Here is a 57,671-nt window from a genome sequence, read left to right on the forward strand (position 1 = left end):
GGAAACGCCCGGTTACATTCCGAACCCGGAAGCTAAGCCTTACAGCGCCGATGGTACTGCAGGGGGGACCCTGTGGGAGAGTAGGACACCGCCGAACAATTATTCAAAGGGTTGGATCCTGAACTTCGGTTCGGGGTCCAACCCTTTTTTGTTCTGCGTCACTTGAAGTTCACGTTCCACAACCACCATCCCAAGCATGGGTACTGCTGCAATGCTCAGGGCCGCCGGCGTCGGAGTCGGTGACGAGGTCGTGGTGCCGGCCTTCGGAAACGTCGAGGTCGCCGAGGCCGTCGTCCTGGCCGGTGCGCTTCCGGTGTTCGCCGACATAGATCCGGTGAGCTACTGCCTCAATGCGTCCGCTGTCGAGGCGGCCGTGACCGCGCGGACCGCGGCCGTGGTCGTCGTACATCGATTTGGGCGGCGGGCCGGCATCGCGGCCCTGCACGCTCTGGGGCAGCGTCATGGGCTGCTCGTGCTGGAGCAGGGCGAGTCCGAGGCGCCGTACGACGAAGTCGCTCAGCGCAGGGAGCGGGCGGCTTACCTCGATGGGAAGTTGAAGGGTGTGGGTAAGCCCGACGGTGGTGATGGGCACACCTATCAGCAGTACGTCGTGCGGGTGCCCGGTAACGGGCGGCCCGATCGCGATGCCTTCGCTCGTGCCTTGCGGGGCAAGGGTGTTGAGTGCCGGGTGCCGGTGAAGACGCCTGTGCACCGGCTGCCCGAGTTCCGGCGTTGTGTGTCGCTGCGGGAGACGGAGTTGGCGGCGGACGAGACGTTGGCGCTGCCCGTGGACGCGTCCCTGACCAAGCGGGACATGCAGCGGGTCGTGGGCGCGTGCAACGCGCTCGGGGGGCTGCTTCAGGCAGCCTTCTGATCGGGCTTCGTGCCTCGTGGGCGTGGTTGGGAACACCAGTCTGTTCGGGGTATGATCTATCCCGTTGCCGCGAGGGAAACCTCGAAGCGACAGGCCCCCTTAGCTCAGTCGGCAGAGCGTCTCCATGGTAAGGAGAAGGTCAACGGTTCGATTCCGTTAGGGGGCTCAAACTGAAAGGCCCCGCCCAATTGGGCGGGGCCTTTTTCGTACGCTTCTCAGTCCTTGTGGAGGCCCGGGACCCGCATGGCCAGGATCGCCATGTCGTCGGACGGGGCGTCCGACGCGAAGCGTTCCACGGCGCGCATGATGCGGGCGGCGACCGCGCCGGCGGTCAGGCCCGTGCAGGTCGTGAGGACGTCGGTGAGGCCGTCGTCGCCCAGCATGCGGGCGCCCTCGCGGCGTTCGGTGACGCCGTCGGTGACGCACAGCAGGACGTCGCCCGGGTCCAGGGTGACCGTCTGCTCGTACAGTTCCAGATCCTCGATCACGCCCAGGAGCGGCTGCGGCTCGGCGGCCGGTTCGACGGTGCCGTCCTGGCGGAGGCGGAGCGGGAGGGGGTGGCCGGCGCAGACCACCTTCAGTTCGGCGCTGCCGTCCTCCTGGGGGCGCATCTCGCCGTAGAGGAGCGTCAGGAAGCGGCTGCGGGCTCCCTCGTCGAGGATGGCGGAATTGAGGCGCTCCAGGACGGCCGGGCCGCTCAGGCCCTCCCTGGCCAGCAGCCGCAGGGCGTGGCGGGCCAGGCCTGTCACCGCCGCCGCGTTCGGGCCCGTACCGCAGACATCGCCGATGGCGAAGCCGTAGGCGCCGTCGCTGATGGGGAAGACGTCGTAGAAGTCGCCGCCGACCTCGTTGCCCTCGCCGGCCGCGCGGTAGATGACCTCGACCTCGACGCCGTCGATCTCGGGGAGCTCGGGCGGCAGGAGGCTGCGCTGGAGGGACTGGCTGATGGCCGTGCGCTCGGAGTACAGGCGGGCGTTGTCCAACGCCAGCGCTGCCCTTCGGCTCAAGTCCTCGGCCAGTTCCAGGATTTCCTGGCGGAAGTGTTCGTCGGTCGGTTTGCCCAGAGTGAGCATGCCGATGACGCGGTTGCGGGCCACCAGGGGGAGGACGACCGTCTCGCCGCCCACGGCCGATGCGGTGGCGAGGGTCGGGCCGATGCCCGCGCTGAGGCGGCCGATGGGCTCGCCCAGGCCCAGGCTGCGCATGGAGGTACGCAGGGCCGCCTGGTGGGCGGCCTCGGCGGGGGCCGACCAGACGCGGGCGCCCGGGGCCGGTACTGGGTCGGGTGGGGAGATCTTCGAGAGCAACGACTTGATGCCGTCGATGAGTTCCTCGTCCTCGTGCAGCACGTACGACAGGTAGGGATCCGAGGCCTGGTCGGCGATCGTGTAGACCGCGCACCAGGTCGCCAGGGTCGGGACGGTCATCTGGGCCATCAGGGCCAGGGTCTGATCGCGGTCCAGGGTGCCGGCCAGGAGGTCGGAGGCCTCGACGAGGAAGCTGAGCGATCCTCGGCGCAGGCGTTCCAGTTCGCCGAGGCGGGCCGACTCGACGGCCAACGCGATGCGGTCCGCGGCGAATTGGAGGCGCAGGGCTTCTTCGTTCGAGTATCTGCCCGGGCCTTCGGCCGCGACGCCGAGGGAGCCCGTGAGGCGACCCTCGACCTTCAGGGGGACCGTGACGACCGAGCGCATGCCGGTGCCGCTCAGGAGCGGGACGGCGCCCGGGACCGCCGTGAGGTCCTCGTGGACGGCCGGCATACGGGCCGAGCCGTAGCGGCCGGGGCCCGCCTCGACGGGGACGCGGGCGAAGCGCTGGCGGGCGGAGGGCAGGCCGGTGGAGGCGCGGACCTCCAACTCCGTTTCGTCGTCGGTGGCCAGGAGCAGGAAGGCGGAGTCGGCGTCGAGCATGTCGCGGGCGCGTTCCACCGTGCGCTGGAGGAGGCCGTCGAGGTCGTCCGGGGCCGGGGAGCCGATGAACACCTCGAAGGGGTCGGTGCTCTGGCCGTCGGAGGAGGGCGAGGTGTCGGAGGCCGGGATGCGCAACGGGGTCTGGAGGACCGCGCGTTCGTGGTCGCGGACCAGGAGACAGACCGTGGAGGGCTCGCCGTCCGTGTCGCGGACGCGGAGGTGGGAGGCGTACACGGGGGTGACGCGGCCGTTAGCGCCCCTTATGCCGTAACTGCCTTCCCAGCGGGAGAGTTGGAGCGCCTCCGCGATGCCCGTACTGGTGCCCGGGGTGTGGGGCCAGGCCGCGAGGTCGGTCAGGGGTTTGCCGATCACCTGCTCGGCCGGGTAGCCGAAGAGTTCCTCGGCGTCCTCGTTCCAGGCCGAGATGGCCGCCGTACGGTCGATCTGTACGACGGCGACGCGGACGCGGCCGTCGGCGAGGGGGAGGAGGTCCGCGGGGAGCGAGGGGCCGGCGGCGCGGGTGCCCACCGGGCGTTCGGGGAGGGCGATCTGGAACCAGACCTGTTTATGTGTGGGCGTGTACTCGACGCCCCAGCGGTCGGCCAGGGCCGCGCACAGCTGGAGGCCGCGGCCGCCCTCGCGGTCGGGGCTGCCCATGGTGGCGAGGGAGCCCTGGAGGGGGACCTCGCGCTCGGGGTAGCGGTCGCCGACCTCGATGCGTACGCCGTCGTCGCTGCGCAGACACAGCACGTCCGCCGTGGTGCCCGCGTGCACCACGGCATTGGTCACCAGTTCGCTGGTGAGGACCACCGCGTCGTCGACGATGTCCGCGAAGCCCCACCCCTGGAGTGTGTCGCGGACGAAGGAGCGGGCGCTCGCGACCGAGCGCCCGACGGGCTCGAAGCTGGCGGCCGCGCGCGCGGTGATCACAGAACTCCTCGACCGGTTGTCGACGTGCAGGGCTGCGCTGACGACCGGCTCGTGCCGCTGATGCGGCAGGCCGTCCGTCGGCCGGCGGTCCGGGGGATGTCCCCCAGGGATCAGTCCGGTGGTCATGTTGTGCGGCCGCCCCTCCGATGCCCGCTCGTTCTCGTGCCACCGCCCAAGGCCGGACGGACCGGCGCGGCTGGACAGCCGCATGCAAGGTTACTTACCTTCCCCGTCCATGCGGATGCCGGTCACCAGTGTTTCCGTCCGGAGGGTGTGCGGACGATGTGCGAAGCTGCCGAACTGTTATGGCCTGGTTCAGCCAGGGTGAAACACTGGGCAAGCTTCTTGTGAAGGTCCGGGCAGGCTGAGTGTGGTCCGCGCAGTGTGGGCAGCAGCCCGGGGTGCGGCCTGGTCTATCCGACAGAAATGCACAGCATTAACTGGTACGTCGAACAGTAGTACCGGAGCACAGCAGTAACGGTCGACCCCTGCGGGAGGGACACAGTGGAGTCTGGCGCAGCGACGCGGGGCACTAAGACGCGCGCGAAAGGCGGACAGTCCCTGAATAACCAGCGCAAACCGCGCGGTGGGACCACCGCGGTGGACACGGCTGCCCTGAACCGACTGCTGGCGGCTCTCGTGTCGATGCGTGACGGGAACTTCCGGAAGCGGCTCACGGTGTCCGGCGACGGCGTGTTGTCCGAGATCGCCGCTGTTTACAACGAGGTGGCCGACCGGAATCTGCATCTGACGGGTGAGTTGTCGCGGGTGCGGCGGATGGTGGGCCGTGAGGGAAAGCTCACGGAACGGCTGGAAATCGGCGCCTGTGAGGGGTCGTGGCTGACTGCCATCGACGCTTCCAACGCCCTGGTCGACGATCTCGTACGACCTGTCTCGGAAGTCGGCCGGGTGCTTTCCGCGGTCGCGGAGGGCGATCTGTCGCCGCGTATGGAGCTGCGGACGCAGGCGGCGGACGGGTCCGGGCATCCGCTGCGGGGTGAGTTCCTGAAGGTCGGGCGGACCGTCAACAACCTGGTCGACCAGCTGTCGACGTTCACCGACGAGGTCACGCGTGTGGCCAGTGAGGTGGGCACCGAGGGCAAGCTGGGCGGGCAGGCCAAGGTGCGCGGTATGTCCGGTTCCTGGAAGGATCTGACGGATTCCGTCAACACGATGGCGTACCGGCTGACGGCGCAGGTGCGGGACATCGCGCTCGTCACGACGGCTGTTGCGAAGGGTGACTTGTCCCGCAAGGTCACGGTTCACGTGGCCGGCGAGATGCTCGAACTGAAGAACACCGTCAACACGATGGTGGACCAGCTGTCGTCCTTCTCCTCCGAGGTGACCCGCGTCGCGCGTGAGGTGGGCGTCGAGGGTGAGCTGGGCGGGCAGGCGCAGGTGCCCGGTGTGGCGGGTGTGTGGAAGGACCTCACCGATTCGGTGAACCTGATGGCCGGCAATCTGACGGCCCAGGTGCGCGGGATCGCGCAGGTGACGACCGCGGTCGCCAGCGGTGACCTGTCGCAGAAGGTCACCGTCTCGGCACGCGGTGAGGTCGCGCAGCTCGCCGACACGATCAACCAGATGACCGAGACGCTGCGGACCTTCGCGGACGAGGTCACGCGTGTGGCCAACGAGGTCGGTGCCGAGGGGCGGCTCGGCGGTCAGGCGAATGTGCCGGGTGCGGCGGGGACGTGGAAGGATCTCACCGATTCGGTGAACACGGTCTTCCGGAACCTGACCATCCAGGTGCGGGACATCGCCGCCGTGACGACGGCTGTGGCCAGTGGTGATCTGTCGCAGAAGGTCACCGTCGACGTGGCCGGCGAGATGCTGGAGCTGAAGAACACCGTCAACGGGATGGTGGACCAGCTGTCGGCGTTCGGTGCCGAGGTCACGCGCGTGGCGCGCGAGGTCGGTGTCGAGGGTGAGCTGGGCGGTCAGGCGCAGGTGTCGGGCGCGGCCGGTACGTGGAAGGACCTCACCGACTCCGTCAACACGGCGTTCCGGAATCTCACCGGACAGGTGAGGAACATCGCCCAGGTGACGACGGCCGTGGCCAACGGCGACCTGTCGCAGAAGGTCACCGTGGACGTCTCCGGCGAGATGCTCCAGCTGAAGAACACCGTGAACACGATGGTGGACCAGCTGTCCGCCTTCGCCGACCAGGTGACGCGGATGGCCCGGGACGTGGGCACCGAGGGCCGCCTGGGCGGTCAGGCCGTGGTCCCGGGAGTCTCGGGGACGTGGAAGGAGCTCACGGACTCCGTCAACTTCATGGGCGGCAACCTCACCTCGCAGGTGCGGCAGATCGCCCAGGTGACGACGGCGGTGGCTCGGGGCGACCTGTCCCAGAAGATCGACGTGGACGCGCGCGGCGAGATCCTGGAGCTGAAGAACACCATCAACACGATGGTCGACCAGCTCTCCGCCTTCGCCGACCAGGTGACCCGGGTCGCCCGTGAGGTGGGTACCGAGGGACGTCTGGGCGGGCAGGCGCAGGTGCCCGGCGTCGCCGGTGTGTGGCGGGACCTGACCGACTCCGTGAACGGCATGGCGTCCAACCTGACCGGCCAGATGCGCAACATCGCGCAGGTCGCCACCGCGGTGGCCCGGGGTGACCTGTCCCAGAAGATCACCGTGGACGCGCGCGGCGAGATCCTGGAGCTGAAGAACACCCTGAACACGATGGTCGACCAGTTGTCGTCCTTCGCCGAGGAGGTCACGCGTGTGGCCCGCGAGGTGGGCACCGAGGGCATCCTCGGTGGTCAGGCCGAGGTGCAGGGGGTCTCCGGCACCTGGAAGGACCTCACGCAGTCCGTGAACTTCATGGCGAACAACCTGACGATCCAGGTGCGCAACATCGCCGAGGTCACGACCGCGGTCGCCAAGGGCGATCTGTCGAAGAAGATCACCGTCGACGCGAAGGGCGAGATCCTCGAACTCGTCAGCACCGTCAACACGATGGTGGACCAGCTGTCGTCCTTCGCCGAGCAGGTGACCCGGGTGGCCCGCGAGGTGGGCACCGAGGGCATCCTGGGCGGCCAGGCGCACGCCTCGGGCGTCACGGGCATCTGGAAGGACCTCACCGACAACGTCAACCTGATGGCCAACAACCTGACCGTGCAGGTGCGGAACATCTCCCAGGTCGCGTCGGCCGTCGCCAACGGCGATCTGACCCGGACGGTGACGATCGAGGCGCGCGGCGAGGTCGCGCAGCTCGCCGACACCTTCAACACCATGGTGAAGACACTGAGTTCGTTCGCCGACCAGGTCACCAAGGTGGCCCGTGAGGTGGGTACGGACGGAATCCTCGGCGGTCAGGCGCGCGTGCCGGGTGTGGCCGGTACGTGGAAGGACCTCACCGAGTCGGTGAACCAGATGGCGTCCAACCTGACCGGTCAGGTGCGCAACATCGCCATGGTCACGACCGCCATCGCCAAGGGCGACCTGACGAAGAAGATCGACATCGACGCCCGGGGTGAGATCCTCGAGCTGAAGACCACCATCAACACGATGGTCGACCAGTTGTCGTCCTTCGCCGAGGAGGTCACCCGGGTCGCCCGCGAGGTGGGCACCGAAGGACAGCTCGGCGGCCAGGCACGCGTGCGTGACGTCGACGGCACCTGGCGCGACCTCACCGAGTCCGTGAACGAGATGGCCGGGAACCTGACCCGGCAGGTGCGTGCCATCGCGCGCGTGGCGACCGCGGTGACCCGCGGCGACCTGAACCTGAAGATCGACGTGGACGCGTCCGGGGAGATCCAGGAACTCCAGGACTACATCAACAAGATGATCGCCAACCTGCGCGACACCACGATCGCCAACAAGGAGCAGGACTGGCTCAAGGGCAACCTGGCCCGTATCTCCGCGCTGATGCAGGGCCGCCGCGACCTCGCGGACGTGGCCTCGCTGATCATGAGCGAGCTGACGCCGGTGGTGTCCGCGCAGCACGGCGCGTTCTTCCTGGCGATGCCGCTCGTCGACGGCAAGGACGCGAGCGCCGACCAGGAGGAGTCGTACGAACTGCGCATGCTCGGGTCGTACGGCTACTCCATGGGATCGATGCCGACGTCCTTCAGGCCGGGTGAGGCGCTCATCGGGACGGCCGCCCAGGAGCGGCGCACGATCCTCGTGGAGAACGCGCCGAGCGGCTATCTGAAGATCTCCTCGGGGCTCGGGGAGGCGCCGCCCGCGCAGGTGATCGTGTTGCCGGTGCTCTTCGAGAGCCAGGTGCTCGGCGTCATCGAGCTGGCGTCCTTCACGCCGTTCACGCAGATCCAGAAGGACTTCCTCAACCAGATCGCCGAGATGATCGCGACCAGCGTCAACACCATCTCCGTCAACACCAAGACCGAGGTGCTGCTGCGGCAGTCGCAGGAGCTGACCGAGCAACTCCGTGAGCGGTCGGAGGAGTTGGAGAACCGGCAGAAGGCCCTCCAGTCGTCCAACGCCGAACTGGAGGAGAAGGCCGAGCTGCTGGCCCAGCAGAACCGCGACATCGAGGTGAAGAACACCGAGATCGAGGAGGCGCGGCAGGTCCTGGAGGAGCGCGCCGAGCAACTCGCGGTGTCGATGCGCTACAAGAGCGAGTTCCTCGCCAACATGTCGCACGAGCTGCGCACGCCGCTCAACTCGTTGCTGATCCTGGCCAAGTTGCTCGCCGACAACGCGGACGCCAACCTCTCGCCGAAGCAGGTCGAGTTCGCCGAGACGATCCATGGCGCGGGCTCCGACCTGCTTCAGTTGATCAACGACATCCTGGACCTGTCGAAGGTCGAGGCGGGCAAGATGGACGTCTCGCCCACGCGCATCGCGCTCGTCCAGCTCGTGGACTACGTGGAGGCCACCTTCCGTCCGCTGACCGCGGAGAAGGGTCTCGACCTGTCCGTACGGGTCTCGCCGGAGCTGCCCGCCACGCTGCACACCGACGAACAGCGGCTGTTGCAGGTGCTGCGCAATCTGCTGTCCAACGCGGTGAAGTTCACCGACTCCGGGGCGGTGGAGCTGGTCATCCGGCCCGCCGGCGCGGATGTGCCGATGCAGATCCGTGAGCAGTTGCTGGAGACCGGTTCGCTGCGGGATCCGGACGCCGATCTGATCGCGTTCTCCGTGACGGACACCGGGATCGGGATCGCCGCGAGCAAGATGCGGGTGATCTTCGAGGCGTTCAAGCAGGCCGACGGCACGACGAGCCGGAAGTACGGCGGTACGGGTCTTGGGCTCTCCATCTCGCGGGAGATCGCCCAGCTGCTCGGTGGTGAGATCCACGCGCAGAGCGAGCCGGGACGCGGCTCGACGTTCACGCTGTATTTGCCGCTGCACCCGAGCGAACTGCCCCCGCAGGGCTACCAGCAGTCCGCGGCGGTCCTGGAGGTCGGTGACCTGAGCGTTTCCGGGAACGGCCGTGCCGAGGTCGAGATCGGGACGCCGGCCGAGGTGAAGTCGTACCAGGAGACCCAGAACGGCGCCGCGGCACTCTTCAGGCGCCGCCGCAGGACCCTGCCGGAGGTCGAACAGCGGCCCCAGCTGGACCAGTGGGCGGCGACGGCGCAGAGCCCGGCGCCGGAGGTGCGGCGCGGCATCCGGTTCGGCGGTGAGAAGGTGCTGATCGTTGACGACGACATCCGCAACGTCTTCGCGCTCACCAGCGTCCTGGAACAGCACGGACTGTCGGTGCTGTACGCCGAGAACGGCCGTGAGGGCATCGAGGTCCTGGAGCAGCACGACGACGTCACGGTCGTGCTGATGGACATCATGATGCCCGAGATGGACGGGTATGCGACGACGACGGCCATCCGCAGGATGCCGCAGTTCGCGGGCCTGCCGATCATCGCGCTGACCGCCAAGGCGATGAAGGGCGACCGGGAGAAGGCGATCGAGTCGGGCGCCTCCGACTACGTCACCAAGCCGGTCGATCCCGATCATCTGTTGTCGGTGATGGAGCAGTGGATGCGGGGCGCGTGACCGCAGTGGATGCAGGACGCGTGACGGGATCGGTCGGACTTCGCGTGGATGCTGCGAGAACCTTCTGTGTTCCCGCGGAGTTGCTGACTCAGTGTGCTCGAAGCCGTGTAGAAGTACGGGATTCGGGGAACCTTCTGGTCTCTCGCTGCGTTTCTGCTACGTGCACAGTGACATCGCGGTGACAGGGTGTGGCGACGGGCGGGGTGCGGCTACCATGACCGGCACAAGGACGGGCGGCGCAAGGGAGTCGTCCCCCGGGGCGGCACCTGCCGGTGTCACCACGAGTCCTGAGGACAGGGGAGGCCCCAAGCCGGGGCGAGGAGGGCGGGCCATGGTGCAGAAGGCCAAGATCCTCCTGGTCGATGACCGGCCGGAGAATCTGCTGGCGCTGGAGGCCATTCTCTCCGCGCTCGATCAGACGCTGGTGCGGGCATCGTCCGGGGAGGAAGCGCTCAAGGCACTGCTCACCGACGACTTCGCGGTGATCCTGCTGGACGTGCAGATGCCGGGCATGGACGGCTTCGAGACGGCGGCGCACATCAAGCGGCGCGAGCGCACCCGGGACATCCCGATCATCTTCCTCACCGCGATCAACCACGGTCCGCATCACACTTTCCGGGGGTATGCGGCGGGCGCGGTCGACTACATCTCCAAGCCCTTCGACCCGTGGGTGCTGCGCGCGAAGGTTTCCGTCTTCGTCGAGCTGTACATGAAGAACTGCCAGCTGAGGGAGCAGGCGGCGCTGCTGCGGCTCCAGTTGGAGGGCGGTGCCGCCGGCAAGGCTGCGGCCGGTGAGGCGAAGGAGCCGGCGGGACTGCTGGCCGAACTCTCGGCGCGGCTCGCCGCGGTCGAGGAGCAGGCCGAAGCCCTGTCCAAGCAGCTGGACGACGAGTCGGCGGACGCGGCGGCCGTGGCCACCGCGGCTCATCTCGAACGCAAACTCACCGGCCTGCGGCGGGCACTGGACGCCCTGGAGCCGGGAACGGGCAGCACGCAGTCGGTGCCCTCGCAGAACTGACCCCCGCGCGTGGCTCAGTTGCGGGTGAGTGCGTGTCAGTTCCGCGTCCCCGCAAGGGCGACACGAACGGGTGAAGCACCGGGCACACGTGTCCGTTGTCGTCTCCCCCGGTAACCTCACACCTATGGCCTCACGTCCCTCCGCTGCCAAGAAGCAGCCCGCGAAGAAGGCGGCGGCTCCGGCGAAGAAGGCCGCTGCGAAGAAGGCTCCGGCGAAGAAGGCGCCCGCCAAGAAGGCCGTCGCGAAGAAGACCGCGCCGGCCCCGAAGCCGGCGCCGAATCCGACCGGCGGCATCTACAAGCTCGTGCGCGCCGTCTGGCTGGGCCTCGCGCACGCCGTGGGCGCCGTGTTCCGCGGCATAGGGAATGGCGCGAAGAACCTCGACCCGGCGCACCGCAAGGACGGCGTCGCGCTGCTGCTGCTCGGCCTCGCGCTGATCGTCGCGGCCGGCACCTGGTCGAATCTGCGCGGTCCCGTCGGCGACCTGGTCGAGATCATCGTCACCGGCGCCTTCGGCCGCCTCGACCTGCTCGTGCCGATACTGCTCGCAGTCATCGCCGCGCGGTTCATCCGGCACCCCGAGCAGCCCGAGGCCAACGGCCGCATCGTGATCGGCCTGTCCGCGCTCGTCATCGGTGTGCTCGGCCAGGTCCACATCGCGTGCGGGACACCCGCCCGCAGCGACGGCATGCAGGCCATAAGGGACGCGGGCGGCCTGATCGGCTGGGGCGCGGCGACCCCGCTGACCTACACCATGGGCGAGGTCCTCGCCGTACCGCTGCTCGCGCTGCTCACGGTCTTCGGACTGCTGGTCGTCACGGCCACCCCGGTCAACGCCATCCCGCGGCGACTGCGGGAGCTCGGCGTGCGGCTCGGCGTCATGCACGATCCGGCCGAGGACGAGTTCGGCGAGGACGACGAGCGGTACGACGACCAGTGGCGCGAGGCGCTGCCCGCGCGCACCCGCAGGCGCGGGTCGGCCCCCGAGGCGTACGACCCCGACAGCGCCGAGCATGAGGCCCTCTCGCGGCGTCGCGGCCGCCCCCGGCGCTCGGCGGTGCCGCAGCCCGACATGGACCGCCCGATGGACGCCGTGGACGTCGCCGCGGCGGCCGCCGCCGCGCTCGACGGCGCCGTCCTGCACGGCATGCCGCCGTCGCCGATCGTCGCCGACCTCACCCAGGGTGTGAGCGTCGGGGACCGCGAGGACACGATGCCGACGCCGGTGCCGACCCCCGTGCCGGCCCCGGCCGCGCGCCCCCGGCAGGAGAAGCTGAAGGTCGAGGTCGCCGACCTCACCAAGCCCGCACCCCAGGCCCAGGGCGAACTGCCGCCGCGCGCCGAGCAGCTCCAGCTGTCCGGTGACATCACCTACTCCCTGCCTTCGCTCGACCTCTTGGAGCGAGGCGGCCCCGGCAAGGCGCGCAGCGCGGCCAACGACGCCGTTGTCGCCTCGCTGACGAACGTCTTCATGGAGTTCAAGGTCGACGCGGCCGTCACCGGCTTCACGCGCGGGCCGACGGTCACGCGGTACGAGGTCGAGCTCGGCCCCGCCGTGAAGGTCGAGCGGATCACCGCGCTGGCGAAGAACATCGCCTACGCCGTCGCCAGCCCGGACGTCCGGATCATCAGCCCGATCCCGGGCAAGTCCGCGGTCGGCATCGAGATCCCGAACACCGACCGCGAGATGGTCAACCTCGGCGACGTGCTGCGGCTGGCCGCGGCGGCCGAGGACGAGCATCCGATGCTGGTGGCGCTCGGCAAGGACGTCGAGGGCGGCTATGTGATGGCCAACCTCGCGAAGATGCCGCATGTGCTCGTTGCCGGAGCGACCGGTTCCGGTAAGTCGTCGTGCATTAACTGCTTGATCACTTCCATCATGGTCCGCGCGACCCCCGAGGACGTGCGGATGGTCCTCGTCGACCCCAAGCGCGTCGAGCTGACGGCGTACGAGGGCATTCCGCACCTGATCACGCCGATCATCACCAACCCCAAGCGGGCCGCCGAGGCGCTCCAGTGGGTCGTACGGGAAATGGATCTGCGCTACGACGACCTGGCGGCGTTCGGGTACCGGCACATCGACGACTTCAACGAGGCCATCCGCGAGGGCAAGCTCAAGACGCCGGAAGGCAGCGAGCGGGAGCTGAAGGCCTACCCGTATCTGCTGGTGATCGTCGATGAGCTCGCCGACCTGATGATGGTCGCGCCAAGGGACGTCGAGGACTCGATCGTGCGCATCACGCAGCTCGCGCGCGCGGCCGGTATCCACCTGGTGCTCGCCACGCAGCGGCCGTCGGTCGACGTAGTCACCGGTCTGATCAAGGCGAACGTCCCCTCCAGGCTCGCCTTCGCCACCTCCTCGCTCGCGGACTCGCGGGTCATCCTCGACCAGCCCGGCGCCGAGAAGCTGATCGGCAAGGGTGACGGGCTGTATCTGCCGATGGGCCAGAACAAGCCCACCCGTATGCAGGGCGCCTTCGTGACCGAGGACGAGGTCGCGGCGGTCGTCCAGCACTGCAAGGACCAGATGGCGCCCGTCTTCCGGGACGACGTCGTCGTGGGGACGAAGCAGAAGAAGGAGATCGACGAGGAGATCGGCGACGACCTGGACCTGCTGTGCCAGGCGGCCGAGCTGGTGGTCTCCACGCAGTTCGGGTCGACCTCCATGCTCCAGCGCAAGCTGCGGGTCGGGTTCGCCAAGGCGGGGCGCCTGATGGACCTGATGGAGTCCCGGGGGATCGTCGGACCGAGCGAGGGATCCAAGGCTCGTGACGTTCTTGTGAAGGCTGATGAGCTGGACGGAGTGCTCGCGGTGATCCGCGGGGAGGCTTAAAGGCAGGAAACGGGGCGCAGTGGTCGCCGGGCCCACGGATGAGCCGCCGATGGGTGTTCGATCGTGACTCACCCGTAAGGGATCATTGAGCAACCGTTTCCCTTCGGCGTACGTCAAGTTGAGGGAAGCGAAAAGCTGCTGCCCCACCATCGGTGTGTCCGGCCATTCCGATGGCGTACAAAGTCCCACCGCCCGGTTGCCCCACCCTTTCGCACCCCCCCTAGACTGAATCCTCAGCACAGGTGGCTTAAACGCTCGAAAGGCGCCCCCGTGTCCATCGGCAACTCCCCTGAAGACGAGCGTCCGTTCGAAGACGACCGCGAGGAAGCCCGTATCTCCATCGGCCGTGCCCTCCAGCAGGCACGTATCGCGGCCGGGCTGACCGTCGACGACGTCAGCAACGCCACCCGGGTCCGCATCGCCATCGTGCATGCCATCGAGGCGGACGATTTCACCCCCTGCGGCGGGGACGTCTACGCCCGTGGGCACATCCGGACCCTGGCCAAGGCCGTCCATCTCGATCCGGCCCCGTTGCTGGACCAGTACGCCGCCGATCATGGCGGCGGGCGTCCGGCGCCGACCCCGGCCGCCCCGCTGTTCGAGGCGGAACGCATCCGTCCCGAGCGGCGTGGACCCAACTGGACCGCGGCCATGGTCGCCGCGATCGTCGCCGTGGTCGGCTTCGTCGGGTTCACCGCGTTCAAGGGTGACGACGAGGGTGGGAAGGCGCAGGTCGCCGAGGGTGCCGCGCCCTCGGCCAGCAAGTCCTCCTCTCCCACGCCCAAGAGTGAGAAGCCCGAGTCGCCGAAGCCGGACCCGTCCGACAGCGCCATCGCGGCCGCGCCCCAGGACAAGGTGACCGTCCAGGTCGGCGCCCCCGACGGCAGGAGCTGGATCTCCGCCAAGGACCACAACGGCCGGCTGCTGTTCGACGGGGTGCTCGAGCAGGGCGAGAGCAAGACCTTCCAGGACAGCGAGAAGATCAACCTCGTCCTCGGCGACGCCGGGGCGATCCAGCTGTATGTGAACGGCAAGAAGATCGACGACGACTGGCAGCCGGGAGCCGTGGAGCGGCTCACGTACACGAAGGGCGACCCGACGGTCGGTTAGGGCCCGGGTGAGCGTTCCGGCAGGCATGGAAGGGGTTGGCGCCAAGATCGCCAACCCCTTCGACGTGGGCTGTCAGTGGAACGAAGTAGTCTTGAGCCCATGCCTGAACGCCGTACCGTCGCACTCGTCACTCTTGGCTGCGCCCGTAACGAGGTGGACTCGGAGGAGCTCGCAGGCCGCTTGGAGGCGGACGGCTGGGAACTCGTCGAGGACGCCGAGGACGCGGACGTCGCCGTCGTCAACACCTGTGGCTTCGTCGACGCCGCCAAGAAGGACTCCGTCGACGCCCTCCTGGAGGCCAACGATCTCAAGGGGCACGGCAGAACCCAGGCCGTCGTGGCGGTGGGCTGCATGGCCGAGCGGTACGGGAAGGACCTCGCCGAGGCCCTCCCTGAAGCGGACGGTGTGCTCGGCTTCGACGACTACGCCGATATCTCGGACCGCCTGCAGACCATCCTGAGCGGCGGCATCCACGCCGCCCACACCCCGCGCGACCGGCGCAAGCTGCTGCCGATCAGCCCTTCGGAGCGGCAGGAATCGGCGGCGGCGGTCGCGCTGCCGGGGCATGGGGCGACCGTCGAGGTCGCCGCGCCCGCGCCCGCGCCCGCGGACCTTCCGGAAGGGCTCGCTCCGGCCTCCGGCCCCCGGGCACCCATGCGCCGCCGACTGGACGGCGCCCCGGTGGCCTCGGTGAAGCTCGCCTCCGGCTGCGACCGGCGCTGCACCTTCTGCGCCATCCCGTCCTTCCGCGGCTCCTTCATCTCGCGCCGCCCCTCCGACGTGCTGAACGAGACACGGTGGCTGGCCGAGCAGGGCGTCAAGGAGATCATGCTGGTCTCCGAGAACAACACCTCGTACGGCAAGGACCTGGGCGACATCCGTCTGCTGGAGTCCCTGCTGCCCGAGCTCGCCGAGGTCGACGGCCTGGAGAGGGTGCGCGTCAGCTACCTCCAGCCGGCCGAGATGCGACCCGGGCTCATCGACGTGCTCACCTCCACGCCCAAGGTCATGCCCTACTTCGACCTCTCCTTCCAGCACTCCGCCCCCGGCGTGCTGCGCGCGATGCGCCGCTTCGGCGACACCGACCGCTTCCTGGAGCTGCTCGACACCATCCGCGGCAAGGCCCCGCAGGCAGGCGTGCGCTCCAACTTCATCGTGGGCTTCCCGGGCGAGACCGAGGACGACCTGGCGGAGCTGGAGCGGTTCCTGAACGGCGCTCGGCTGGACGCCATCGGCGTCTTCGGCTACTCCGACGAGGAGGGCACGGAAGCGGCGACGTACGACAACAAGCTCGACGAGGACGTCGTCGCCGAGCGCCTCGCGCGGGTTTCCCGGCTGGCCGAGGAACTCGTCTCGCAGCGGGCCGAGGAGCGCGTGGGCGAGACCGTGCACGTGCTGGTGGAGTCCGTGGACGACGAGGGTGTCCACGGACGCGGCGAGCACCAGGCCCCCGAGACGGACGGCCAGGTGCTGCTCACGAGCGGCGAAGGTCTGAGCGTCGGTCGTATGGTCGAGGCGAAGGTGATCGGTACCGAGGGTGTCGATCTGGTGGCCGAGCCGCTGGCCGGCTCGCTCGGGTGTAGTGAGGAGGCGGGCAGATGACCGGAGCACCGGCATCCGCTGCGGGTGGCCCCTCCCAGGCGGGTGCGTCCGGCACGGCGGGTGCGTCCGGCGCCGAATCCGGTGCCAAGTCCGCGCGCAGCGGCAAGATCGTGGCCGCGGCCGTCAACGAGGCCAGCCTCTGGAACATCGCCAACCTTCTGACCATGCTCCGGCTGCTCCTCGTGCCGGGCTTCGTCGCGCTGATGCTGGCCGACGGCGGGTACGACCCGGCCTGGCGGTCGTTCGCCTGGGCCGCCTTCGCCGTCGCGATGATCACCGACCTCTTCGACGGTCATCTGGCGCGCACCTACAACCTCGTCACCGACTTCGGGAAGATCGCCGACCCCATCGCCGACAAGGCGATCATGGGGGCGGCGCTCATCTGTCTGTCCTCCCTCGGCGATCTGCCGTGGTGGGTGACCGGCGTCATCCTCGGGCGGGAACTCGGGATCACGCTGCTGCGTTTTGTGGTCATCCGGTACGGCGTCATCCCGGCGAGCCGCGGCGGCAAGCTGAAGACACTCACACAGGGCATCGCGGTCGGCATGTACATCCTGGCGCTGACGGGGTGGCTGGCCACCGCGCGGTTCTGGGTGATGGCTGTGGCGGTCGCGCTGACCGTGGCGACCGGCCTCGACTATGTGAGACAGGCCATTGTGCTGCGCCGGCAGGGAATCGCCGAGCGCGAGGCGGCGTTGGAGGAGACGGAAGCGTGAATTCCCCGGCCACCGAAGTGGTGCGACTACTCGCGGTGAGGGCGGAGACGCTCGCGGTCGCCGAGTCGCTCACCGGTGGGTTGGTTGCGGCGGAAATCACAGCGGCCCCCGGGGCGTCCAAGGCGTTCAGGGGCTCGGTGACTGCCTACGCCACCGAGCTGAAGCATGAACTGCTCGGCGTCGACGCCACTCTGCTGGCTGAGCGTGGAGCGGTGGATCCGCAGGTCGCGGCCCAGATGGCGGCCGGAGTGCGCAAGGCGCTCGGTGCCGACTGGGGCATCGCGACCACGGGTGTCGCAGGCCCTGAGGAACAGGACGGAAAGCCCGTCGGGACGGTCTATGTGGCGATCGACGGACCCACCCCGGAACTCTCCGGTGGCGGGAAAGTGGCGTCACTGCGGTTGAACGGCGACCGGGCGGAAATTCGTATGGAGAGTGTACGGAGCGTACTCGCACTGCTCCTTCAGGAGCTTGCGGGCGAACAGACCGGGAATGAGCGGGCACAGGATACGGAACGGAACGGGGGGTTTTGATGTTTGCAGCCCTGAGTGAACACGACATCGCTCCCCGCACGGCCGCGGCGCAAGGCGGTACGGTGGGGCGTGAAGGATGCGGCTACGCGGTCCGAGGAGGGAGCCACCGATGATTCTGCTCCGTCGCCTGCTGGGTGACGTGCTGCGTCGGCAGCGCCAGCGCCAGGGCCGTACTCTGCGCGAAGTCTCCTCGTCCGCCCGAGTCTCACTCGGCTATCTCTCCGAGGTGGAGCGGGGGCAGAAGGAGGCATCTTCCGAGCTGCTCTCCGCCATCTGCGACGCGTTGGACGTACGGATGTCCGAACTGATGCGGGAAGTGAGCGACGAGCTCGCCCTCGCCGAGCTGGCCCAGTCCGCTGCGGCCACCCCCAGCGAACCCGTGCCCACGTCGGTACGTCCGATGCTGGGCTCCGTCTCGGTGGCCGGTGTGCCGCCGGAACGGGTCACCATCAAGGCGCCCGCCGAAGCGGTGGACGTCGTCGCCGCTTGAGCGTTACCGGCGTTTGCGCTTGAGATGCGCTCGAAGACGAGCTGAGGGCGCGCTGAGAAGTGCGGGAGGCCCCGGCCAGGTTTCTCCGGATCATCCGGAGAGGCGTTGGCCGGGGCTTTCGTGCATCGTGGAGTGACGTGGTTCGCGGTCACCGGTGCCGGTTGTGCGGACGATGCCTCTCTGCGCTGTCGGTGCGCCCGCGCGGTGGGTGACGGAGGTGACCTAGCTTCAAGCGTGGGCTGGAGGTGGGTTGATGGCGCGGCCGATAGTGCGGTGGGGGGTGGCCCTCGGGGCCGGGGTGGTGTGGTGGTGGGCCGTGCTGCGGCTGGCCTTCGCTCCCGGCGCGGGGGTGCTGGAGGGTGCGGTCGCCGCCGGAGGGTGGGGGCTGAGTCTGCTGCCGGTCCACTGTGTGCCCAGGGCGCGGGCGGCCGGGGCGCTTGCGGTGGGGCGGTGGCGGGCGGCCTGGGGACTCACCACGGCATCGCCACTCCGCCGTTCGGACGCAGGATCTGGCCCGTCGTGAAGGACGAGGCGTCGGACGCCAGATACAGCACGGCATGGGCGATGTCCTCCGGCTCGCCGACCCGGCCCAGCGGGGACATCCGGGCCATCAGCGCCTCGGTCCGCTCCTGGGCCTCGCCATGGCGGTCGGTCATGGGGGTGCGGATCCAGCCCGGGGCGACGGCGTTGACGCGGATGCCGTGGCGGCCGACCTCAGTCGCCAGGGTCTTCGTCAGCTGGACGACGGCCGCCTTGGCGGCGCCGTAGCAGAGCAGGCCGGGACCGCCGGTGTCGACGGCGCCGGAGGCCATCGTGATGATGCTGCCCCTGGTCCGGTGCTCCAGCATCAGGCGGGCCGCCTCCTGGCAGGCGTACAGGACTCCCTTGAAGTTGACGCTCAGGACCCGGTCGAGGTCCTCGTCCCGGGTCTCCAGGACCGGGCTGCTGTGCATGATTCCGGCGATCGCCGCCATCACGTCCAGGCGCTCGCAGGAGGCGACGGCCTGGTGGAGCCGGTCGCGGTCCGTGACGTCGAGGTGGTGGGTGTGGGCGGCACCGCCCACACCCTTGATCAGGGTCGCCGTCTCGTGCAGGCCCCGCGCGTCCCGGTCCGCGCAATGCACGGTGGCGCCGGCTTCGGCGAGCAGGATCGCGCAGGCGCGGCCGATACCGCCGGCGGCGCCGGTGACGAATGCGGTGCGTCCGGTCAGGTCGTACGCGCTGACGGTCATGGGGGGACGGTACGAGGGTTTCTGACGGGGCGTCAATTAGTCGTACGGTGTGGGGTTCCGGGGCGTTGGACTGTGCCCGGGGCCGGTCCGGTCTGGCATGCCGGGCACCAGTATGTGGGACGTTCGCGGGAGCCGTCGCCCTGGTCGGCCTTGCGGACGGGGGTGTGGCAGCGCAGGCACGGGTGGCGGGCGCGACCGTAGACGAACAGGTCCTGGCCGCGGCGGCCCGTGGTGGTGCGGACCGGGCGGTCGCGGTTGGCCTCCAGGAGCTTCTTGGCGAGCGTGGGCAGCTTGGCCGCGCGGTCCTCGGGGAGGGCGCCGACGGGGAGCCACGGGGTGACGCCGAGCAGGAAACAGAGCTCGCTCTTGTACACATTGCCGATGCCGGCGAGGTTGCGCTGGTCGAGGAGCGCCTCGCCGAGGGGGCGGGCGGGGTCCTGGAGGAGGTTGGCGAGGGCGCGGCCCGGATCCCAGTCGGGGCCCAGGAGATCGGGGCCCAGGTGTCCCACGGCACGGTGTTCGTCGATGGTGCGCAGGAGTTCCAGGACGGGGAGGCGGTAGCCGACCGCCGTGCGGTCGGCGGTACCGAGGATCGCGCGGATCTGGTGCGTGGGACCGCCGGTCCAGCGCTGGTCCGTGGCGTACACCTTCCAGGAGCCGTCCATTTTCAGGTGCGAGTGGAGGGTCAGGCCGCCCTCGATACGGGTGAGCAGATGCTTGCCGCGCGGGGTGACGTCCAGGACGGTCCGGCCCGTGAGGTCGGCCGTGGCGTACTTGGGGACGCGGAGGTCGCTGCGGGTGAGTACCTTGCCGGCGAGGGCGGTGTGCAGTCGGCTCGCTGCCTGCCGGACGGTGTCTCCTTCGGGCATGGGTCAAGGGTGGCATGGGGTGGTGGGTGGGCGCCCAATGGGTTGGGGGCTGCTGTCTTTGTGGCGGGTGCGGGTTGTCGGTGGCTTGTCGCGCCCCGCGGCGGAGCCGCAAATCGACACAGCCCCGCGCCCCCAAGTCGGCCCGGCCTGCCGTTGGCCAAGAGGGGCTGGGCGTGTCAGGCCCGTAGGCGTAGGCCCCGTGGGGTGGCGATGAAGCCTGATCCCTCCAGGAGGGTGCCGATGGGGGACGTCAGGGCTGGGGTGCCATTGATGCGTTCCACCGTGACCGTGCCGAGGGAGCCTGCGCGGGCGGCCGTGGCGAGGGCTTCGGCGGCTGACTGGAGGCGTGGGTCGTCGGTGGCCTTGGCGTCCGGGTCCTCCGGCCAGGCCAGCAGGGTCTTGCCGCCGCGCTCCATGTAAAGGGTCAGTTCGCCGTCCACCAGGACCACCAGGGATCCCGCCTTACGGCCCGCCTTGTGGCCCGCGCCGGTCGGGGGCTCCGGCCAGGGGAGGGCGGCGCCGTACGCGTTCGCCGGGTCGGCGGCGGCGAGGACGACGGCCCGGGATTCGGGGGTGCGGGTCGGGGACCGGTGGGGGGTGACGGCGTGGCTTGGGCCGTACGGCCCGCTGCGGGGGCCGCCGGTGCCTGGTGAGGCCAGGTCACGGGGGGAGACATAGTCGCCGGGGGAGCGTGGGATCTCGTCCAGCCAGCCGAAGTCGGCGAAGTCGTCGGCGGGGGCGGTGCCGACGGGCGCCTCGAAGCCGTCCTCTGGGCTGGGGGTACCGAAGCCGGTGTTCGCGCCCGGCAGGCCGTCTCCCCGTTCGCGGGCGTTGGCCACCGCGCGGAGGCGGTCGACCGCGCCGTCCATGGCGAACTGGGCGGCGCCGAGGCCTTCCACGACGTAGCCGCGGCGGGCCTGGCCGGTCTCCTCGAAGGCGGACAGGATGCGGTACGTCGCCGAGAAGCCGCCCTCGACGCCTTCCGCGGAGACCGCGCCCCGGGTCACCACACCGTGCCGGTCGAGGAGGGTGCGGGCCAGGGCGTGGGCGCGCAGGGTGGGGTCGGGCTCCCGGTCGGGCAGCAGGGACCAGCGGCCGGCGACCGTGGGAGGTCCGGTTCGGGAGGCGGGGCGGGCGGCGGCGGTGAGGGAGCCGTACCGGCCGCGCGGGACCGTGCGCTTGGCGCGGTGGGCCGTGGAGCCGGCGGTGCGGCCCGAACCCAGCAGGGAGCGCATGGGGGTGAGTGTGTCGTTGGTCAGGCGGCCGGACCAGGCCAGGTCCCAGACGGTGTCGGCGAGTTGGGGATCGGTGGCGTCGGGGTGGGTGGTGGCGCGGACCTGGTCGGCGATCTGGCGGAAGAACAGGCCGTAGCCACCGGAGAGGGCGGTCAGGACGGACTCGTGGAGTGCCGTCAGCTCCAAGGGGTGCGGTGGTGGCAGGAGCAGGGGCGCCGCGTCGGCGAGATAGAGGGAGACCCAGCCGTCCTTGCCGGGGAGAGAGCCGGCTCCGGCCCACACCAGCTCGCCCGCGGAGGTGAGTTCGTCGAGCATCGCCGGGGTGTAGTGCGCGACGCGGGACGGCAGGACCAGCTTCTCCAGGGCGGAGGCGGGCACGGAGGCGCCCTGCAACTGCTCTACCGCACGCACCAGTCCGTCGGCACCACGCAGCCCATGGCCCTTGCCGATGTGCTGCCACTGGGGGAGGAACTGGGCCAGGGCGGGTGGGGACACCGGCTCCAACTCGTGGCGCAGGGCGGCCAGGGAACGGCGGCGCAGTCGGCGCAGTACGGCGGCGTCGCACCACTCCTGACCGATGCCCGCCGGGTGGAACTCGCCTTGTACGACACGCCCGTTCGCGGAGAGGCGCTGCAACGCGCCTTCCGTGACCGCCACGCCGAGGCCGAACCGGGCCGCCGCGGACGCCGAGGTGAACGGGCCGTGGGTGCGGGCATGACGTGCGAGGAGGTCACCGAGCGGATCCTTGACCGGTTCCGTGAAGGCTTCCGGTACGCCGACCGGCAGCGCTGTGCCCAGTGCGTCGCGCAGACGGCCGGCGTCCTCGATCGCCGCCCAGTGGTCGGTGCCGGCGATGCGGACCTTGATCGCGCGCCGGGCTCGGGCGAGCTCCTGTGCCCACGGTGGCTCCGCGCCCCGCTCGGCCAGCTCCGTGTCCGTGAGGGGGCCGAGGAGGCGGAGGAGGTCCGCGACGCTCTCGGCGTCCTTGGCTCGGCGGTCCTCGGTGAGCCACTGGAGTTCTTGTTCCAGTTCGGCCAGCACCTCGGCGTCGAGCAGCTCGCGCAGCTCCGCCTGGCCGAGCAGTTCGGCCAGCAGACGGGAGTCGAGGGACAGGGCCGCCGCGCGGCGCTCGGCGAGCGGTGAGTCCCCCTCGTACAGGAACTGGGCGACGTATCCGAAGAGGAGTGAGCGGGCGAAGGGGGACGGCTCGGGGGTGGTGACCTCGACCAGGCGGACCTTGCGGGACTCCAGATCGCCCATCAGCTCGACGAGGCCGGGGACGTCGAAGACGTCCTGGAGGCACTCGCGGACCGCCTCCAGGACGATCGGGAACGAGCCGAACTCGCTGGCGACCTGAAGCAGTTGGGCGGCACGCTGGCGTTGCTGCCACAGCGGGGTGCGCTTGCCCGGGCTGCGGCGCGGCAGCAGGAGCGCGCGGGCGGCGCACTCCCGGAAGCGGGACGCGAACAGGGCCGATCCGCCTACCTGGTCCGTGACGACCTGGTCGACCTCGCCCTTGTCGAAGACGACGTCCGCGGCGCCCACGGGGGCCTGGTCCGCGTCGTACTCCGTGCCGAGCTTGGTCGGTTCCTGGTCGAGCAGGTCCAGGCCCATCAGGTCGGCGTCGGGCAGCCGTAGGACGATGCCGTCGTCGGCGTGCATGACCTGGGCGTCCATGCCGTACCGCTCGGAGAGCTTGGCGCCCAGGGCGAGGGCCCACGGGGCGTGCACCTGGGCGCCGAAGGGGGAGTGGACGACCACGCGCCAGTCGCCGAGTTCGTCGCGGAAGCGCTCCACGACGATCGTGCGGTCGTCGGGGATGTGGCCGCAGGCCTCGCGTTGTTCGGCGAGGTACGCCAGGACATTGTCGGCCGCCCAGGTGTCCAGGCCTGCCGCGAGGAGGCGTGGGCGGGCCTTGTCCTTGGGGAGCGAACCGACTTCGCGGAGGAACGCGCCCACCGCGCGGCCGAGTTCGAGCGGGCGGCCCAGCTGGTCGCCCTTCCAGAAGGGGAGCCTGCCCGGGACACCGGGGGCGGGGGAGACCAGGACGCGGTCGCGGGTGATGTCCTCGATGCGCCAGGAGCTGGTGCCGAGCGTGAAGACGTCGCCGACCCGCGACTCGTAGACCATCTCCTCGTCGAGCTCGCCCACTCTTCCGCCGCCCTTCTTCGGGTCGGCTCCGGCGAGGAACACTCCGAAGAGGCCGCGGTCGGGGATCGTGCCGCCGGAGGTGACGGCGAGGCGCTGGGCGCCGGGGCGGCCGGTGATGGTGCCGGCGACCCGGTCCCAGACCACGCGGGGGCGCAGTTCCGCGAAGGCGTCGGACGGGTAGCGCCCCGCGAGCATGTCGAGGACCGCGGTGAAGGCGGAGTCCGGCAGGGAGGCGAAGGGAGCGGCTCGGCGGACCATGGCGAGGAGGTCGTCCAGCTGCCAGGTGTCCATCGACGTCATCGCGACCAACTGCTGGGCCAGTACGTCCAGGGGGTTGGCGGGGACCTTCAGGGACTCGATGGAGCCGGTGCGCATGCGTTCGGTGACGACCGCTGCCTGGACCAGGTCGCCTCGGTACTTCGGGAAGACCACGCCGGTGGAGACCGCGCCCACCTGGTGGCCCGCGCGGCCCACGCGTTGGAGGCCGGAGGCCACGGAGGGGGGTGACTCGACCTGGACGACCAGGTCCACCGCGCCCATGTCGATGCCGAGTTCGAGGCTGGAGGTGGCGACCACCGCGGGGAGACGGCCCGCTTTGAGGTCTTCCTCGACGAGGGCGCGTTGTTCCTTGGAGACCGAGCCGTGGTGGGCGCGGGCGATGACCGGAGGTGCGCCCTGGGCCGCGCCTGAGCCGCCCATGAGTTCCGCGGGGGCGTGGTGTTCGTCCAGGGTTTCGCCTGTTGCCCGTTCGTAGGCGATCTCGTTGAGGCGGTTGCAGAGGCGCTCAGCGAGGCGGCGGGAGTTGGCGAACACGATCGTGGAGCGGTGGGACTGGACGAGGTCGGCGATGCGCTCCTCCACGTGGGGCCAGATCGAGGGGCGTTCCGCGCCCTCGGTGCCGTCGGCCACCGGGGAGCCGCCCAATTCGCCCAGGTCCTCCACGGGGACCACGACGGACAGGTCGAATTCCTTGCCGGATTTCGGTTGGACGATCTCCACCTTGCGGCGAGGGGAGAGGTAACGGGCGACCTCGTCGACCGGGCGCACGGTCGCGGAAAGGCCGATGCGGCGGGCCGGCTTCGGGAGGAGTTCGTCGAGGCGCTCGAGGGAGAGGGCGAGGTGGGCGCCGCGTTTGGTGCCCGCGACGGCGTGCACCTCGTCGAGGATGACCGTCTCGATGCCGGTCAGCGCGTCGCGGGTGGCCGACGTCAGCATCAGGAACAGGGACTCCGGGGTGGTGATCAGGATGTCCGGGGGGCGGGTGGAAAGGGCGCGGCGCTCGGCGGCGGGGGTGTCGCCGGAGCGGATGCCCACCTTGACCTCGGGCTCGGGGAGGCCGAGGCGGACGGATTCCTGGCGGATGCCGGTCAGAGGGCTGCGGAGATTGCGCTCCACGTCGACCGCGAGGGCCTTGAGGGGGGAGACGTACAGAACTCGGCAGCGCTTGCGCGGGTCCGCGGGTGGGGGTGTGGAGGTCAGCTGGTCCAGGGCGGCGAGGAAGGCGGCCAGGGTCTTGCCGGAACCGGTGGGGGCGACCACCAGGACGTCCGAGCCCTCTTTGATGGCGTTCCACGCGCCGGCCTGGGCCGCGGTGGGCGCGTCGAAGGCTCCCGTGAACCAGCCGCGGGTGGCGGGGGAGAAGCCGTCCAGGGCTCGGCGTGCGTCGCTGACCATGTGTCCATCCTGCACCCGGGTACTGACAAACGGATCTGACCTGCGGTTTCCCCTGGTGAGGGCGCGCATCGTATGCCTGCTGCGGCCCGTGCGGCTTTGATGGGGTGCGCGTTGCGCATTGCTCCGTGCGGAAGAACTTTGTGCGGCACACCCACGAGAACTTCGTGATCGCCGCCATCGCCGATGGCGTGGAGGTTTTTCACTACCGGGGTGCCGGGATCAGCCGATCGAGCGGCCGTACGTCCTCAGGGTGCGCAGTGCCTCGATCGTCACCATGGGGCGTGCCTCCAGGGCCGCGCTCGGGGCCCACCGGCGCCAGCGGATCGGCCAGCCGCCGTCCTCCTGCTGTTCGCCCGTGAGGAAGTCCAGGGAGCGCTCCATCTCCTCGTCCGTGAACCACGCGCGCGCGAGCGAGTGCGGGGTCTTCGCGTAGTCGTGCGGGAAGTGGTGCTCTCCCGGGGCGTAGCCGGGCGACACCGGGTAGGAGTCGAGGCGCTCCGGGTCCAGTGCCGCGAGGCGGTGCTCGCGCACCAGACGGCCGAGCCGGTCGGCGGCCGCCTCCGCGCGCGGACGGTCGGGAGCGGAGTCCAGGAAGGCCACGGCGGCCTGTACCTCGTACGGGTGCGATTCCCGCAGGGACTCGACCGCGTGCCAGCAGAAGTCCGTGGCCCGGAACAGCCAGGCATGCCACACCTCGTTGCGGTGCAGCAGGCCCACCACCGGGCCGGTGGCGAGGAGCTCGCTGGGCGGGTCGTCCACGATCGGGATGAACGGGGCCGCGGGATAGCCGCGCTGGCTGGGACGGATCGCCGGCAGGGCGCCGTCCGGGCTGGAGACCGATGTCAGATAGCGGCACACCCGTTCCACGCGCTGGCCGCCGCAGCGGCCGATGGCATCCAGGACGCTCAGTGCGTGACCGGCGTGCAGCGGCTGGCTGACCGGGCCGCGCAGGTCGGGCTCCAGCGCGTGGCCGTATCCGCCGTCCTCGTTGCGGTAGGCGTCCAGCGCGGTCTCCACCGGGTCGGCGTTCCCGTTCAGGAAGTGGTGTGCGAAGAGGCGCTGTTCCAGCACGCGCGCGGTGAGCCAGACGAAGTGCTCGGCGCGGAAGAGCGGGGAGTGCGCCGGGGGCGTCGGGGGGAGTGAGGAAGCTCCTGTTTCGGCCATGCGTCAGACCGTAGGACGGAAAGCGTTCTCGACAAGCGGTCCCGGCCGAGGCCCACTCTCAGGGGCGGGATACTGGTGTCATGCGGTTGACGGTCTTCTGGCAGCGGATGGCGGAGCACTTCGGTCCGGGCTCCGCCGAGACCTTCGCGCGTGACCACGTCATGGCGGAGCTCGGTGGGCGCACGGTGTACGAGGCGCTGGACTCTGGCTGGGAGGCCAAAGACGTGTGGCATGTGGTGTGCGGCGTCATGAACGTGCCACAAGAACAGCGCTGACCGGTCACTAAGATCGGAGGGGGGCAGCGCATTGTCGGCCACGTGGGCGAAACTTGCTCCGTGGCACCCACCGACGAGACCGACGAGGTCCCCCAGCACGCGTCGCCGTTCGGCACGACGCCGCCCACCCGGCCCCCGGCCGACGGACCCACCGGGGCGAACTCGCGCATGCCACGCTGGATTCCGCGTGCCGTGGTGCTCACGCTCGCCCTCTATGCGGCCTTCCAGTTGGGCACGTGGGCCTTCCACCAGCTCACCGGGCTGCTGATCAACATCCTCATCGCGTTCTTCCTGGCTCTGGCCATCGAACCGGCGGTGAGCTGGATGGCCTCGCGAGGGGTGCGCCGGGGGCTGGGTGCCTTCCTCGTCTTCCTCGCCGTGCTGATCGTGTCCGCGGGCTTCGTGACCCTGCTCGGCACCATGCTGGCGAACCAGATCATCAAGATCGTCGAGGATTTCCCCGCCTACATCGACTCCGTCATCAACTGGATCAACACGCATTTCCACACCGACCTGAAACGGGTGGATGTGCAGGAGGGGTTGCTGCGCTCCGACTGGCTGCGCAACTACGTGCAGAACAGCGCCACCGGCGTCCTGGACGTGTCCGCCCAGGTTCTCGGCGGGCTCTTCCAGCTGCTGACGATCGCGCTGTTCTCGTTCTACTTCGCCGCGGACGGCCCGCGACTGCGCCGTGCGCTCTGCTCGGTCCTGCCGCCCGCCAAGCAGGCGGAGGTGCTGCGGGCCTGGGAGATCGCCGTCAACAAGACCGGCGGCTATCTGTACTCACGCGGTCTGATGGCGCTGATCTCCGGCGTCGCGCACTACGTCCTGCTCCAGGCCCTGGCGGTGCCCAACGCGCCCGTGCTCGCCGTCTGGGTGGGGCTGGTCTCGCAGTTCATCCCGACGATCGGTACGTATCTCGCGGGCGCGCTGCCGATGCTGATCGCCTTCACGGTCGATCCCTGGTACGCGCTGTGGGTGCTGATCTTCGTCGTGATCTACCAGCAGTTCGAGAACTACGTGCTGCAGCCCAAGCTGACCTCGAAGACCGTCGACGTCCACCCTGCCGTCGCCTTCGGCTCGGTCATCGCCGGTACCGCCCTCCTCGGTGCGGTGGGCGCGCTGATCGCCATTCCGGCGGTCGCCACGCTGCAGGCGTTCCTGGGGGCGTATGTGAAGCGGTACGACGTCACGGACGACCCCCGGGTCCACGGTCACCGCCTGTCGGATTCCAACCTCTTCACACGCGCGCGTGCGCTGTGGACGAGGCGGCCCGGGGAGCGGGACTCGACGGACGATTCCTCCTGAGAGGCACCTCCGTCAGTCCCAGGAGTTGAAGAGCACCTCGCCGACGGTGTCCCGTTGCCAGTGCCTGATCTGCTCCCGCTCCGCGGCGGTCAGGGCAGAGGTGTCCGCCTTCCGGATGGGCAGCAGAAGTCGCGACGCGCTCAGGACGGTGAAGCCGTGGTCGCCGAGGACGGCGGCCCAGGCGGGCGGATCCACGAACTCGGTGTACCAGGAGCGCTGCTCGTGGACGAAGGCGATCAGCGGGTGGTGCGCGTGGAACAGCGCGAAGTGTGTGCCGGCATGGTCGTCGAGCGTGGCGCAGTGAAAGTTCTGCGGGTACTTCCGGTCCCCGAAGCCCATGCCCCGCCCTCGGGCCGCCCGGCCCGCGGCGTACCAGGCCGTGCGGCAGGCCCTGAGGTCGACCTCAGGCACCGAAAGGTCGTCGAACGGGCAGAACCCCGTGGAACCCCGGTCCAGGTGGAAGGCGGCCTGTGCGTCGTCCACTCCCACCTCCCCGGCCTGTGTCGTGGGCGAACCTACCGAGCACCCGGCTTCGGGGTCACGCGCGACACCGGGGGGCACCCTCAATAGGTCCACCCCGGCGGGGAATTCGGAAGCGACAGCGGTATTTCGTCGACTCCGAGGAGGTACGTGCCGTGCGCGCCTTCAAGCGCTGGTTCGACCACAGTCTTACCGCGCAGGCGGTCCTGATCTTCCCGCTGCTCGTGGGGCTCACCGCCCTGTTCCGGCGGCATGAGAACCCGGTCTGGTGGGTGGTTCAGGGCGCGCTCTGCACCGCCATCGCCATCGGCTTCCTGGCCGCGCAGCGTCGCAGGGCCGGCCGCGCCACCGGCACCGACGCGCGCGGAATCGCCGAGCTCAACCGCAAGATCCGGCACCGTGAGGTGCCGAAGGCGCCCGAGGAGCGGGCCACCATGCGACGGCTGATCGACGAGGAACTGGGCCGGGTCGAGCGGGGAGGCCGGTGGCTGCCGTACTGGCTGGGCTTCATGGGGCTGGTCGCGATCGGCACACTCGCTCTCGGAGTGAGCGCCGGCGCGTGGATCCTTCCGCTGGTCCTCGCGATCGGTGTGGCGGGGTTCTGCTGGTGGGCCCTCTGGGCGCGCCGCCGCTTCATCGACCGCTGCCACCACATGCGGTCGGCCCTGCAGAGCTAGCTTCACAGCGCCGCCACACATACCGCCCGGAAGTGCCGCGTGGTGCGCTTGACACGAAAATCGAACATCCATTCTTATGGGAGTTCCGGTGAGGCGCGCGGCGGGTGTTTCAGTACGGTTTCGGCGGAGAAGTCGCCGAGTTATCCACAGGCCGGACGGGCGTCGGGGCCCATTGTCAGTGGCAGGCGTTAGCGTCTTTGACGTGAAGCGATCGACTCAAGCAAATCGGGTGGAACCCATGGCAGGAACCGACCGCGAGAAGGCCCTGGATGCCGCTCTCGCACAGATTGAACGGCAATTCGGCAAGGGCGCGGTCATGCGCATGGGCGAGCGGTCGATGGAGCCCATCGAGGTCATCCCGACCGGGTCGACCGCGCTCGACGTCGCCCTCGGCGTCGGCGGCCTGCCGCGCGGCCGCGTGGTGGAGGTGTACGGACCGGAGTCCTCCGGCAAGACCACGCTGACGCTGCACGCGGTGGCGAACGCGCAGAAGGCCGGCGGCCAGGTCGCCTTCGTGGACGCGGAGCACGCCCTCGACCCCGAGTACGCGAAGAAGCTCGGCGTCGACATCGACAACCTGATCCTGTCCCAGCCGGACAACGGCGAGCAGGCTCTGGAGATCGTGGACATGCTGGTCCGCTCCGGTGCCCTCGACCTCATCGTCATCGACTCCGTCGCGGCCCTCGTCCCGCGCGCGGAGATCGAGGGCGAGATGGGTGACAGCCACGTCGGTCTGCAGGCCCGTCTGATGAGCCAGGCCCTGCGGAAGATCACCAGTGCGCTCAACCAGTCCAAGACCACCGCGATCTTCATCAACCAGCTCCGCGAGAAGATCGGCGTGATGTTCGGCTCCCCGGAGACCACGACCGGTGGCCGGGCGCTGAAGTTCTACGCCTCGGTGCGACTCGACATCCGCCGCATCGAGACCCTGAAGGACGGCACGGACGCGGTCGGCAACCGCACCCGTGTCAAGGTCGTCAAGAACAAGGTCGCGCCGCCCTTCAAGCAGGCCGAGTTCGACATCCTCTACGGGCACGGCATCAGCCGCGAGGGCGGTTTGATCGACATGGGCGTGGAGCACGGCTTCGTCCGCAAGGCCGGCGCCTGGTACACGTACGAGGGCGACCAGCTCGGCCAGGGCAAGGAGAACGCGCGCAACTTCCTGAAGGACAACCCCGACCTGGCCAACGAGATCGAGAAGAAGATCCTGGAGAAGCTGGGCGTCGGCGTACGGCCCCAGGAGCCGACCGCCGAGCCGGGCGCGGACGCCGCGGTCACCGCCTCGTCGGACGATGCCGCGAAGACGGTGCCCGCTCCGGCGGCCAAGGCAGCCAAGCCCAAGGCCGCGACTGCCAAGAGCTGACCCCGTGACACGACGAACCGACTGGGCCGAGTACGCCCACCAGGACGCTCCGCGCGAGCGGGGCGGGGCAGCCGACGGGGGATTCTCCGGGCCGGGCGGCGATGCGTACGGGGACGATGCGGGGCGCGGTGCGAACGGGGGACACGGTCGCGCCGCGTCGTACGGCACCGGGGGAGAGTACGGCGACGACCGGATCTACGGTGCCGGGCAGCCGTCCGGCCATGACGGGCCGTACGACGATGAGCCGGGCGACGGCTCGGTGCCGTCCGGCGTCGGTTCCCCGCGTGGGCGCGGTGGCACCCGTGGGGGCCGTGCGGCCCGTGGCGAGGGCGGTTCCCGTGGGCGTCGGCAGCGACGCGGCGGGGAGCCGTCCGGCGCGGACGAAGGCTCCCCCTCCTCGTCGAGGGCCGAGCAGGGGGAGTCTTCAGGGGACCCGGTCGAGCGGGCACGGGCTATCTGTCTGCGCCTGCTCACCGGGACCCCGCGCACGCGAAAACAGCTCGCGGACGCCCTGAGCAAGAAGGGGATCCCGGACGAGGCGGCGCAGGAGGTGCTGTCGCGGTTCGAGGAGGTCGGGCTGATCAACGACAGTGCGTTCGCCGAAGCCTGGGTGGAGTCCCGGCACCACGGCCGGGGACTGGCCCGGCGTGCCCTCGCCCAGGAGCTGCGCACCAAGGGCGTCGACTCCACGTTGATCGACGCGGCCGTCTCACAGCTCGACTCCGAGCAGGAGGAGACGACCGCGCGCGACCTCGTCGCCCGCAAGCTGCGCTCCACACGTGGCCTCGACCGCGACAAGCGACTGCGCCGCCTCGCGGGCATGCTCGCCCGCAAGGGGTACCCCGAGGGCATGGCCCTGAGGGTGGTCCGGCAGGCACTCGAAGAGGAGGGTGAGGACGCGGAGTTCCTCGACGAGGGGTTCTGAAACCGCCGCCTGAGCTCGGCGGGGAGCTGAGGCCGGGGAGTGTGCCGGGGCCGGGCTCCCGGAAGACTTCACGGGGCCGCGACGGAACCCTGACAGAGAGCCGGCACAGGTGCCCGACCCGCACGGCTTCCGTCTATCGGCGTCACCGCTCAGTCGGCGCAGCCATACCGTGCCTGCCACGAGGGGTGAGCGAGGAGGGCCTGGTCGCGCTGAAGGACGGGCGCTTCGCGGACGCGGTCGCCAACTCGGCGGTGGACACCGGAAGTTGGCGGTGGACCATGCCCTCGCCCTGCCGCGGGGCGAAGACGTCGAAGGCGGGGACACGGGGGCCACGATCCGGGTCCGGCTCGTCGCCAAGGCAGCGCCGGCGCCGCCCCGCTCCACTGCGAACCCGAGATCGACCGAGGCCCGGCCCCTACGGCGCCACGGGCAGACCCGAGGCCTTCCACGCCTGGAACCCGCCCACCAGATCCGTGGCCCGGCGCAACCCCAGCCGATGCAGCGACTCGACCGCCAGACTGGAGGCGTAACCCTCGTTGCAGATCACCACGACGCGCAGGTCGTGACCCGTCGCCTCGGGGGCGCGATGGCTGCCTCGCGGGTCGAGGCGCCACTCCAGTTCGTTGCGCTCGACGACGAGGGCGCCGGGAACCAGTCCGTCCCGTTCGCGCAGGGCGGCATAGCGGATGTCGACCAGCAGCGCCTCCCCGCGCCGGGCGGCGTCGTACGCCTCCCGGGCCTCGATCCGCTCGTAGCCCTCGCGGACCCGCTCCAACAACTCGTCGATGCCGACCGGGAGTTCGCCCGAACCGTCTCCGAGGCCGCCCACCCGCTGCTCCTCCCTCGCGCCCGAGCCGCTCACTGCCAGTCCTCCGGGCGCTCCACGTGCTCAAGGCGCAGCACCTGTCCGGTGCGGCTGTAGCGGCGGATCTGCGGCAGGGGCGGATAGTAGGCGTGCACGGAGATCGCGTGCTCGGTGGTGGACTCGTTGAGCACCTCGTGGACGTGGTGCTGCCCGAAGGAGCGCCCCTTGCCGGCCATGAGCCGCCGCTCCCGGTCGATGCCTTCGGCGAGTTCCAGGATCTGCCAGCCGTCCGCGGGGAGCCGGGCGCTGAGCGAGTTCTCCTTGAGCTCACCGGAGGCCGTGACGAAGGCGCCGACGGACTCGGCGTGGTCGTGCCAGCCGGTGCCCGTACCGGGCGGCCAGCCGATCAGCCAGGCCTCGCTGCCGCCGGGCCCCTCCAGGCGCACCCAGGTGCGGCCCTCGGGGTCGAGCGGGAGCGAGGAGATCAGCTCGGCGTCGGCGGCGGTCCGCCGTACGAAATCGAGGAGTTCCGCCTGCGTCGGCGTGGAAACGGCGGACACAGAAGGGGAGACAGACACGGGCACCGTCCTGATGAGCGTTCGCGGGAAGCGCGCGGCAGCACCGAAGCGGCGCGCGCTGGAAAAGAGGGAGGCGAATTCAGCAGGACACGCGACACACGCAGCCCGCATAGCGGACGAGGTCCATATGGACCCTCCGCCACAGGCGCACACAGGTGTCGGTCACGATCCGGAGTACACCATGGTGGGGCAGACCGGTCAACTCACTGTCACGATGTGGACCTCACGGTGACGGTGTGTACGGCAGTCACGGACTGCGTGGCTCGGGCCGTGACCTCGGGCGGAGCCTTGCGCACCACTCGGACTCGACCCCGCGACGACCGCGGCCCGAGCCGTCCGGCACTGACGGCGCGAGCCGGATTCCGCCCCCGCGCGAGCTCCCCGGCGCCGTCAGCGCGCCCCCGCTCCCGCCTCCGTCTTCGCCGGCCCGCCCAGCGTCGCCTCGGCGGCCGCGTACAGATCGGCGGGCCGCACGCCGTTCAGCGCCGTCACCAGGTGACCGTCGGGCCGTACCAGCAGCACCGTGTGGGCCGCCGCGCCCGGATAGCTCTCCGCGACCAGCAGCTCGGCCGGATGCGGCAGCGCCGTCACCGCGGCCGCGAGGCGGGGCATGAGCCCGGCACCCACCCAGTGCTTGCGCTCCCACACCCCGGTGCCCGGCGCGATCAGCACCACGAGCAGCGCCCCACGACCGAGCCGGTCCCGCAGTCGTACGAAGGAACCGTCCTCGGCGGTGACCCGGACATCGGCGACCGGCGCGCCCGGCGCGGTGTTCACCGGGACCTCCGCCTCCAGATGCCGCGGCGCGAGCGGCGAGATGGCGTACGCCCCCGGCGCACCGAGCGCCCCGCGCCCCAGGTGACCGTCCGTGAGCAGCGCGTCGTGGCCCCGCGCGGAACCGGGAACGACGGCCCGCAGCCCTCCGCCGCCGCGCACCAGCGGCAGGGCCTGGTCGGCGGCGCGCAGCCGGGCGGCGACGACCGCGCGCCGCTCGGCCTGGTAGCTGTCGAGCAGCGCCTCGTGCGGCCCGTGATGCCAGGCCAGGGCCAGCTTCCAGGCGAGGTTGTCGGCGTCCCTGAGCCCCTCGTCGAGCCCCTGCGTGCCGAGCGTGCCGAGCAGATGCGCCGCGTCCCCGGCGAGGAACACCCGCCCGACCCGCCAGCGGCGCGCGAGACGGTGGTGCACGGTGTGCACGCCGGTGTCGAGGAGTTCGTACGGCGGTGTCGGGCCCCCCGTCCAGCCGGCGAGGGTCTCCCGGATGTGGGCCACCAGGAGCTCGGGTGTGACCAGCTCCTTGCCGGGCGGCAGCAGCCAGTCGAGGCGCCAGACGCCGTCCGGGAGGGGCCGTCCGGTGACCTCCCCGGCCGAGGGTCCGGATGTCCGCCACGGAGGCATCCGATGGAGCAACGCCTCGTCCTCCCACGGAAGTTCCGTGCGCAGGGCGGCGACGGCGTGCCGCTCCACCGCTGTACGGCCGGGAAAACGGATGTCGAGGAGTTTGCGCACCGTGGAGCGGGGGCCGTCGCAGCCGGCCAGGTAACTGCCCCGCCACCACGTGCCCTTGGGGCCGCGGGTGTGGGCGGTGACGCCGGAGGGCTCCTGCTCGACCGTGTCGAGACGGCTGTCCACGGAGACCTTGACCAGCCGCTCCTCGGCGCAGGCCTCGCGCAGGGCGCCGGTCAGCACGTGCTGGGCGATGTGCAGGGGCGCCGGCTCGACGTCGTCGAAAGTGACCTCGCGCATCACCTGCTTGCGGCGCAATGACCGCCATCCGGCCCAGCGGCGGCCGTCCTCGGAGAGCGGGACGCCGGTCAGGCGCTCCATCAGGGCGGCGGTGTCCTCGCGCAGGACGACGGTGCGGGCGGGACGCGGTTCGTCCTTGCCGGGACCTTCGTCGAGGACCACGGACGGCACGTCCTGCCGGGCCAGCGCGAGGGCGAGCGTGAGCCCCACGGGCCCCGCTCCGACGATGATCACCGGGTCCACGACGCGGCGCCCCCTGCCCGCGAGGGCGTCCCGAGAGACGTATGTGAACAGGAGGTTGGAGCAGGGTGCACGATCACAGAACGTATGCAACCCATTGCCGGTGCTTGCGTCAAGTGACGGAGGCAGTGGCGATCATGCCACTGCCTCCGTACGGTGCACGCCGTTTGACTGATCGTCAGTTATGGCTCTTTACGGTCGATGTAGGTCCTGGTGCCGGGCATGCCACCGCCCTCACCGCCCGTCCCGAAGGTGCCGCCGATCGCGGCCGGGTTGAGTTCCTCCATGTCCTCGGCGCCGAGAACCGCGCCCGTGCTCTTCTTGCTGCGCCGCAGCCGCTTCTCCAGCCAGCTGGCGAAGCTCGTGAGGATGAAGTTCACGACGATGTAGACGATCCCGACGACGATGAAGCTGGGGATGACGTTGGCGTAGTTGGCCGCCAGCGTCTGGCGCGCGTTGAGCAGCTCGGTGAAGCCGAGCATCACGCCGCCCAGTGCGGTGTCCTTCACGATGACGACGAGCTGGCTGACGATGGCCGGCAGCATTGCGGTGACGGCCTGCGGCAGCAGGATGCTGGACATCGTCTGCCCCTTGCGCAGACCGACCGCGTAGGCGGCCTCCGTCTGGCCCCGGGGCAGGGCGAGGATGCCGGCCCGGACGACCTCGGCGAGGACGGACGCGTTGTAGAGCACCAGACCGGTGACGACCGCGTACAGGGGCCGCTGCTCGCTGCTGATGTCCGTGGAGCGGACATAGAACTCGTTGGCGAACAGCATCAGCAGCAGTACCGGGATCGACCGGAAGAACTCCACCACCGTGCCGGCCACACCGCGCACCCAGCGGTGGTCGGAGAGTCGGGCGATGCCGAAGACCGCGCCCAACGGAAGGCCGATCACCATGGCGATCGCCGCCGCCTTCAGCGTGTTGCCGAGGCCCGGCAGCAGGTACGTCGTCCACGCCTGGCCGGTGGTGAACGGCTCCCAGAGGTCCCACTCCAGCTGGTTCTTGTCATCCATCTTCTGCCAGACCCACCACAGCAGGAGGGCGAGCAGGAGGAAGAAGACCACGGAGATGAGGAGGTTGCGCCGTTTGGCGCGGGGGCCCGGAGCGTCGTAGAGGACCGAGCTCATCGCTTCACCGCCAGTCGCTTGCTGAGCCAGCCGAGGATGAGGCCGGTCGGCAGGGTCAGAACCACGAACCCGAATGCGAAGACCGCGCCGATGGCGAGCGTCTGGGCCTCGTTCTCGATCATCGTCTTCATCAGGGTGGCGGCCTCGGCCACGCCGATCGCGGCTGCCACGGTGGTGTTCTTGGTCAGCGCGATCAGTACGTTGGCCAGCGGGCCGATGACCGCGCGGAAGGCCTGTGGCAGCACGATGAGCCGTAGGATCTGGCTGAAGCTCAGCCCGATCGCACGGGCCGCCTCGGCCTGTCCGAGCGGCACTGTGTTGATGCCGGAGCGGATCGCCTCACAGACGAAGGCCGCGGTGTAGGCCGTGAAACCGAGCACGGCCAGCCGGAAGCCCAGGGCCTCGAAATCGTCGGCGGCGCCCAGCGTCATGCCGAAGACGTCGGCGAGACCGAGCGAGGAGAAGACGATGATCACCGTCAGTGGGATGTTCCGGACGATGTTCACGTAGGCGGTGCCGAACCCGCGCATCAGCGGGACCGGGCTGACCCGCATCCCGGCCAGCACAGTGCCCCAGACCAGGGAGCCGAGGGCGGAGAGGGCGGTGAGTTTCACCGTCATCCAGAACGCCGCTAGGACGTCGTAACCTTCAAGAAAGTCGAACACGATCTCCCGCGCTTCCGGGTGTGTGGCCTACTGGAGGGCGCAGCGCGCCGCCGCCGTGATCGCAGCGGGCAGCGGCGCGCCGATGGATCCCTGCGTTACTTGACGATCACGCCGATCTTCGGGGCGGGCTCGTTCTTGTAGTTCGCCGGACCGAAGTTGTCCTTGACGGCGGTATCCCAGGAACCGTCGCTGACCATCTTCTCGAGGGCCTTGTTGATCTTGTCCGTGGTCGCGGTGTCGCCCTTCTTGACACCGACGCCGTAGTTCTCGTTGCTCAGCTTGAGGCCGGCGAGCTTGAACTGACCCTTGTACTTGTCCTGCGCGGCGAAGCCCGCGAGGATCGAGTCGTCCGTGGTCACCGCGTCGACGGCGCCGCTCTGCAGGGCCGCGATGCACTCCGAGTAGCCGCTGTACTGCTTCAGCTGGGCCTTCGGGGCGATGTCCTTCTGGACGTTCTGCGCGGAGGTCGAGCCGGTGACGGAGCACAGCTTCTTGCCGTTGAGGTCGGTGCCCTCGGCGATGTCGGAGTCGTTCTTGACCAGCAGGTCCTGGTGGGCCAGCAGGTACGGGCCGGCGAAGTCGACCTTCTGCTTGCGCTCGTCGTTGATCGAGTAGGTGGCCGCGATGAACTTGACGTCACCACGGGCCAGCGCGTTCTCGCGGTCGGCGCTCTTGGTCTCGACGAACTCGATCTTGTCGGCGTCGTAGCCGAGCTCCTTGGCCACGTACGTCGCGACGTCCACGTCGAAGCCGGAGAAGGAACCGTCGGGCTCCTTCAGGCCCAGACCGGGCTGGTCGTACTTGATGCCGACCTTGATCTTGCCGCCGCCACTGGAGCCCGAGTCGGTGCTGTCGCTGTCGCCGTCGTCCCCGCCGCACGCGGTCGCGGTCAGGGAGAGGACCAGCGCGGCGGCGGCCGCGGCGGTGACCTTGCGGAGCTTCATGGTGAACATCCTTTGTGTGATGAGAGATGCGGTCCGTCGAGACGGGGCGGCGGGTGACGCGGGTTGTGACGCGCTGTCAGTGGTGCAGGATCTTGGACAGGAAGTCCTTGGCGCGGTCGCTGCGCGGGGCGCTGAAGAACTGGTCCGGCACAGCCTCCTCGACGATGCGACCGTCCGCCATGAACACCACCCGGTTCGCAGCCGAACGGGCGAACCCCATTTCATGGGTGACCACGATCATGGTCATGCCGTCGCGGGCGAGCTGCTGCATGACCTCGAGGACCTCGTTGATCATCTCGGGGTCGAGCGCCGAGGTGGGCTCGTCGAAGAGCATGACCTTGGGGTCCATGGCCAGGGCTCGGGCGATGGCGACACGCTGCTGCTGGCCGCCGGAGAGCTGCGCGGGGTACTTGTCCGCCTGGCTCGCCACGCCGACCCGGTCGAGCAGGGCGCGGGCTTTCTCCTCGGCCTTCTTCTTGTCCGCCTTGCGGACCTTGATCTGGCCGAGCATCACGTTCTCGAGCACGGTCTTGTGCGCGAAGAGGTTGAAGGACTGGAAGACCATCCCGACGTCGGCGCGCAGCCGGGCCAGCTCCTTGCCCTCCGCGGGCAGGGGCTTGCCGTCGATGGCGATCGTGCCGGAGTCGATCGTCTCCAGGCGGTTGATGGTTCGGCACAGCGTGGACTTCCCGGACCCGGAGGGTCCGATGACCACGACGACCTCGCCGCGGGCGATCGTGAGATCGATGTCCTGGAGAACATGCAACGCGCCAAAGTGCTTGTTGACGCTCTTCAGGACGACCAGTTCGCCGGTCGCGGCCACATCTTCCTTGGCCACCGATACTTCGGTCATCGCTATCGGGCTCCGTCCTCCTCGGTTTCGGAGGACAGTAGTGACCCCATGCGACCTGCGTCATTACCTTTGAGGGGAATCTGAGCATCACGATCCGATAGCAATCGGACACGTGTCGTAGCAGTTATGAGCAGGGCGCATATCGGCCGGGTAACGGAAGCGGCTCGCAACCGGAACCCACTTGACGTCGTCCTCTTCCATCGGCGTGACTTCACAAGGTGCACGCGCGCGCGTGCACGCGTTTGTGTACACACCTGAATCGTACTTTTGCCCTCATTTAGATCGTACGGCCGATGAACCGAAGGAGGCCCGGATGAGACTGCTCCTCGTAGAGGACGACAATCACGTCGCCGCCGCTCTGTCCGCGGTTCTGGCGCGGCACGGTTTCGACGTCACCCACGCGCGCAGTGGCGAGGAAGCCCTCCAGGCACTCGTCCCGGAAGGCGCCGGCTTCGGAGTCGTCCTCCTCGACCTGGGCCTGCCGGACCAGGACGGATACGAGGTCTGTGGCAAGATCCGCAAGCGCACCAGCACCCCGGTGATCATGGTCACCGCCCGCTCCGACGTCCGTTCCCGCATCCATGGCCTCAACCTCGGCGCGGACGACTACGTGGTGAAGCCGTACGACACCGGAGAGCTGCTCGCCCGGATCCACGCGGTCAGCCGCCGCACCGCCCACGAGGACCCCGCCGCCGAGGCCGAGGCCGCGCTGCACCTCGGCCCGGTCCGTATCGAGCTGCCGACCCGGCAGGTCAGTGTGGATGGTTCGGTCGTCCAACTGACCCGCAAGGAGTTCGACTTGCTCGCCCTGCTGGCCCAGCGCCCCGGAGTCGTCTTCCGCCGGGAGCAGATCATCAGCGAGGTGTGGCGCACCAGTTGGGAGGGGACCGGGCGCACTCTGGAGGTCCACGTGGCCTCCCTGCGCGCCAAGCTGCGCATGCCGGCCCTCATCGAGACCGTACGCGGCGTCGGCTACCGGCTCGTCGCCCCGTCCTCGTAGCGGGCCCGGGTGCGCACACGACTCCTCCCGCTGCTGATCGTCCTGATGGCGGCCGTGCTGCTGGCGCTCGGCATCCCGCTCGGCTTCAGCGTGGCCGCGGCCCAGCAGCAGAAAGTGGTCGTCGACCGGATCGACGACACCGCGCACTTCGCGGCCCTCGCCCAGTACGTCACCGGCGAGGGCGGCGAGCGCCAGAAGACGTTGCAGAGCGAACTCGACAGCTACTACGAGGTCTACCGCATCCGCGTCGGCGTCTTCTACCAGAACAAGAACATCATGGCCAACGCTCCCATGACCTTGTTCATCCCCGAGGCGGGCGAGGTGCGGACCGCGTTCGACGAGGCGCTGCTCAGCCGGCGCAGCGAGGATCCACCGCAGGTCTTTCCCTGGCAGCAGGGGCGGCTCGTGGTCGCCTCCCCGGTCATCCGGGACGGTGACGTCATCGCGGTCGTCGTCACCGACTCGCCCACGGGGGAGATGCGTTCGCGCATTCTGCACGGCTGGCTGGTCATCGGCGCGGGCCTGATGGCCGCGATGCTGGTGGCCGTCGGTGCCGCCCTGCGGCTGACCGGGTGGGTCCTCAGGCCGGTGCGTGTCCTCGACGCCACCACGCACGCGATCGCGAGCGGCCGCCTGAAGTCCAGGGTCGCGGCTGCCGGCGGACCGCCGGAACTCCAGCGCCTGGCCCGGTCGTTCAACGAGATGGCGGACAACGTCGAGGACGTCCTGGAGCAACAGCGCGCCTTCGTCGCCGACGCCTCGCACCAGCTGCGCAACCCCCTCGCCGCGCTGCTGCTGCGCATCGAACTGCTCGCCTTCGAACTGCCGGAGGGCAACAAGGAGATCGCCTCGGTCCAGACGGAGGGCAAGCGTCTCGCCCAGGTCCTGGACGACCTGCTGGACCTGGCCCTGGCCGAGCACACGGACGCGCATCTGCGCATCACCGACATCGGCGCGCTGGCCGCCGAGCGCGTGGCGGCCTGGGCGCCGACCGCCCAGGCCAAGGGCGTACGCCTGGTGGGCGACTGCCCGCCCACCACCGGCTGGGCCGACCCGGTCACCCTGTCCAGCGCGCTGGACGCGGTCATCGACAACGCGGTCAAGTTCACGCCCGAGGACGAGTGCGTCGAGGTGACGGTCTTCTCCAACGGAGAGACGGCGACCGTCGTCGTCACCGACAACGGCCCCGGTCTGACCGCCGAGGAACTCGCCCGCATCGGCGACCGTTTCTGGCGCAGCAACCGCCACCAGAACATCAAGGGCTCAGGCCTCGGTCTGTCCATCTCGCGGACCTTGCTGCACGCGGGCGGCGGCACGATCTCGTACGCCCCTCACGAACCGCACGGCCTGAAGGTGACGGTGACGGTGCCCCGCAGCGCCGCTACGGCTTGACGGAGCGGTAGTAGCGCTGCGCGCCCTCGTGCAGCGGCAGCGGGGAGGTGTAGATCGCGGTGCGCAGGTCGACCAGCTGTGCGGAGTGCACCTTGCCGCCGATGTAGTCCCGGCTGCGGATCACGGTCCGGGTCAGCCACTCGGTGAGCCGCGGGTCCAGGTCCTCGCGGGTGATCAGCAGGTTGGACACGGCGATCGTCGGCACGGCGTACGCGTCCTGGCCGTCGTAGGCCGCCTCCGGGATGTTGGTGGGCCGGTAGTAGCGGTTGGCGGCGCTCTGGGTGTGGAGTTTGGCGACGAAGTCGGCCTTGATCGGGACGAACTTGAACGAGGACGTCTCGGCGAGCGCCTTCAGTCCGTTCGTCGGCAGTCCGCCCGACCAGAAGAACGCGTCGATGGTGTGCCCGAGCTGATCGACGTCCTTGATGCCGTACGAGAACGGCTTGATGTCCCTGGCCGGGTCGATGCCCTCCGCATTGAGCACCCGGGTGGCGATCAGTCGCACGCCCGACGTCTTCAGCCCTATGGCGACCCGCTTGCCTTTCAGGTCGGCCACGGAGTCGATGGCCGAGTTCCGCGGGACGACGAGCTGTACGTAGTCGTCGTACAGGCGTGCGACACCGCGCAGTCGGGCGGCCTCGACCGGATGGTCGATCGCGAACGACTCCACCGCGTCCGCCGCAGCGATGGCGAAGTCGGCCTCACCGGACGCCACGCGCGCGACGTTGTCCTGTGACCCGTCGCTGGTCTCCAGGTCCACCTCGAGGTCGGGCATGTCCTTGGCGAACTCGCCGCTCAGGTCCTTGCCGTACTCCTCGTAGACCCCGCCGCGCGAGCCGGTGGCGAAGGAGATCGTCCCGCCGGGCGGCTCCTCGCCCGGCAGCAGCCACCACAGCAGCAGCCCGAAGACCACGAAACCGGCGGCCGCACCCTGCAGCGCCCGGCTCCTGCTCATACGGGGGAACACCTTGGACATGCGCGCGATCCTGCCAGCAGGGACGCGGTGCTGACCAGGGCGGGGGCCACAGGGGCGTCCGTGCGGGTTGCCGGGCAGGGCCGGTGAAAGCCGTCGGGTCCGGCAGAGCCGGAGGGGGTTGCCTGAGGGCGGGGGCTGCGGGCGGACGAGGCCGCTGCCACGCGCCCCACGCCGTCCCTCAGTCCGCCACCGATGCCTCCGCCACCGTCGACGCGTCCTCCTGAACCGTCCGACGCGCCCCGGAGCGTCGTGTCCACCAGGAAGCCATCGGCTCGGTGTAGCGCGCGGTCAGTGGGCCCAGGACGACCAGGATCAGGACGTACGCCGTGGCCAGCGGGCCCAGCGACGGTTCGATGCCGGCACTCACCGCGAGGCCGGCGATGACGATCGAGAACTCGCCGCGGGCGACCAGCGCGCCGCCCGTACGCCAGCGGCCCTTGACGGAGATCCCCGCCCGCCGGGCGGCCCAGTAGCCCGTGGCGATCTTCGTCACCGCGGTGAGCACGGCCAGCGCCAGGGCGGGCAGCAGTACGGGCGGGATGCTCGCCGGGTCGGTGTGCAGCCCGAAGAAGACGAAGAACACGGCGGCGAACAGGTCCCGCAGCGGGCTCAGCAGCGTGTGCGCCCCCTCCGCGACCTCCCCGGACAGCGCGATGCCGACCAGGAAGGCACCGACCGCCGCCGACACCTGCAACTGCTGCGCCACACCCGCGACCAGGATCGTCAGCCCCAGCACCACAAGGAGCAGCTTCTCCGGATCGTCGCTGGACACGAACCGCGAGATCAGCCGCCCGTAGCGCACCGCCACGAACAGCACCAGCCCCGCCGCGCCCAGCGCGATCGCCAGCGTCACGCTCCCGGCCAGCAGTCCGGCTCCCGCCACCAGCGCGGTGACGATCGGCAGGTACACCGCCATCGCCAGGTCCTCCAGGACCAGCACGCTGAGGATCACCGGCGTCTCCCGGTTGCCCACCCGGCCCAGATCGCCGAGCACCTTCGCGATGACGCCGGACGACGAGATCCAGGTGACGCCCGCGAGGACCACGGCGGCCACCGGCCCCCAGCCCAGCAGCAACGCGGCCACCGCACCCGGTACGGCGTTCAGCGCACAGTCGACCAGCCCCGACGGATAGTGCGCCTTGAGGTTGGTGACCAGATCGCTGGCCGAGTACTCCAGGCCGAGCATCAACAACAGCAGGATGACGCCGATCTCGGCACCGATGGAGACGAACTCCTCGCTCGCGCCCAGCGGCAGCAGCCCGCCCTTGCCGAAGGCGAGACCGGCGAGGAGGTAGAGCGGGATGGGGGAGAGCCGGAACCTGGCGGCGAACCGGCCGAGCAGGCCGAGGCCGAGAATGATGGAACCGAACTCGATGAGCAGGACCGCGGAGTGCACCCGGTTCACTCCCGCCCGAGTATCGCCGCGGCGGCGTCGACGCCCTCACGCGTACCGACGACGATCAGCGTGTCCCCGCCCACCAGCCGGAAGTCCGGCGCCGGCGAGGGAATCGCCTCGGCCCGGCGCAGCACCGCCACGATGGACGCGCCCGTGTCCGTGCGCATCCGGGTCTCGCCCAGCACCCGCCCGTTCCAGCGTGAGGTCGCGGCCACCTCGATCCGCTCGGCGACCAGCCCCAGATCCGTGGTGTAGAGCAGGCTCGCGCTGTGATGGGAGGGCATCAGCGCGTCGATCAGCGAGCCCGCCTCCGCACCGGTCAGCCGCAGCGACTGGGCACAGGAGTCGGGGTCGTCCGCCCGGTACACGCTCACCGTCCGGACACCGTCGCGGTGCGCCACCACGGACAGATGGCGGTGTTCGCGCGTCACGAGGTCGTACTGGACCCCGATCCCCGGCAGCGGCGTCGCCCTCAGGCGCGGTGCAGACACGTTTCTCCCCTTGTGCTGGGCCTATGTACCAAGCGTGATCGTGGGTGCCGAGTCCGCATGCTGCCATCGGCCCGTACCGTGGCGACATGGGTGTTGCCACGGATATGCGCGACCGGCGCCGGGCGGCGAAGCTGGTCACGGAAGGGCCATGTGACAGGGGCGAGGAAGGCGAGAACACGCACGTGTCACTGTTCTGGCGGATCTTCTCGCTGAACGCCGCCGGTCTGGTCGTGGCCGCCGCGCTGCTGCTGGGCCCGGTCACCGTGTCGACGCCCATCAGACAGGCCGAGGCGCTGGTCGTCCTCGTCGGCCTCGCCCTGCTGCTGGCCGCCAACGCCCTGGTCCTGCGGGTCGGCCTCGCCCCGCTCAAGCGGCTCGGTCGGGCCATGTCCACCGCCGACCTGCTGCGGCTCGGCGCCCGCGCGGATGTCGCCGGTCCCGCCGAAGCGGCCGAGCTCATCACGACGTACAACACGATGCTCGACAGGCTGGAGGCCGAGCGCGCCGCCGGGGCGGGCCGTGCCCTGTCCGCGCAGGAGCGGGAGCGCCACCGGATCGCGCGTGAGCTGCACGACGAGGTCGGTCAGACCCTGACCGCGGTCCTCCTCCAGCTCAAGAGGGTCGCCGACCGGGCGCCCGAGGGGCTGCGCGAGGAGGTGGCCCAGGCCCAGGAGGCCACCCGCGCGGGGCTCGACGAGATCCGTTTCATCGCCCGTCGGCTGCGCCCCGGCGTCCTGGAGGAACTCGGCCTGGCCAGCGCGCTGCGCTCGCTCGCCGGTGAGTTCAGCGCCCATGGCCTGACCGTGCGCCACCACGTCCCCGGCGGACTGCCGCCCCTGACCGAGGAGTCGGAACTCGTGCTCTACCGGGTGGCCCAGGAGAGCCTCACCAACACCGCCCGGCACGCCGCCGCCGCCCACGCCGAGGTCCGCCTCCAGCAGATCGACGGCGGTGTCGAGCTGCTCGTCCGCGACAACGGCAGGGGCCTCGGCGGGGCCACCGAAGGGGCGGGGATACGGGGCATGCGCGAGCGGGCGCTGCTGATAGGAGCGGAGCTCACGGTCGCCGGAGCGCCCGGCGGAGGCACGGACGTACGCCTGCGCGTCGGAGGGCGCCCATGACTCCCCACACCCCCCGCACCCCGGTCCGCGTGCTGCTCGCCGACGACCACACCCTCGTACGACGCGGAGTCCGCCTCATCCTCGACGGCGAGGACGATCTCACGGTCGTCGCCGAGGCCGGCGATGGAGCGGAGGCCGTCGAGCTGGCACGCGCGTGTGACGTCGATCTGGCCGTCCTGGACATCGCCATGCCCCGGACGACGGGCCTCCAGGCGGCCCGTGAGCTCTCCCGCCGCCTGCCCGACCTGCGCATTCTCATCCTGACCATGTACGACAACGAGCAATACTTCTTCGAGGCCCTCAAGGCCGGGGCCAGCGGCTACGTCCTCAAGTCCGTCGCCGACCGCGATCTGGTCGAGGCGTGCCGGGCGGCCGTCCGCGACCGGCCGTTCGTCTACCCGGGCGCCGAGCGCGCCCTCGTCCGCTCCTACCTGGACCGCCTCCACCGCGGCGATTCCCTGCCCGAGCGGGCCGTCACCGAACGCGAGGAGGAGATCCTCAAGCTCGTCGCCGAGGGACACACGTCCAAGGAGATCGGCGAGATGCTGTTCATCAGCGCGAAGACGGTCGAACGCCACCGTGCGAACCTGCTGCAGAAGCTGGGCATGAGGGATCGCCTGGAACTCACGCGGTACGCGATACGGGCCGGCCTGATCGAGCCCTGAGACCCCGGTTGTCCACAGGGCGACCGAAGCCGCTTCCGGCACCGCCTACCCTTGTCGCATGAGCAGCATCGACCGGAGCCAGGCAGTGGACGTCTCCTCTTCCAAGACCTACGAAGTGCGCACCTACGGGTGCCAGATGAACGTCCACGATTCCGAGCGATTGTCCGGGCTGCTCGAAGACGCCGGTTATGTGAAGGCGCCGGAGGGTTCCGACGGCGATGCGGACGTCGTCGTCTTCAACACCTGCGCGGTGCGCGAGAACGCCGACAACAGGCTGTACGGCAACCTCGGCCGCCTCGCCCCCATGAAGACCAAGCGCCCCGGGATGCAGATCGCGGTCGGCGGCTGTCTGGCGCAGAAGGACCGCGACACCATCGTGCAGCGGGCGCCCTGGGTCGACGTCGTCTTCGGCACGCACAACATCGGCAAGCTGCCCGTCCTGCTGGAACGCGCGCGCGTGCAGGAGGAAGCGCAGGTCGAGATCGCCGAGTCCCTCGAGGCGTTCCCGTCCACGCTGCCCACCCGGCGCGAGAGCGCGTACGCGGCGTGGGTGTCGATCTCCGTCGGCTGCAACAACACCTGCACCTTCTGCATCGTCCCGGCGCTGCGCGGCAAGGAGAAGGACCGCCGTACCGGCGACATCCTCGCCGAGATCGAGGCCCTGGTCGGCGAGGGCGTCTCCGAGATCACGCTGCTCGGGCAGAACGTCAACGCGTACGGCTCCGACATCGGCGACCGTGAGGCGTTCAGCAAGCTGCTGCGGGCCTGCGGGAAGATCGAGGGCCTGGAGCGCGTCCGCTTCACGTCCCCGCACCCGCGCGACTTCACCGACGACGTGATCGCGGCGATGGCCGAGACGCCGAACGTGATGCCGCAGCTCCACATGCCGATGCAGTCCGGCTCGGACACGATCCTGAAGGCGATGCGCCGCTCCTACCGGCAGGAGCGTTTCCTCGGGATCATCGAGAAGGTGCGTGCCGCCATGCCGGACGCCGCGATCTCGACCGACATCATCGTGGGCTTCCCCGGCGAGACCGAGGAGGACTTCGAGCAGACCATGCACGCGGTCCGCGAGGCCCGCTTCACGAACGCCTTCACCTTCCAGTACTCCAAGCGCCCCGGAACCCCCGCGGCGACCATGGACGGGCAGATCCCCAAGGAGGTCGTGCAGGCGCGCTACGAGCGTCTCGTCGCCCTCCAGGAGGAGATCTCCTGGGAGGAGAACAAGAAGCAGGTCGGCCGCACCCTCGACCTCATGGTCGCCGAGGGCGAGGGCCGCAAGGACGGCACCACCCACCGCCTCTCCGGCCGTGCCCCCGACAACCGCCTCGTCCACTTCACCAAGCCGGACGACGAGGTCCGCCCCGGTGACGTCGTCACGGTCGAGATCACCTACGCCGCCCCGCACCACCTCCTCGCCGAGGGCGAGGTCCTGAAGGTCCGCCGCACGCGCGCGGGCGACGCCTGGGAGAAGCGGAACGCCGCCGAGTCGGCGAAGCCGGCGGGCGTGCTGCTGGGGCTGCCGAAGATCGGCGTTCCGGAACCGCTGCCCGCGGTCACCGGAGGCTGTGCCGTCGACTGACCGGATCGGACGGGGGGACGCATGGGGCACTGGGTGATCGTCGAGGAGCACGTGGACAGGCTCCGGGGGGTCGAGCGTTTCGAGGGCACCCGGGAGGAGGCCCGCAGCAGGCTGTACGAGACGGCGTGTGCGCACAGGTTCGCCGAAGGACTGCAACAGCGCCGCCGCGAGGTGTTCCGGGTGGACGACGACACGTACTACGTGGAGATCAAGGGCAGCCTGGGGAAATACCGCCTGCGGTACTACCTCGCCGAGCGGGTGTGGAGCACGGAGGCCCCGTGATCCGGCGATGCCGCCCCCGGCCCTCCCGGGGACCGCAGTAGGCTGCCGATCATGCTTGTCGCCGCCGCCGTCTGCCCCTGTCCGCCGCTCCTCGTGCCCGAGGTCGCCGCGGGCGCCGCGCCCGAGCTGGACGCGGCCCGGACCGCGTGCACGGACGCGCTCGGGGTGCTCGCCGCCGCCCGGCCCGATCTGCTGGTGGTCCTCGGACCCGCCGAGCGGAGCGGGCGCGGAACGCATCCGGGGGGCGCGGCGGGGTCCTTCCGCGGCTTCGGCGTGGCGCTCGACGTCAGGCTGGGGGCGGACAAGGGCGCGGCGTCCGGGCGCGCGCTTCCGACCTCCCTTGCCGTGGCCGCGTGGCTGCTGGAACGCACTGGTTGGGCGGACGCCCCGATCGAGGGACTCGGCGTGGGGGAACCTCTGGCCGCCGAGCGGTGTACGCAGACCGGAAGGGAAATCGCCGCGCGAGCCGAGCGCGTGGCGCTGCTGGTGATGGGAGACGCCAGCGCCTGCCGCACGCTCAAGTCACCCGGCTACCTCGACGAGCGCGCGGCGCCCTTCGACGCGGAGGTCGCGCGTGCGCTGGGGGCGGCGGATGTGGCGGCCCTCGAAGCGCTGGACGCCGAGCTGGCGTACGAGCTCAAGGTGTCCGGACGGGCCCCCTGGCAGGTCCTCGCGGGCGCGGCCGAAGGGGCGGGCCTCGATGGCCGACTGCTGTACGACGACGCGCCGTACGGCGTGGGGTACGTGGTCGCGACCTGGGCGTGACGGCTCCCTCGTGACGAGCCTCGTCGTGACCGGCCTGGTCGTGACGCGGCTGCGGGCCGTGTGAAACGGCGGACGGCCGCCAGGCGTCATGCCCCGCGGCCGTCCGTCGGTGTGCCGTTCAGGAAGCGGGCGGCGGTGTGGACGGGGGCGTGGTTGTGCCGCCGTCCGTTCCGTCGTCCTTGTGTGCGAGTCGGTCCATGGCGTTCTTGGCCTTGCCCGTGCCCGTCTGGATCTTGTCGCTGTACTTGCCCTTGGTCTTTTCGTCGACGACCTTCGCGGCCTTGTCGAGACCGTGCTGGACCTTGTCCCCGTGCTGCTGTGCGAGGCCGGAGACCTTGTCCTTGGCCGGGCTGAGCTTGGCTTTCAAATTGTCCAGGAGACCCATCGTTCACCTTCCCGCGCGGGGCAGTTACGTACGGGCGCCCTCGCCGGCCTCGCTGTCGGCCGCCTTCTCGGCGGATTGCTGCTTGGGGATGTCGACGCCTTCGGCGGCACCGGCCTCGACGGCCTCCGTCGCCGTCGGTTCTGCCGTGTCCCCGGCGTCGGTCCCGGCCGTGGCGTCCGCCTCGGCCGGCTCCTTCGCCTCTGCCGCCTTCTCCGCCTCGGGTTCGGCCGTCGGCGTGACGGCCTCTGCCTCGGCGGTTGACGCCTCCTCCGCAGCCTTTGACCTCCGGAGAAGTCGTGCGAAAACGCCCATATCCACTCCATACGTTACTCGTGCGGGGGAAATCCCGCGTTGCCCGGTGCGTCCGTTTGCGCCGCCCGGGACGCCGCCTCCCGAAACCGGCGGCGAAAACCTCGCAACAGGCAACGACCCCGCGCGCGTGCCGTCACGTAACTCGTTCGAGGCCATGCCCTGACGTTTGCGAGACTGGGGCGGTGAGCAGCGCACCCCCCGCCCCCCGCGTCATCGCCGTCGTCGGACCGACCGCGGCCGGAAAGTCCGATCTGGGCGTTTTCCTGGCCCGACGTCTCGGCGGCGAGGTCGTCAACGCCGACTCCATGCAGCTCTACCGAGGGATGGACATCGGCACCGCAAAACTGACGCCCGAGGAGCGCGACGACGTCCCGCACCACCTCCTGGACATCTGGGACGTGACCGTCACGGCCTCCGTCGCCGAGTACCAGCGACTCGCGCGCGAGCGCATCGACGCGCTGCTCGCCGAGGGACGCTGGCCGATCCTGGTCGGCGGTTCCGGCCTCTACGTCCGTGGCGCCGTCGACAACCTCGAGTTCCCCGGCACCGACCCCGAGGTCAGGGCCCGGCTCGAGGAGGAGCTCACGCTCCGCGGCTCCGGCGCGCTGCACGCCCGCCTGGCCGCCGCCGACCCCGAGGCAGGCCAGGCGATCCTGCCCAGCAACGGCCGCCGCATCGTCCGGGCCCTGGAGGTCATCGAGATCACCGGCAAACCCTTCACCGCCAACCTCCCCGGCCACGACTCGGTCTACGACACCCTCCAGATCGGCGTCGACGTGGCGCGCCCCGAGCTCGACGAGCGCATCGCGCGCCGGGTCGACCGGATGTGGGACGCGGGCCTGGTGGACGAGGTACGGGCGCTGGAGGCGCACGGGTTGCGCGAGGGGCGTACGGCCTCGCGCGCGCTCGGGTATCAGCAGGTGCTCGCGGCGCTCGCCGGGGAGTGCACGCTCGAGGAAGCGCGGGACGAGACCGTCCGTGCCACGAAGCGCTTCGCGCGCCGTCAGGATTCATGGTTCAGGCGCGATCCGCGGGTGCACTGGTTGAGTGGGGCTGCGGCGGATCTCACAGAACTTCCGCAGCTCGCGCTGGCGTTGGTCGAACGACCGGTCACAGCCTGATCACGTCCTGGCATCGGGACGCTCAGGCCGTCATCCGGCCCTCCGGCGCCGTGCCATCATCGAGCTTCGATCGACCAAGTGGAGTCCGAGTTGGGAGGGCGCGTGGCGATGGAGGCCGGCCCTCGCGACACCGCACAAGGCACCGAGCCCCTCACCGTCGACGGCGGTGAACCGGAGCAGGACGGAGACCGTCTGAGCCCCGACGGGCCCGACGACACGCAGGGCGGTGTGACCGCCGACGGTCCCGAGCCCGAGGAGATGTTCGCGGGCGGCCCGGAGGTCGAGGTCGAGCTGCGCCCGCAGCGCCGAATGCGTATCTGGCAGCTCGCGCCCATCGTCGCCCTGGCCGCGGTCGGCTCCCTGATGTTCGCCTTCCCGCTGGCCTTCGACTTCGGCGACAGCGGGGCCGTGATCGCCATGCTGGGCCTGCTGATCTGCTCCTGTGCGGCGGGGTGGGGCATGATGGCCGCCCGCCGGGTCGGTTACACATGGCCCGGGCTGCCGCAGCGGGGGTCCGGGCGACGTCCCGACTGGCGCGTGGTGCTGCTGTACGTCGTGATCGTGGCCGCGGTGATCGCGCTGGCCGTGTTCCGCGTGGCCCGGCTGCGCTGACCTTCACGCGCGCGTGGCGTGACGTACGACCACGTACGCGTGGAGACGGCGTACGGCTGTCCGTGACCTGGTGTCGTACCCACCCCGTACGATCGAGGAATGAGCACGCGGATCGCTTTCCTCAAGGGTCACGGCACCGAGAACGACTTCGTGATCGTCCCGGACCCCGAGAACGCCGTCGACCTCCCCCCGGCCGCCGTCGCCGCCCTGTGCGACCGCCGCGCCGGCATCGGCGGTGACGGCCTGCTGCACGTGGTGCGATCCGCCGCCCACCCGGAGGCGCAGGGCATGGCCGCCGAGGCGGAGTGGTTCATGGACTACCGCAACGGCGACGGCTCCATCGCGGAGATGTGCGGCAACGGCGTACGCGTCTTCGCGCGCTACCTCCAGCACGCCGGGTACATCACCGAGGGCGACCTGGCCGTGGCCACGCGCGGGGGCGTGAAGACCGTGCACCTCGCGAAGGACGGTGATGTCACCGTCGGCATGGGCACGGCCCGGCTCCCCGAAGGGGACGTCACCGTGAGCGTCGGCGAGCGCAGCTGGCCCGCGCGGAACGTGAACATGGGCAACCCGCACGCCGTGGCCTTCGTGGACGACCTCGCTCACGCGGGCAACCTGTACTCCCCGCCGCCCTTCAGCCCGGCCGCCGCCTACCCGGACGGGGTCAATGTGGAGTTCGTCGTCGACCGCGGCCCCCGTCACGTCGCCCTGCGCGTGCATGAGCGCGGCTCCGGCGAGACCCGGTCCTGCGGCACGGGCGCGTGCGCCGTCGCCGTGGCCACCGCTCGCAGGGACGGGGCCGACCCGGCCGTGACCGGGACCCCGGTGACGTACACCGTCGATGTGCCCGGCGGCACCCTCGTGATCACCGAGCGGCCCGACGGCGAGATCGAGATGACCGGCCCCGCGGTGATCGTCGCCGAGGGCGAGATCGAACCGGAATGGCTGGAAAGCGCGGTCCGCTGAGCGCGTGAATCATGGGGTCCGTCGGCTCCGGTCGCTGGGATCCGCAGCTCCAGGCATCCGGAGCGATTCGAATCGACGGACTGTCGCCGGGTCAGCTGGCGCGAAATCGTAAACCTCGGAATCGTCGCTCGAATGGGTGATCCGTTTCACGCTCGACGAGAGGCGGTCAGCCGCGCGTGGTGGGCTCGGTAGCATCAAGCACCGGCCCGGACGGGGGACCGATGCCATCCCCTGAGCCGTGTCCGCCCTGGGGCACCCCGTCCGCCGGTTGACGCAGCCGGAGGTGCCCATGAGTGCGGAGGCCACGAACCCCGCGACCCCAGGTCCGGTAACAGGGCCTGCGGCGCGCTGGCGGGCGCGGATCGACCTGCGCCGTCTGGGTCGCGCCGCCCTGCTCGGCCCCGCGACCCGCGACCGGCTGCCCGACGCCATCAGCCACGTCGTCGAGGCCCACCGAGCCCACCACCCCGACGCCGACCGCGACATCCTGCGCCGCGCCTACGTCCTGGCCGAGTCCTCGCATCGCGGCCAGATGCGCAAGAGCGGTGAGCCGTACATCACACATCCGCTGGCCGTGACCCTGATCCTCGCCGAACTCGGCGCCGAGACCACGACGTTGACGGCGTCACTGCTCCACGACACCGTCGAGGACACCGATGTGACGCTCGATCAGGTGCGGGAGCAGTTCGGTGAGGAGGTCCGCTTCCTCGTCGACGGTGTGACGAAGCTGGAGAAGGTCGACTACGGCGCCGCCGCCGAGCCCGAGACCTTCCGCAAGATGCTCGTCGCCACCGGCAACGACGTCCGTGTGATGTCGATCAAACTCGCCGACCGGCTGCACAACATGCGCACTCTCGGAGTGATGCGCCCCGAGAAGCAGGCGCGCATCGCCAAAGTCACCCGCGACGTCCTCATCCCGCTCGCCGAACGGCTCGGCGTGCAGGCGCTCAAGACCGAACTGGAAGACCTGGTCTTCGCGATCCTGCACCCCGAGGAGTACGAGCACACACGGGAGTTGATCGTCGACAACGCCTCCCGCGCCGACGACCCCCTCGCGGAGATCGCCGACGAGGTGCGCGGCGTCCTGCGCGACGCGGACATCCAGGCCGAAGTCGTCATCCGGCCCCGGCACTTCGTCTCCGTACACCGTGTGTCCCGCAAACGCGGCCGGCTGCGCGGCGCCGACTTCGGCCGGCTGCTGGTGCTGGTCAACGAGGACGCCGACTGTTACGGCGTGCTCGGCGAGCTGCACACCTGTCTGACGCCCGTCGTCTCGGAGTTCAAGGACTTCATCGCCGTACCGAAGTTCAACCTGTACCAGTCGCTGCACACCGCGGTCGCCCGCGGTGACGGCCAGGTCGCCGAAGTCCTCATCCGCACCCACCAGATGCACAAGGTGGCCGAGGCCGGCGTCGTCGCGCTCGCCAATCCCTACGCTCCTCCTACGGAGGAGTCCGCAGACGGCGAGCGCGAGGACCCCACGCGTCCTGGCTGGCTCTCCCGCCTCCTCGACTGGCAGGAGGCCGCACCCGACCCCGACACCTTCTGGTCCACCCTGCGCGAGGACCTCGCCCAGGACCGCGAGATCACCGTCTTCCGCCCCGACGGCGGCACGCTCGGCCTCCCCGAGGGGGCGACCTGTGTGGACGCGGCCTACGAGCAGTACGGCGAGGACGCGCACGCGTGCATCGGCGCCCGCGTCAACGGTCGGCTGGCGACGCTCAGCACCGTTCTGCGGGACGGCGACACCGTCCAGCTGCTCATGGGCCAGGACCCGGCCTCCGAGCCCTCCAGAGAGTGGCTGGAGCACGCGCACACGCCCGCCGCGCGGATCGCCATCCAGAGGTGGATCGCGACGCATCCCTCGCAGGAGGAGCCGCACGAGGTCGAGGAGCGCGATCCGGCCCCGCGCTCCGCCGTCGAAGCGCCGGCCGCGGACGGTCCCGCCGCCCGCCCGGGCACCGCCGATGTCCTCGTCGACCCGCCCGGTGCGACCGTACGGCTGGCCGGGTGCTGCACGCCCGTACCGCCCGACGACATCACCGGCTTCGCCGTGCGCGGGGGAGTGGTCACCGTGCACCGCGTCGGATGCGCCGCGGTGGCGCGTATGAAGGACGCGAGGCGCGCGGAGGTCGATGTGCGCTGGGGCGACACCACTGAGTGCCGGGTCACGCTCTTCGCCGAATCGTTCGGCCGCCCTCATCTGCTCGCCGACCTCACCGAGGCCATGGCACTCGAAGGCGCCGAGATCGTCTCGGCGACCGTCGAACCCCCCACCCAGCAGCGCGTCCGTCACACCTATACGGTCCAACTCCCGGACGCGGCACTGCTGCCCGCGCTCATGCGGGCGATGCGGAACGTCCCGGGTGTGTACGACGTGAGCAGGGCGCAGACGACGGGCGTGTGACGGGCTCGCCCTACCGAACTACCGCTCGAAGGCTGTCTCGGCGAAGGAGCAGCCGCCGCGCTCGGCGTGGCCCAGGACGAGGCGGGGCGAGAGCCGGGGCGGCTGCCGGACGTACTGGCGGAAGCCGGGGGCGCGGAACCTGAGGTCGAACGCCTGCCCCTCCAGGTGCCACAGCGGCGTGTCACTCCACCCGGGCCGGTCGTCCTCGGGCGTCAGCCGGTGCAGCGCGTCGAGCTCCAGGTTCACGCCCAGCCCTCTGAAGTCGAGATCCCCTTCGAGATCCCAGATGTCGTCGAAGACGAGCGTCGACGGCGCGATCCAGAAGCTGAAGTGCGTCTCCGGCGGGACCGGGTGGACCCAGCGGGTGATGTAGTCGAGATCGAACAGCAGGCGCGGCAGCACGTCATCGGTGCGCTGTACGTACATGCCGTGCACGGTGACGTCGTGCCACCCCATCTGCTCGAAATCGGCGTCGCTCCAGACCGCCTTCGTGAGTCCGGACTCCTCGTACACGTCCATGCCCGCATCCAACCAGGCCGTTACCCGTTCGGGTGGGCCGGGTGCGAGTCGTCGCCCCACGGCACGCGCGCGCTGGTAGCCGTGGTGCATGCTGCTCACCCCCCACGCCAGGAGCCCTCGCCGGCTGAAGGCGGCCGCGTTGCTCTCCTCCGCCGTCTGTCTCGTCGCCGCGAGCGCGCCCGACGCCCCGCTGGGCGTCGGCGACCGTCTCTTCCCGCACCTGGGCAACCCCGGGTACGACGTGGCGTCGTACGACCTCTCCTTCACCTATCCCGGCTCCAACAGCAAGCCGCTGAGGGCCGTCACCACGATCGACGCCTGGACGACCACCGAACTGGACCGCATTAACCTCGACTTCGCCCACGGCAAGGTCGATTCGGTCGAGGTGGACGGCGAGCCCGCCACGTTCACCGGCGCAGGCGAGGACCTGGTGGTCACGCCCGAGGAACCGCTGCCCGGAGGCAGTTGGATGCGGATCACCGTGAAGCACACCAGCGACCCCGTGTCCGCCCAGAACCGGGACGGCGGCTGGGTGCGGACCACGGACGGCCTCGCCATGGCCAACCAGGCCGACGCCGCCCATCTGGTGTTCCCGTGCAACGACCACCCCTCCGACAAGGCGATGTTCACCATCCGGGTCACCGCGCCCGACGGCTACACCGCCGTCGCGAACGGCCTGCCGGCCGGCGTGGACCGGGTCGCCGGGGAGACCACGTGGACGTACCGGACCCAGCACCCCATGGCCACCGAGCTCACCCAGGTGTCCATCGGCCGCTCCACCGTGCTGCACCGCACCGGCCCGCACGGACTGCCGGTCCGTGACGTCGTGCCCACCAAGCACCGCGAGGCGCTCGAACCCTGGCTGGAGAAGACCCCCGACCAGATCTCCTGGATGGAGAGCAAGGTCGGCCGCTACCCCTTCGAGACGTACGGGCTGCTCATGGCCGACGCCGACACCGGCTTCGAACTCGAGACGCAGACCCTCTCTCTCTTCGAGAGAGACCTGTTCACCCAGCCCGCCTACCCCAAGTGGTACGTCGAGTCGATCATGGTGCACGAACTCGCCCACCAGTGGTTCGGCGACAGCGTCAGCCCCCGTAACTGGTCCGACCTGTGGCTCAACGAGGGGCACGCCACCTGGTACGAGGCCCTGTACGCCGAGGAGAAGGCCGACAGGCCCATGGAGACGCGGATGAAGGCCGCGTACGGCGCCTCGGACCGCTGGCGCGCCGCGGGCGGACCGCCGGCCGCGCCCAAGGCGCCGAATCCCGGCCAGAAGATCAGCATCTTCCGTCCCAACGTCTATGACGGCGCCGCGCTGATCCTCTACGCCCTGCGCGAGGAGATCGGCCGCCCGGCTTTCGAGGGCCTGGAGCGGGCCTGGGTGAGCCGTCACGAGGACGGCGTCGCCACGACCGCCGACTTCGTCGCGCTCGCCGAGGAGATCTCGGGCCGCGACCTGGGGGGCTTCTTCCAGGACTGGCTCTACGGCGAGAAGACTCCGCCGATGCCGGGCCACCCGGACTGGAAATCGGTGGCGACGACGAAGGCGGCCACGGGGACAGCCGCGAAATAAGGCGATGACGAGACGGGCCGTGCCGTGCGACCATCTTCAGGTCGGCGCGGCACGGGACACGGGAATCTCCCGGGGTACTCGTGCGTTGTCACCAGTGACGGTCGCCGAATCGGCATCCCCAACGACGTAAGGACCCAATGACCTCCTCTTCATCCCCTTCCCAGGACTCGCAGCGCTTCGCGCACACACACCCCGAAGGTCTTCGGGCCGATGCCCTGATGGAAGAGGACGTCGCCTGGAGCCACGAGATCGACGGAGAGCGGGACGGCGACCAGTTCGACCGCTCCGAGCGCGCGGCCCTGCGCCGCGTGGCAGGCCTCTCCACCGAGCTCGAGGACGTCACCGAGGTCGAGTACCGCCAGCTCCGCCTGGAGCGGGTCGTGCTCGTCGGCGTCTGGACCTCGGGGACCGCGCAGGACTCGGAGAACTCCCTCGCGGAGCTCGCCGCCCTCGCGGAGACCGCGGGCGCGCTCGTGCTCGACGGCGTGATCCAGCGCCGCGACAAGCCCGACGCCGCCACCTACATCGGATCCGGCAAGGCCACCGAGCTCAGGGACATCGTCCTGGAGACCGGCGCCGACACCGTCATCTGCGACGGTGAGCTCAGCCCGGGCCAGCTCATCCACCTCGAAGACGTCGTCAAGGTCAAGGTCATCGACCGTACGGCCCTGATCCTCGACATCTTCGCCCAGCACGCCAAGTCCCGAGAGGGCAAGGCGCAGGTCGCGCTCGCGCAGATGCAGTACATGCTGCCGCGACTGCGCGGCTGGGGTCAGTCGCTGTCCCGTCAGATGGGCGGCGGCAAGGGAGGCGGCCTCGCCACCCGTGGTCCCGGTGAGACCAAGATCGAGACGGACCGGCGACGGATCCGCGAGAAGATGGCGAAGATGCGCCGGGAGATCGCGGACATGAAGACCGGCCGCGAGATCAAGCGCCAGGAGCGCAAGCGCAACAAGGTGCCGTCCGTGGCCATCGCGGGCTACACCAACGCCGGCAAGTCCTCGCTGCTCAACCGCCTCACCGGCGCGGGCGTGCTGGTCGAGAACTCCCTGTTCGCGACCCTCGACCCGACCGTGCGCCGGGCCGAGACCCCGAGCGGGCGGCTGTACACGCTGGCGGACACCGTCGGCTTTGTACGCCACCTGCCGCACCACCTGGTCGAGGCGTTCCGCTCCACCATGGAGGAGGTCGGCGAGTCCGACCTGATCCTGCACGTGGTGGACGGCTCGCACCCGAACCCGGAGGAGCAGCTGGCCGCCGTGCGCGAGGTGATCACGGACGTGGGCGCCACCCGCGTGCCCGAGATCGTCGTGATCAACAAGGCCGACGCGGCGGACCCGCTGACGCTCCAGCGGCTGATGCGGATCGAGAAGCGCTCCATCGCGGTCTCGGCCCGTACCGGCCAGGGCATCGAGGAACTGCTCGCCCTCATCGACAACGAGCTGCCGCGGCCGTCGGTCGAGGTCGAGGCGCTCGTGCCGTACACGCTCGGCAAGCTCGTCGCCCGTGCCCACACCGAGGGCGAGGTGATCTCCGAGGAGCACACCCCGGAGGGCACCCTGCTCAAGGTCCGGGTGCACGAGGAGCTGGCGGCGGATCTCGCGCCGTACGTGCCGGTGCCGGTGTCGGTCGCCTGACGGCCGTAGCTCGTCAGGAACGCCGTGATGGCCCGCCCCCTTTCTGCAGGGGGCGGGCCTTCAGCCTGCTCCGGTCACTGACCGCCGTACGTCTTGCTCATGCTCTGGTAGATCGCCTCGGCCTCCTGGCCCAGCTGCGGGCCGGCCAGCCAGGTGTTGTCGGCCGGGC

General features: G+C 70.1%; 49 protein-coding genes, 1 tRNA gene and 1 rRNA gene (1 of these 51 running past the window's edge). 30 read left to right on the top strand and 21 right to left on the bottom strand.

Going from position 1 to position 57,671, the window contains the following annotated elements; translation table 11 throughout:
* From rrf to TN53_RS04330, 3 genes are all read left to right on the top strand, one after another.
* A 5S ribosomal RNA gene (gene rrf, locus TN53_RS43975) occupies positions 1–97 on the top strand; the annotation flags it as partial.
* Positions 98–211: 114 nt separating this feature from the next.
* Positions 212–874: a DegT/DnrJ/EryC1/StrS family aminotransferase gene (locus TN53_RS04325; RefSeq protein WP_046256991.1), complete on the top strand. Its 663-nt coding sequence runs from the start codon at positions 212–214 to the stop codon at positions 872–874.
* A 93-nt stretch (positions 875–967) separates the two neighbouring features.
* Positions 968–1,040: transfer RNA gene (locus tag TN53_RS04330), tRNA-Thr, on the top strand.
* Between the two features lie 49 nt (positions 1,041–1,089).
* On the opposite strand, the gene TN53_RS04335 is transcribed toward TN53_RS04330, so the two are convergent.
* The gene (locus TN53_RS04335) at positions 1,090–3,840 is read right to left on the bottom strand and encodes a SpoIIE family protein phosphatase (protein ID WP_046256992.1); all 2,751 of its coding nucleotides are present in this window, start codon (positions 3,838–3,840) and stop codon (positions 1,090–1,092) included.
* A 378-nt stretch (positions 3,841–4,218) separates the two neighbouring features.
* Here TN53_RS04335 and TN53_RS04340 point away from each other — a divergent pair, with 378 nt between their 5' ends.
* The 9 genes from TN53_RS04340 (at position 4,219) to TN53_RS48140 (ending at position 18,506) form a co-directional block, all read left to right on the top strand.
* Positions 4,219–9,681 carry a HAMP domain-containing protein gene (locus tag TN53_RS04340; protein WP_095046286.1) on the top strand — a complete coding sequence of 1,821 codons (5,463 nt, stop codon included), beginning with the start codon at positions 4,219–4,221 and terminating at the stop codon, positions 9,679–9,681.
* A gap of 331 nt (positions 9,682–10,012) precedes the next feature.
* Positions 10,013–10,699: a response regulator gene (locus TN53_RS04345; RefSeq protein ID WP_046256994.1), complete on the top strand. Its 687-nt coding sequence runs from the start codon at positions 10,013–10,015 to the stop codon at positions 10,697–10,699.
* A gap of 124 nt (positions 10,700–10,823) precedes the next feature.
* Positions 10,824–13,532 carry a DNA translocase FtsK gene (locus TN53_RS04350; protein ID WP_046256995.1) on the top strand — a complete coding sequence of 903 codons (2,709 nt, stop codon included), beginning with the start codon at positions 10,824–10,826 and terminating at the stop codon, positions 13,530–13,532.
* A 270-nt stretch (positions 13,533–13,802) separates the two neighbouring features.
* Entirely contained in the window at positions 13,803–14,642 is an 840-nt protein-coding gene (locus TN53_RS04355) for a helix-turn-helix domain-containing protein (protein WP_046256996.1), read from the top strand.
* A 99-nt stretch (positions 14,643–14,741) separates the two neighbouring features.
* Positions 14,742–16,244, top strand: a complete 1,503-nt coding sequence (gene rimO, locus TN53_RS04360; RefSeq protein ID WP_095046287.1) for a 30S ribosomal protein S12 methylthiotransferase RimO — start codon at positions 14,742–14,744, stop codon at positions 16,242–16,244.
* Positions 16,241–16,960 carry a CDP-diacylglycerol--glycerol-3-phosphate 3-phosphatidyltransferase gene (gene pgsA / locus TN53_RS04365; RefSeq protein ID WP_046256997.1) on the top strand — a complete coding sequence of 240 codons (720 nt, stop codon included), beginning with the start codon at positions 16,241–16,243 and terminating at the stop codon, positions 16,958–16,960. Before rimO ends, pgsA begins: the two co-directional genes overlap by 4 nt.
* Positions 16,957–17,493: a CinA family protein gene (locus tag TN53_RS04370; RefSeq protein WP_046256998.1), complete on the top strand. Its 537-nt coding sequence runs from the start codon at positions 16,957–16,959 to the stop codon at positions 17,491–17,493. Before pgsA ends, TN53_RS04370 begins: the two co-directional genes overlap by 4 nt.
* Positions 17,494–17,602: 109 nt before the next feature.
* On the top strand, positions 17,603–17,983 hold the full coding sequence (locus tag TN53_RS04375) for a helix-turn-helix domain-containing protein (protein WP_046256999.1): 381 nt from the start codon (positions 17,603–17,605) through the stop codon (positions 17,981–17,983).
* A 253-nt stretch (positions 17,984–18,236) separates the two neighbouring features.
* Positions 18,237–18,506, top strand: coding sequence for a hypothetical protein (locus tag TN53_RS48140; RefSeq protein ID WP_095046288.1), 270 nt, complete (start codon positions 18,237–18,239; stop codon positions 18,504–18,506).
* Here TN53_RS48140 and TN53_RS04380 read toward each other — a convergent pair.
* The 4 genes from TN53_RS04380 to TN53_RS04395 all read right to left on the bottom strand — a co-directional run bounded on the left by TN53_RS04380 (position 18,454) and on the right by TN53_RS04395 (position 26,308).
* A complete protein-coding gene (locus TN53_RS04380; protein ID WP_046257000.1) occupies positions 18,454–19,215 on the bottom strand; it encodes an SDR family NAD(P)-dependent oxidoreductase in 762 nt (253 codons plus the stop codon). The genes TN53_RS48140 and TN53_RS04380 overlap by 53 nt on opposite strands.
* Positions 19,216–19,247: 32 nt before the next feature.
* Entirely contained in the window at positions 19,248–20,084 is an 837-nt protein-coding gene (locus tag TN53_RS04385) for an Fpg/Nei family DNA glycosylase (protein ID WP_046257001.1), read from the bottom strand.
* Between the two features lie 176 nt (positions 20,085–20,260).
* The gene (locus TN53_RS04390; RefSeq protein WP_046257002.1) at positions 20,261–25,144 is read right to left on the bottom strand and encodes an ATP-dependent helicase; all 4,884 of its coding nucleotides are present in this window, start codon (positions 25,142–25,144) and stop codon (positions 20,261–20,263) included.
* A 219-nt stretch (positions 25,145–25,363) separates the two neighbouring features.
* Positions 25,364–26,308 (bottom strand): hypothetical protein, encoded by a 945-nt coding sequence (locus TN53_RS04395; protein ID WP_046257003.1) that lies wholly within the window; start codon positions 26,306–26,308, stop codon positions 25,364–25,366.
* Positions 26,309–26,388: 80 nt separating this feature from the next.
* On the opposite strand from TN53_RS04395, the gene TN53_RS04400 reads away from it, so the two are divergent.
* Positions 26,389–26,583, top strand: a complete 195-nt coding sequence (locus TN53_RS04400) for a DUF3046 domain-containing protein (RefSeq protein WP_046257004.1) — start codon at positions 26,389–26,391, stop codon at positions 26,581–26,583.
* Positions 26,584–26,643: 60 nt separating this feature from the next.
* On the top strand, positions 26,644–27,891 hold the full coding sequence (locus tag TN53_RS04405; RefSeq protein WP_095046289.1) for an AI-2E family transporter: 1,248 nt from the start codon (positions 26,644–26,646) through the stop codon (positions 27,889–27,891).
* A 12-nt stretch (positions 27,892–27,903) separates the two neighbouring features.
* Here TN53_RS04405 and TN53_RS04410 read toward each other — a convergent pair whose 3' ends face one another.
* Complete coding sequence (locus tag TN53_RS04410; RefSeq protein WP_046257005.1) at positions 27,904–28,374, bottom strand: hypothetical protein; 471 nt, start codon at positions 28,372–28,374, stop codon at positions 27,904–27,906.
* Positions 28,375–28,526: 152 nt separating this feature from the next.
* Here TN53_RS04410 and TN53_RS04415 point away from each other — a divergent pair, with 152 nt between their 5' ends.
* The 3 genes from TN53_RS04415 to recX all read left to right on the top strand — a co-directional run bounded on the left by TN53_RS04415 (position 28,527) and on the right by recX (position 31,336).
* Positions 28,527–29,048 carry a hypothetical protein gene (locus TN53_RS04415; protein WP_046257006.1) on the top strand — a complete coding sequence of 174 codons (522 nt, stop codon included), beginning with the start codon at positions 28,527–28,529 and terminating at the stop codon, positions 29,046–29,048.
* A gap of 238 nt (positions 29,049–29,286) precedes the next feature.
* Positions 29,287–30,411 carry a recombinase RecA gene (gene recA, locus TN53_RS04420; protein ID WP_046257007.1) on the top strand — a complete coding sequence of 375 codons (1,125 nt, stop codon included), beginning with the start codon at positions 29,287–29,289 and terminating at the stop codon, positions 30,409–30,411.
* Positions 30,412–30,415: 4 nt separating this feature from the next.
* Entirely contained in the window at positions 30,416–31,336 is a 921-nt protein-coding gene (gene recX / locus TN53_RS04425) for a recombination regulator RecX (protein ID WP_046257008.1), read from the top strand.
* Between the two features lie 415 nt (positions 31,337–31,751).
* Here recX and TN53_RS04430 read toward each other — a convergent pair whose 3' ends face one another.
* From TN53_RS04430 to TN53_RS04460, 8 genes are all read right to left on the bottom strand, one after another.
* A complete protein-coding gene (locus TN53_RS04430; RefSeq protein ID WP_046257009.1) occupies positions 31,752–32,165 on the bottom strand; it encodes a rhodanese-like domain-containing protein in 414 nt (137 codons plus the stop codon).
* A 29-nt stretch (positions 32,166–32,194) separates the two neighbouring features.
* Positions 32,195–32,719, bottom strand: coding sequence for a cysteine dioxygenase (locus TN53_RS04435; protein ID WP_046257010.1), 525 nt, complete (start codon positions 32,717–32,719; stop codon positions 32,195–32,197).
* A gap of 79 nt (positions 32,720–32,798) precedes the next feature.
* Positions 32,799–32,885 (bottom strand): putative leader peptide, encoded by an 87-nt coding sequence (locus TN53_RS49465; protein ID WP_365397949.1) that lies wholly within the window; start codon positions 32,883–32,885, stop codon positions 32,799–32,801.
* Positions 32,886–33,109: 224 nt separating this feature from the next.
* Positions 33,110–34,705, bottom strand: a complete 1,596-nt coding sequence (locus TN53_RS04440; protein WP_046257011.1) for an FAD-dependent monooxygenase — start codon at positions 34,703–34,705, stop codon at positions 33,110–33,112.
* Positions 34,706–34,884: 179 nt separating this feature from the next.
* On the bottom strand, positions 34,885–35,832 hold the full coding sequence (locus TN53_RS04445) for an amino acid ABC transporter permease (RefSeq protein WP_046257012.1): 948 nt from the start codon (positions 35,830–35,832) through the stop codon (positions 34,885–34,887).
* Complete coding sequence (locus TN53_RS04450) at positions 35,829–36,497, bottom strand: amino acid ABC transporter permease (protein ID WP_046257013.1); 669 nt, start codon at positions 36,495–36,497, stop codon at positions 35,829–35,831. The genes TN53_RS04445 and TN53_RS04450 overlap by 4 nt, the downstream gene beginning before the upstream one ends.
* A gap of 95 nt (positions 36,498–36,592) precedes the next feature.
* Positions 36,593–37,441 (bottom strand): glutamate ABC transporter substrate-binding protein, encoded by an 849-nt coding sequence (locus TN53_RS04455; protein WP_046257130.1) that lies wholly within the window; start codon positions 37,439–37,441, stop codon positions 36,593–36,595.
* Positions 37,442–37,517: 76 nt separating this feature from the next.
* Positions 37,518–38,294, bottom strand: coding sequence for an amino acid ABC transporter ATP-binding protein (locus TN53_RS04460; protein WP_046257014.1), 777 nt, complete (start codon positions 38,292–38,294; stop codon positions 37,518–37,520).
* A 313-nt stretch (positions 38,295–38,607) separates the two neighbouring features.
* On the opposite strand from TN53_RS04460, the gene TN53_RS04465 reads away from it, so the two are divergent.
* Both TN53_RS04465 and TN53_RS04470 read left to right on the top strand, forming a co-directional pair.
* Positions 38,608–39,294 carry a response regulator transcription factor gene (locus TN53_RS04465; protein WP_046257015.1) on the top strand — a complete coding sequence of 229 codons (687 nt, stop codon included), beginning with the start codon at positions 38,608–38,610 and terminating at the stop codon, positions 39,292–39,294.
* Positions 39,295–39,303: 9 nt separating this feature from the next.
* Entirely contained in the window at positions 39,304–40,686 is a 1,383-nt protein-coding gene (locus tag TN53_RS04470; protein ID WP_046257016.1) for a sensor histidine kinase, read from the top strand.
* On the opposite strand, the gene TN53_RS04475 is transcribed toward TN53_RS04470, so the two are convergent.
* The 3 genes from TN53_RS04475 to TN53_RS04485 form a co-directional block, all read right to left on the bottom strand.
* On the bottom strand, positions 40,676–41,662 hold the full coding sequence (locus TN53_RS04475; protein ID WP_046257017.1) for a TAXI family TRAP transporter solute-binding subunit: 987 nt from the start codon (positions 41,660–41,662) through the stop codon (positions 40,676–40,678). The two genes, TN53_RS04470 and TN53_RS04475, sit on opposite strands and share 11 nt — an antisense overlap.
* Before the next feature lie 178 nt (positions 41,663–41,840).
* On the bottom strand, positions 41,841–43,058 hold the full coding sequence (locus tag TN53_RS04480) for a cation:proton antiporter (RefSeq protein ID WP_046257018.1): 1,218 nt from the start codon (positions 43,056–43,058) through the stop codon (positions 41,841–41,843).
* Between the two features lie 5 nt (positions 43,059–43,063).
* Complete coding sequence (locus tag TN53_RS04485) at positions 43,064–43,549, bottom strand: TrkA C-terminal domain-containing protein (protein WP_046257019.1); 486 nt, start codon at positions 43,547–43,549, stop codon at positions 43,064–43,066.
* Positions 43,550–43,635: 86 nt separating this feature from the next.
* Between TN53_RS04485 and TN53_RS04490 the strand changes: the two genes are divergently transcribed.
* From TN53_RS04490 to TN53_RS04510, 5 genes are read left to right on the top strand one after another with little or no spacing between them, the layout of a single operon-like run.
* Positions 43,636–44,670: a HAMP domain-containing sensor histidine kinase gene (locus tag TN53_RS04490; RefSeq protein ID WP_046257020.1), complete on the top strand. Its 1,035-nt coding sequence runs from the start codon at positions 43,636–43,638 to the stop codon at positions 44,668–44,670.
* The gene (locus TN53_RS04495) at positions 44,667–45,335 is read left to right on the top strand and encodes a response regulator (RefSeq protein WP_046257021.1); all 669 of its coding nucleotides are present in this window, start codon (positions 44,667–44,669) and stop codon (positions 45,333–45,335) included. The genes TN53_RS04490 and TN53_RS04495 overlap by 4 nt, the downstream gene beginning before the upstream one ends.
* Before the next feature lie 58 nt (positions 45,336–45,393).
* Positions 45,394–46,917: a tRNA (N6-isopentenyl adenosine(37)-C2)-methylthiotransferase MiaB gene (gene miaB, locus TN53_RS04500; protein WP_046257022.1), complete on the top strand. Its 1,524-nt coding sequence runs from the start codon at positions 45,394–45,396 to the stop codon at positions 46,915–46,917.
* 21 nt (positions 46,918–46,938) lie between these two features.
* Positions 46,939–47,199 carry a hypothetical protein gene (locus TN53_RS04505; RefSeq protein WP_046257023.1) on the top strand — a complete coding sequence of 87 codons (261 nt, stop codon included), beginning with the start codon at positions 46,939–46,941 and terminating at the stop codon, positions 47,197–47,199.
* A 51-nt stretch (positions 47,200–47,250) separates the two neighbouring features.
* Positions 47,251–47,964: a class III extradiol dioxygenase subunit B-like domain-containing protein gene (locus tag TN53_RS04510; RefSeq protein ID WP_046257024.1), complete on the top strand. Its 714-nt coding sequence runs from the start codon at positions 47,251–47,253 to the stop codon at positions 47,962–47,964.
* A 118-nt stretch (positions 47,965–48,082) separates the two neighbouring features.
* On the opposite strand, the gene TN53_RS04515 is transcribed toward TN53_RS04510, so the two are convergent.
* Together TN53_RS04515 and TN53_RS04520 are read right to left on the bottom strand one after the other, a co-directional pair.
* The gene (locus TN53_RS04515; RefSeq protein ID WP_046257025.1) at positions 48,083–48,349 is read right to left on the bottom strand and encodes an antitoxin; all 267 of its coding nucleotides are present in this window, start codon (positions 48,347–48,349) and stop codon (positions 48,083–48,085) included.
* A 24-nt stretch (positions 48,350–48,373) separates the two neighbouring features.
* Positions 48,374–48,661, bottom strand: coding sequence for a hypothetical protein (locus tag TN53_RS04520; protein WP_046257026.1), 288 nt, complete (start codon positions 48,659–48,661; stop codon positions 48,374–48,376).
* Between the two features lie 182 nt (positions 48,662–48,843).
* On the opposite strand from TN53_RS04520, the gene miaA reads away from it, so the two are divergent.
* The 4 genes from miaA to TN53_RS04540 all read left to right on the top strand — a co-directional run bounded on the left by miaA (position 48,844) and on the right by TN53_RS04540 (position 53,770).
* Positions 48,844–49,782, top strand: coding sequence for a tRNA (adenosine(37)-N6)-dimethylallyltransferase MiaA (gene miaA / locus TN53_RS04525; protein ID WP_046257027.1), 939 nt, complete (start codon positions 48,844–48,846; stop codon positions 49,780–49,782).
* Between the two features lie 108 nt (positions 49,783–49,890).
* Positions 49,891–50,394 carry a membrane protein gene (locus TN53_RS04530; protein WP_046257028.1) on the top strand — a complete coding sequence of 168 codons (504 nt, stop codon included), beginning with the start codon at positions 49,891–49,893 and terminating at the stop codon, positions 50,392–50,394.
* A 99-nt stretch (positions 50,395–50,493) separates the two neighbouring features.
* Positions 50,494–51,363, top strand: a complete 870-nt coding sequence (dapF, locus tag TN53_RS04535; RefSeq protein ID WP_046257029.1) for a diaminopimelate epimerase — start codon at positions 50,494–50,496, stop codon at positions 51,361–51,363.
* Positions 51,364–51,652: 289 nt separating this feature from the next.
* Complete coding sequence (locus TN53_RS04540) at positions 51,653–53,770, top strand: RelA/SpoT family protein (protein ID WP_046257030.1); 2,118 nt, start codon at positions 51,653–51,655, stop codon at positions 53,768–53,770.
* 18 nt (positions 53,771–53,788) lie between these two features.
* Here TN53_RS04540 and TN53_RS04545 read toward each other — a convergent pair whose 3' ends face one another.
* The gene (locus TN53_RS04545) at positions 53,789–54,289 is read right to left on the bottom strand and encodes a hypothetical protein (RefSeq protein WP_046257031.1); all 501 of its coding nucleotides are present in this window, start codon (positions 54,287–54,289) and stop codon (positions 53,789–53,791) included.
* A gap of 88 nt (positions 54,290–54,377) precedes the next feature.
* Between TN53_RS04545 and TN53_RS04550 the strand changes: the two genes are divergently transcribed.
* Entirely contained in the window at positions 54,378–55,865 is a 1,488-nt protein-coding gene (locus TN53_RS04550) for a M1 family metallopeptidase (protein WP_046257032.1), read from the top strand.
* 137 nt (positions 55,866–56,002) lie between these two features.
* Positions 56,003–57,502 carry a GTPase HflX gene (gene hflX, locus TN53_RS04555; RefSeq protein WP_046257033.1) on the top strand — a complete coding sequence of 500 codons (1,500 nt, stop codon included), beginning with the start codon at positions 56,003–56,005 and terminating at the stop codon, positions 57,500–57,502.
* 74 nt (positions 57,503–57,576) lie between these two features.
* On the opposite strand, the gene TN53_RS04560 is transcribed toward hflX, so the two are convergent.
* Positions 57,577–57,671: the 3' portion of a trypsin-like serine peptidase gene (locus TN53_RS04560; RefSeq protein ID WP_046257034.1), read on the bottom strand. Its footprint extends 1,108 nt past the window's final position; only the last 95 of its 1,203 coding nucleotides appear in the window; its start codon lies beyond the right edge, outside the window; it ends in the stop codon at positions 57,577–57,579.

The organism is Streptomyces sp. WM6386, assembly GCF_000972385.1.
Taxonomy (GTDB): Bacteria; Actinomycetota; Actinomycetes; order Streptomycetales; family Streptomycetaceae; genus Streptomyces.

What these genes read in the sequence shown, in the direction of transcription:
- TN53_RS04325 (WP_046256991.1), top strand. Translation starts at nt 212, where the DNA reads ATGCTCAGGGCCGCCGGCGTCGGAGTCGGTGACGAGGTCGTGGTGCCG.
- TN53_RS04335 (WP_046256992.1), bottom strand. Translation starts at nt 3,840, where the DNA reads ATGACCACCGGACTGATCCCTGGGGGACATCCCCCGGACCGCCGGCCG.
- TN53_RS04345 (WP_046256994.1), top strand. Translation starts at nt 10,013, where the DNA reads ATGGTGCAGAAGGCCAAGATCCTCCTGGTCGATGACCGGCCGGAGAAT.
- TN53_RS04350 (WP_046256995.1), top strand. Translation starts at nt 10,824, where the DNA reads ATGGCCTCACGTCCCTCCGCTGCCAAGAAGCAGCCCGCGAAGAAGGCG.
- rimO (WP_095046287.1), top strand. Translation starts at nt 14,742, where the DNA reads ATGCCTGAACGCCGTACCGTCGCACTCGTCACTCTTGGCTGCGCCCGT.
- pgsA (WP_046256997.1), top strand. Translation starts at nt 16,241, where the DNA reads ATGACCGGAGCACCGGCATCCGCTGCGGGTGGCCCCTCCCAGGCGGGT.
- TN53_RS04375 (WP_046256999.1), top strand. Translation starts at nt 17,603, where the DNA reads ATGATTCTGCTCCGTCGCCTGCTGGGTGACGTGCTGCGTCGGCAGCGC.
- TN53_RS48140 (WP_095046288.1), top strand. Translation starts at nt 18,237, where the DNA reads ATGGCGCGGCCGATAGTGCGGTGGGGGGTGGCCCTCGGGGCCGGGGTG.
- TN53_RS04380 (WP_046257000.1), bottom strand. Translation starts at nt 19,215, where the DNA reads ATGACCGTCAGCGCGTACGACCTGACCGGACGCACCGCATTCGTCACC.
- TN53_RS04385 (WP_046257001.1), bottom strand. Translation starts at nt 20,084, where the DNA reads ATGCCCGAAGGAGACACCGTCCGGCAGGCAGCGAGCCGACTGCACACC.
- TN53_RS04390 (WP_046257002.1), bottom strand. Translation starts at nt 25,144, where the DNA reads ATGGTCAGCGACGCACGCCGAGCCCTGGACGGCTTCTCCCCCGCCACC.
- TN53_RS04395 (WP_046257003.1), bottom strand. Translation starts at nt 26,308, where the DNA reads ATGGCCGAAACAGGAGCTTCCTCACTCCCCCCGACGCCCCCGGCGCAC.
- TN53_RS04400 (WP_046257004.1), top strand. Translation starts at nt 26,389, where the DNA reads ATGCGGTTGACGGTCTTCTGGCAGCGGATGGCGGAGCACTTCGGTCCG.
- recA (WP_046257007.1), top strand. Translation starts at nt 29,287, where the DNA reads ATGGCAGGAACCGACCGCGAGAAGGCCCTGGATGCCGCTCTCGCACAG.
- TN53_RS04445 (WP_046257012.1), bottom strand. Translation starts at nt 35,832, where the DNA reads ATGAGCTCGGTCCTCTACGACGCTCCGGGCCCCCGCGCCAAACGGCGC.
- TN53_RS04455 (WP_046257130.1), bottom strand. Translation starts at nt 37,441, where the DNA reads ATGAAGCTCCGCAAGGTCACCGCCGCGGCCGCCGCCGCGCTGGTCCTC.
- TN53_RS04460 (WP_046257014.1), bottom strand. Translation starts at nt 38,294, where the DNA reads ATGACCGAAGTATCGGTGGCCAAGGAAGATGTGGCCGCGACCGGCGAA.
- TN53_RS04465 (WP_046257015.1), top strand. Translation starts at nt 38,608, where the DNA reads ATGAGACTGCTCCTCGTAGAGGACGACAATCACGTCGCCGCCGCTCTG.
- TN53_RS04475 (WP_046257017.1), bottom strand. Translation starts at nt 41,662, where the DNA reads ATGTCCAAGGTGTTCCCCCGTATGAGCAGGAGCCGGGCGCTGCAGGGT.
- TN53_RS04490 (WP_046257020.1), top strand. Translation starts at nt 43,636, where the DNA reads ATGGGTGTTGCCACGGATATGCGCGACCGGCGCCGGGCGGCGAAGCTG.
- TN53_RS04495 (WP_046257021.1), top strand. Translation starts at nt 44,667, where the DNA reads ATGACTCCCCACACCCCCCGCACCCCGGTCCGCGTGCTGCTCGCCGAC.
- miaB (WP_046257022.1), top strand. Translation starts at nt 45,394, where the DNA reads ATGAGCAGCATCGACCGGAGCCAGGCAGTGGACGTCTCCTCTTCCAAG.
- TN53_RS04505 (WP_046257023.1), top strand. Translation starts at nt 46,939, where the DNA reads ATGGGGCACTGGGTGATCGTCGAGGAGCACGTGGACAGGCTCCGGGGG.
- TN53_RS04510 (WP_046257024.1), top strand. Translation starts at nt 47,251, where the DNA reads ATGCTTGTCGCCGCCGCCGTCTGCCCCTGTCCGCCGCTCCTCGTGCCC.
- TN53_RS04515 (WP_046257025.1), bottom strand. Translation starts at nt 48,349, where the DNA reads ATGGGTCTCCTGGACAATTTGAAAGCCAAGCTCAGCCCGGCCAAGGAC.
- TN53_RS04520 (WP_046257026.1), bottom strand. Translation starts at nt 48,661, where the DNA reads ATGGGCGTTTTCGCACGACTTCTCCGGAGGTCAAAGGCTGCGGAGGAG.
- TN53_RS04530 (WP_046257028.1), top strand. Translation starts at nt 49,891, where the DNA reads ATGGAGGCCGGCCCTCGCGACACCGCACAAGGCACCGAGCCCCTCACC.
- dapF (WP_046257029.1), top strand. Translation starts at nt 50,494, where the DNA reads ATGAGCACGCGGATCGCTTTCCTCAAGGGTCACGGCACCGAGAACGAC.
- TN53_RS04540 (WP_046257030.1), top strand. Translation starts at nt 51,653, where the DNA reads ATGAGTGCGGAGGCCACGAACCCCGCGACCCCAGGTCCGGTAACAGGG.
- TN53_RS04545 (WP_046257031.1), bottom strand. Translation starts at nt 54,289, where the DNA reads ATGGACGTGTACGAGGAGTCCGGACTCACGAAGGCGGTCTGGAGCGAC.
- TN53_RS04550 (WP_046257032.1), top strand. Translation starts at nt 54,378, where the DNA reads ATGCTGCTCACCCCCCACGCCAGGAGCCCTCGCCGGCTGAAGGCGGCC.
- hflX (WP_046257033.1), top strand. Translation starts at nt 56,003, where the DNA reads ATGACCTCCTCTTCATCCCCTTCCCAGGACTCGCAGCGCTTCGCGCAC.